The following is a 57671-nucleotide window of genomic DNA, read 5'->3' as shown; positions in this document are numbered from 1 at the left end:
TGGTACAATCGCTTTAGGTGCTTTCACCTTTACCATGGATGCATTGCCAGGTACACCCCAAATTCAAAACGTTATACCTATCGCTTTCTTCAAAACAGACATTTATGCAGCACCAACGCTGGGTATTATTGGGGCTATTTTCGTATTAGTGGTTGGTCTTTTATATCTTGAAACGAGAAGAAGAAGGGCTGAAAAAGCAGGCGAAGGATATTACGGGTTAAAATCAGAGACAGCTGCAGCAGCTGAAGCATATAAAGCTGACGAAGTCGCTGCTCCGGATTTAACTACTCAAGTCTCTGTCGGCAAACAAATCTTGGCATTTATCCCGCTCATTCTGGTGGGTGTAACAAATAAATTATTTATCACTTATATTCCTAAGTGGTATCCAAATGGATTTGATTTCTCTGCTATTGGATTAAAAGCGTATACCGTTGATGTAACAGCTAATGCTGCAGTTTGGGCAATTGAAATGGCGTTGGTTGTTGGAATTATTACATCATTGGCCTTTGACTGGAAACGTGTAACAACAAATCTTAAAGAGGGTTTAAATCTAAGTATTGCTGGTGCTTTACTAGCAACAATGAATACTGGATCTGAATATGGATTTGGAGGAATTATTTCTTCCCTTCCTGGATTTAGTAAAATCAGTGATGGAATTTCCCACACATTCTCTAACCCGCTTGTAAATGGAGCAGTCACAACCAGCTCATTAGCAGGTATGACAGGATCTGCATCCGGTGGAATGGGTATTGCTTTGGGAGCAATGGCTGATAAATATAATCAGGCAATTGCAGCAGCAAATATTCCGCCAGAAGTTATGCACCGCGTTGTTGCCATGGCATCAGGCGGTATGGATACTCTTCCTCACAACGGAGCAGTTATTACGCTGCTTGCGGTTACTGGATTAACACATAAGCAATCCTACCGTGATATATTCATGGTTACACTTATTAAAACCTTGGCAGTGTTTGTTGTTATCGGTATTTACACATTATTCGGTATAGTTTAATAGAAGAGTTTTTTCAAATAATACATTCACAAAGGAGGAAATAAAAAGTGCAAAAATTACTGGAAGGTAAAGTAGCATTTATTACTGGATCTGCGAGTGGTATAGGGCTTGAAGTGGCAAGGAAATTTGCCCTGGAAGGTGCAAAGGTTGTAATTTCCGATTTAAATAAGGAAAAGAGCGACCAGGTAGCGGAGCTTTTGAAGGAAGAGGGCTTTGAAGCTTTTTCTGCTCCTTGTGATGTTACGGATGAGGAAGCTTTCAAAAACAGCATTGATCAGACGGTTAAAACATTTGGAACTATTGATATTTTAATCAACAACGCTGGCATGCAGTATGTATCTCCAATTGAAGAGTTCCCAACTCAAAAATTTGAGCTGCTGGTAAAAATCATGCTGACAGCACCATTCATCGGGATTAAAAACGTGTTCCCTATTATGAAAAAACAGGGATTTGGAAGAGTTATCAATATGGCCTCAATTAATGGCGTCATCGGCTTTGCGGGTAAAGCTGCCTATAACAGCGCAAAGCATGGTGTAGTTGGTTTAACAAAGGTTGCCGCTCTTGAAGGCGCAGCCAATGGAATTACCGTAAATGCTTTATGCCCAGGATATGTTGACACTCCATTGGTTCGCGGACAATTACAGGACCTTGCTACAACAAGAAAAGTACCTCTTGAAAGTGTATTGGAAGAAGTAATCTATCCGCTAGTTCCTCAAAAAAGGCTTTTATCTGTTGAGGAAATTGCTGATTATGCAGTATTCTTAGCAAGCGATAAAGCAAGGGGCGTTACAGGCCAGGCTGTTATCATGGACGGAGGATATACAGCTCAATAAGAGCTTTACAGAAATCCTATTCTGCTCTGCTGAATAGGATTTTTAAGTTGATTAATAGTAAGGTAAACCTCCTTATGTCGTTTCTGTGAACGTCAGCCCGATTCGCCACATATCCTTGACTTCCTTTGTTATAATAAAGGTTATCAATTGTTTAAGGGTGATAAGATGGTATATCAAGGCTTTGATGAGATCCCCTATAATTGGCATGAGCAAATTATGAATCTTCTAGCAGAACGTATAGTAATCGTTGATCGGGATGGCATTATTCTTTATATAAATGAATCTTATTGTGAGTTTTTAGGCACAACCGTTGAAGAGGCCCTTCACAAGCCTGTCGATGAAGTTATTGAGAACTCACGTATGCATATTGTTGCCAAAACAGGCCAAAAGGAATTGGCTGCCATTCAACCTATTAATGGGAGCGAAATGATTGCTAACCGTTTTCCTCTCTTTGAGAATGGCGAAGTAGTCGGAGCCCTTGGGACAGTTATGTTTCGTAGCCCGGAAGAATGGCGGATGTATAGGAGTAAAATTCAGCATCTTGTTGAAGAGCTGAAGTATTATAAAACAAAAGTTCAGCCTGATTTAAAGAGCAAACATTATTTTAATGATTTAATTGGGAACAGCCCATCTTTCCTTGCAGCAAAAAAATTGGCCCAGCGGATTTCCGGCAGCGATTCATCGGTATTATTAATCGGAGAATCGGGAACAGGAAAAGAGTTATTTGCCCATTCTATCCATAACGATAGCAATCGTTCAAGTTTGCCATTTGTGGCGATCAATTGTGCTTCTATACCGGAGCATTTACTTGAATCTGAACTTTTTGGATATGAGGAAGGCGCCTTTACAGGTGCAAAAAAAGGCGGGAAAAAAGGGCAATTTGAAATAGCCAATAATGGAACACTTTTTTTGGACGAAATTGGAGATATGCCTCTCTCCATGCAAAGCAAACTTTTAAGAGTCCTTCAGGAAAAAGAAATTCAGAGAATTGGCGGACAAAAATCTATTCCAATTAATGTCCGAATTATAGCCGCAACACATCGTGATCTTGAAAAGATGGTAGAGGAAGGAAAGTTCCGGCAGGACTTATATTACAGGCTAAATGTAATAAAAATTGAAATTCCCCCTCTTAGAAAACGGAAAGATGATATTGGCTTAATCTCTATGAGCCTGCTTAAAAAGCTGGAAGGAAAGTTTTATCGAAAGGAAATTGAAATTTCCCAAGAGGTAATGGAGAAGCTAATGCAGCATTCATGGCCCGGAAATATTCGGGAGCTCGAGAATGTGCTCGAGCGTTGTATTAATGTTTTAGATGGGAAAATGATCGAATTAGAGCATCTGCCTCTATATCTAAAAGACCAGGAAGGCAAAGGGCGGGGCTCTAAGAAAATGATTGGTCATAACCCTGTTCTGTCTTCATTTCCAGTTCAGCCTTTAAAAGAAACACTCGCTGCGGTTGAAAAACAAGCGATTGAAAATGCTCTCGCCCTTACAAACGGGAATAAACTAGAGGCGGCAAAACTATTGGCAATAAGCAAAACAAACTTCTATGAAAAATGTAAAACATATAATTTATAGTTACTAAAGGGGCCGCAGGTTTTTACTGCGGCTCTTTTTATAGAAACACTGAAGTATTATAATGATAAAAGAATTCTATTAATTTAAACTTTCAAAACTATATTTTACTCCAGGGGGCCGCAGTATGTTCCGATGCCGTGAAGAGGTTCTTGCCTTTACTAAGCAACTTGTAAATATTGAAAGCATTGTTAACACCGATGGTGAAAAGGTAATCGCCCATTCTCTTTATACCTTAATTTCTTCGTTGCCCTATTTTGCTCAAAATCCAGCACAGGTTGTCATTGAAAAAACAATTGATGATGAACAGGAAAGATATAATGTGCTGGCTTATGTGAAAGGGACAAAAGGAACCAGCAACCGGACTGTCATCCTAATGGGGCATATTGATACAGTCGGCATTGAAGATTTTAATCAGTTAAAAGAGTTAGCCTGTTTTCCTGAACAGCTTATGGATGCATTAAAGAACGAAGATCTTTCTGGTTCTGCTAAGCAGCACTTGGAATCAGGCGATTGGTTGTTTGGCCGGGGTTCTCTTGATATGAAGAGCGGTGTGTCAAGCCATCTATACTTATTAAAATACTATTCCGAGCATCCAGAGGAGCTAGATGGCTGCATTGTTCTTGTCGCAGAGTGCGATGAAGAAGACAGTTCGCATGGAATTCTTTCAGCCTTAAAGGTGTTAAAAAGCTGGAAAGAAGAACATAACTTTGAATATGTCGCAGCCATCAATGCTGATTTTGTCTCCCCCCGTTATGCAGGCGATGAAAACAGGTATATCTATAAGGGTACCGTTGGCAAGCTGCTTCCTTCATTTTTTATCACAGGAGCTGAAACGCATGTAGGCTCCTGTTTTGAAGGGCTTGATCCCAATTTTCTGGCGGCTGAATTGACAAAGCAGATAAACTATAATCCTGAGCTTTGCAATGAGGCTCTCGGTGAAACCACAGTTCCGCCTGTTTCTCTGAAACAGACAGACCTGAAGCCTTCCTATACAGTTCAAACTGCTCTTTCTGCCTATGTTTACTATAACTTTTTTATTCACTCCTGGTCGCCGAAGGATGTACTTGAAAAGCTAAAAGAACAGGCCTATATTGCTTTCGGCAATGCTTTAAGTTCCTTTGAGGAAAGATACAGGCAATATTGTGCGATGAGCGGGGAGACTTATGTAGACTTTCCATGGAAACCAAGAGTTTTTACTTACGAGGAAATGGAAGAGTTGCTGATCAATGAAAATGGAGAAGCATATAAAAATTATATGGACCAATTTAAAGAATCCCTTTTACAGCAAAAGGATTTGGATATCCGTATGTTTGCTGCACGTGTAGTGGAGAAAGCCTGGAAATGGATGAAGGATAAAAATCCGGCTATGATTCTTTTCTATTCCTCTCTCTATTCTCCGAGGATTGAACTTACAGGAAGGACAAGGAATGAAGAAATATTAATTGAAGCCTTGGATGAAGCAGTGGAGGCTGTACAGCCGTCCTATGAGTATCCGATTGTGACCCGAAACTTTTTCCCTTACATTTCTGATATGAGCTTTGTCGCACTGAGTGATGATGAGGAAGGCACTAATGCGGTTTCGAAAAATAATCCAGGCTGGGGAACCAAACACTATATAAACTTCCAGGACATTCGGGATATTAACGTTCCAGTAATAAATATAGGTCCATACGGTTTGGATGCACATAAAAAGTACGAAAGAATGGAAATGACTTACTCCCTTGAAATAGTGCCGAATCTAACCAATCTTGTTATTAAAAAAGTTCTAAATTCCTGATAGATTAAGAGGTTATCCTGCGATAACCTCTTTTTAGTTTATTGGTGCATACCTATAGGGGTAAAAAGGTCGCAATACAGTTAATTTTTGATGCTTTTCTATCAAAAAAGCATTCTATTTAGGTTTTTATTAAAAAATCATCATTTTGTTTTTGTATGTGATGGAAAAGAGGAGTTACAAAGAGTTTTTTCAGCTGGATACCCCTCTAAGAAAATTTAAATGCACGTTCTTAGGAACAGAATGCAAGAATTCGTCGGGTAAATGCCCGGTTTTAGGGAGTGAATGCACGTTTTCGTCAGTTAAATGCACGAATTGAACGAGTGAATGCCCGGCATGATGGTGGAATGCACGCCAGCAGATGGATATGCCCGAGTTCCTTCGGTTATGTCCACTATTAGAAAATAAATCTCATTGCCGGCTTCCACAATTGTTTATATAATAGCCTTAATCTTACAGATAATTAGATTGGGGAAATTTATGAGCAGACTATCTATCACCGCATACTCCTTAGGGATTTTATTCTTTCTAATAAGTTGCTCATTATCCATTTTTTATGGATATAAAGTTGTCACCCACCATTTGCCGCAAGAGCAAATGGCTAATAAAAAATACAAATATCATTTTGTCCTCGTCCCTGAAGAGCTGGACAATGAATATTGGAGGCTTGTTGAAAAAGGTGCCAAGGATGCGGCAAAGAAACATGGCGTTATGCTGGAGTATGTCGGACCCAAACAGGCGAACCTGGATGATCATTTGAAAACGATAGAAATGTCCGCTGCCTCCAAGGTGGACGGCATCCTCACACAAGGATTGAGTGATGCTCAATTTAATCCTTTGATTAATAAGGTAGTAGAAAGCGGAATTCCGGTTATTACCGTTGATACAGATGCACCAAACAGTAAAAGAATGGCCTATATAGGAACGGATAATTATTATTCCGGTTTTTTGGCAGGAAAGGAAATGATAGCGGATACAAAAGGTAAGGCTAATGTAGCGATTATTACCGGGAGCTTTTATAAAAATCACCAACAGCAGAGGGTAAAGGGCTTTAAGGATGCGGTGAGGTCTGAAATAAATATTAAAATTATCGATATAGAAGAATCTGAGATTAGCAGAGTGAGAGCTGCTGAAAAGGCTTACCAGATTATCGCTGAACATCCAGAGGTTAATGCTTTCTTTGGGACAAGCGCCCTTGATGACATTGGTATTGCCCAGGTAATAGAGAAATATAATAAGCAAAAGCAAATGACTATAATAGGGTTTGATACATTGCCGGAAACACTTGATTACATAAAAAAAGGAACTATTAAAGCAACAGTGGTTCAGGAACCCTACAAAATGGGATACGGGGCCGTCGAAATGATGATCAACTTGCTTAAAGGAAAAACGGTGCCTTCGATTGTCCATACGAACACTAGTATTTTAACGGCAGAAGATTTGCCTCTTAGTCCCTTAGGCAGACTGGAGGAGAATAAATAAATGTTATTCCGGATTCGATCAAAGCTCCTTCTTTATTTTATTGTCCTTGTTGTTTTATTAACGTCTGTTGGCCTCTTTTTTTATAACAGCTCTGAGAAGCTTGTTAGTGAGTATGATAACAGCTTTGAACGCTTTCTGTTACTTAATGATATTTCACAAAGAACCAATCTGGTTACAGAAAAGCTCCACGCCTATATTTTAGATAAGGATGAACCTTATTTAGTTCAATATCGAAAGGAGAAGGCAAAGCTTCTTAATGACCAGAAAAGACTAAATAAGGTAATGGAATCAAACGATATTACTCTGGTTAACTATAAAAATATGATAGACAGTTTTTTACAGGAAAGCGATGAAACGGTAAATGCCTTTGAAAAGGATGATATCAATCAATATCCTGACCATTTTAACGAGGTATTAAAAATTGGATCCTTTTTGCATGAGAGTACTCTTGGCCTTTTAAACAATAAACTGACTGATTACCGAAAGTTTTATCATCAAATGGAAGAGCAAAACCGCTATTATAAATATCTCTCCTTTTCATTATTTGCGGCAGCCTTTTTTCTAAGCACCCTGCTGGCCTTATGGATTTCAGGAGGAATTACGAAACCGATCAGCCTTCTATCAAAAGCGGCCAAGGAAATTGCAGGAGGCAATCTGTCAGGAGAAGATATACAAATTGCATCAAAGGATGAATTAAAACCATTAACCGAGACCTTTAATCAAATGAGGACAAATCTACGAAAATTAGTATTGGAAATTAAACAGCAGTCCGAGTTGGAGAAGCTGTTGAAAGAACTGGAGCTAAGGAGCCTGCAAAGCCAGATCAATCCTCATTTCCTGTTCAATACATTGAACACAGTTTCAAAAATGGCCTATCTGGAAGAGGCGGAACAGACATCAAGACTAATTGAAGCGGTTGCCGCGCTTCTTCGCTATAATCTCGGGGACCTTCATGGTGCATCCACTCTAAAAGACGAAGTGAGAATTGTAAAAGAGTACTTTTTCATCCAAAAAACAAGATTTGGAGAACGCATTCAATTTGTTACACAAATTGAAAAGGATTGCCTTGATATTGAAATACCGAGCTTAATACTTCAGCCCCTAATTGAAAATGCTTTTATCCATGGGGTTGAGTCACTGGAGGAAAATGCGGTAATTCGCCTTCACATTCATCGCCATCGAGACAATATCCATATAGAGGTTATTGATAATGGGGCCGGGATGGATGAAGCGACAAAAGAGAAATTGCTATGGCATGGTGAAGGAACACATGCGATTGAAACGGAAAAGGCATCTGGGCAATCCAACGGAATTGGTGTGAAAAATGTTATACGAAGGCTTCAGCTCTTTTTCCAAAAAGATGACATAGTTCAAATTGAATCACAAATAAATATGGGAACTACATTTAGATTGATCATTCCTGACGCTGCAGGAGGGGGAAATGGCCGTGTTGAAAATTTTAATCGTGGATGACGAGGTGCTTGAACGAAAGGCATTGACGAAAATTATAAATAGCAGCACTCCCGATGTGGCTGTAATAGGTGAAGCCCCAAACGGAAGAAAAGCGATAGAAATGGCCCAGGAACACAAGCCTGATATTATTTTTATGGACATTAAGATGCCAGGTATTGATGGAGTCCAGGCGGTGAAAGAAATCAAAAAATTAGAACCGGGTATCCGTTTCATTATGGTTTCAGCCTTTAATACATTTGAATATGCCAAAGAGGTCATGCAGCAGGGAGTAAAGGAGTATATTCTAAAGCCGAGCAGCAAAAAAGATATTCTTGCAAGTCTTGGTCGTGTTGCCGATGAAATTATACAAGAGCGCAAACAAAAGGAAGAGCAGCAAAACTTAAAGAAAAACCTGGACCGCGCTGTATCTATCGCCCAAAAAGAATGGGTTTCATCGTTATTAGTGAACCAGGTACAGGACATTACCTTTGAAGAATGGAGCCAGCTGCTCGGTGTGGAGATTACCTATGGATATATCATGCTTATCTCCCTGGCTTCACAGAATTCCGACCTTTCAAGGGAGGAAAAACAGGAAAGGTATTTATGGCTAAAGGAAGAGCTTAAATCCATATCCAAAAAGCATGAGGCTGTAGTTGGCCCAATGACAGATATGCAGACAGCCGTTCTATTTTTGGGCCAGAAGGCAACAGAAAAGGCAAATTTTAAAACTAATGCTGTTGCGATAATCGAAAATCTCAATAGTTTATATCAAAAAAGATTCCAATCCGAACTAAGGATAGGAATTGGCCTTCCTTACAACCGTGCAAATGAATTAAATAAATCCTATCAGGAATCGGTTAAAGCCCTCCATGAGCTTTTAAAGGTTCCTTTTCGAAAATATTTATTTGGTGATAAGCAGGGGTCAGCAGAGAATGCTGGTGATGCAGGCATTTTGGAGGCCGAGAAAAGACTGCTCGATGCATTGCGAGAGGGAGATGCCAGCCAGGTTCTGTTTGACTTTGATTCCTTTGTTAAAAAACTTACAGGTAAGGAAACAGATAGATCTTTTATTAAAAAGTCCTTTGAGGAAATGTTCATCCTCATTTCCCGAATGCTTCATGAACTAGGTATAAATTATGAACGGACTCCTTCCATTGATGAGGGGGATAATATGATGACAGTTATTGACACAGGAAAATCACATTTAATGTCAGTTGTCCATCATGTCCAGGTTTGGAGAAATAACCAGGCAAAGGGAATGCTCCATAAAGCAAAAGAGTATATTGAAAATCATTATGGCGATTCTCTAACCCTGGAATTTGTTGCAGAATATGTTGGCCTCAGCCCTTATTATTTTAGTAAACTCTTTAAAGATCGTTTTGGCATGACCTTTATCGATTACTTGACTGAAATAAGAATAAAGCAGGCGAAAACGGCTTTGCTGGATCAGGAAAAAAGTTTAAAAGAGATTTGTTATTCAATAGGCTATAAGGACCCTAACTATTTTAGCCGTGTATTTAGAAAACAGACAGGCCTGTCCCCGTCAGAATTTAGGAAGACAGCGGCTGTGACAGCTGAAAATTAACAAAATGGCCCGGTAAATAGAACCGGGCTTTTTCAATTTTTTACGATATATATAGTGTTTTCCGCTTTTTTGAAATAGTAATTGTTACAAAAACATTTCAGCATTGGCAAAATAATCTAGAAAATCACAAATTAGTGCTATAGATTTTAGGACTTATTAAAAATCTCCCATGCTACTATATTTGTAAGGGCTTTCAGCAAGAATGGCTGCGCTGTCAATAGCAGCCTGCCAAATGTCTTTATAAACATATAAAAGGAGAATGATGACATGTTTAAGAAAAAAGGTTTAGTTTTGTCCTTAACGGTAGCATCGAGCATTCTGTTAGCCACTGGCTGCAGCAGTTCAACTGGCGGATCTGGGGGTTCCGGCAAAGACAGCGGTAATCCGGCAGTGGGAGCCACAATCTATAAGTTTGATGATAACTTTATGTCTTATGTTCGCCGTGCAATGGAAGATGCAGCAAAAGGAAATGTAAAGCTTATGCTGAATGACTCCCAAAACGACCAGTCCAAGCAGATTGAACAAGTTGATACGCTGATTGCCAAAGGAGCAAAATCTCTTGCTATTAACCTAGTAGACCCTAAGGCAGCTCAAACGATCATTGATAAAGCAAAACCTAAAAACATTCCTGTTATTTTCTTCAACAAAGAGCCAGATGAAAAAGTTTTAAAAGGCTACGATAAAGCTTACTATGTTGGAACAACTTCCTCAGAGTCAGGTGTTCTTCAGGGTGAAATGATTGCGAAGGCATGGGAAGCAAATAAAGATAAGTGGGACAAGAACCATGACGGCAAGCTGCAGTACGTTCTGCTTAAAGGTGAGCCTGGACATCCTGACGCAGAAGCCCGTACTAAATATGCTGTAGATACAATTAAACAAAAGGGTATTCAAGTAGACGAGCTTGCAATGGATACAGCAATGTGGGATGCAACAAAAGCAACTGAGAAAATGGATGCTTGGCTTGCAAAATATAGCGATAAAATTGAATTCGTCATTGCTAACAACGACGGTATGGCTTTAGGAGCAATTGCTTCACTTGAAAAGGCTGGCTATTTCAGCGGTGACAAGTTTATGCCGGTTGTAGGTGTTGATGCGATTCCGGAAGCTCTTGAAATGATTGAAAAAGGAAAAATGGTTGGATCAATCCTGAACGATGCCAAGAACCAGGGTAAAGCAACTGTTCAGCTTGCTGCAAATGCTGCAAAAGGCAAAGATGTTCTTGCTGGAACTGAGTGGAAGCTTGATGATAAAAAAGCTGTCCGCGTTCCGTATGTTCAAGTTGATAAAACGAACATCCAAGTTGGAAAAGACGCATACAAGTAAAAAAGGCGTAAGCGCCCTGGTTAGATGATGAAAGGCTAAATCCGCCACATCCTGTGGCAACGCCTTCCTGACCCACATCCTGTGGGCCTCCGACAGGCATAAGACGAATCATGCAGTCATCCTCGGAAAAGCTAAAGCTTTTCCTTCGTGCGATGCGGACGCTTCCGTAGCGTTGCATGTCCTGATTTCTGGAGTGAGTTGGCTTATGACTCCGAGCTGTGAGAATCATCACCTATGGTCATGATTCTCACAAGATATTCAAAGCAGCATATTCCTGAGGAAAACCTGGCTGGGCGCTGAAGCTAGATTGCTTAAACTTGTTCGAGGTTCACAAAATATGGTCAATAGAAGCAAAAAAGCGCCCGGAACGTGGGAATTATTTTTCGCCCGGGCGCTCCTCGAACGAAGGAAAAGAATTTCGGTTCTTTTCTTTCGTTCGGGGCTGTAAATCCAGAAACGGTACCGAAATGAATAGCAATTAAATCATGGTACGCACTGATATAGGGTTTCTTATATTTTTTAATAGTATAGCGAGGAGGTTCGCTCATGTCAGAAGCAGGTAATACTTATTTACTTGAGATGCAAAACTTAACTAAAAGATTCCCCGGGGTTGTTGCTCTTAATAATGTTTCGCTTAAAGTAAAGGCCGGCTCGGTCCATGCCTTAATGGGCGAAAATGGTGCAGGAAAATCCACTTTAATGAAATGCCTGTTTGGCATTTACTCTATGGATGAAGGAAAAATCTTCTTTGACGGAAAGGAAGTCCAATTTACCAGTTCAAAGCAAGCGCTTGAAAATGGAGTTTCCATGGTCCACCAGGAGCTGAACCAGGTCCGCCAGCAGAATGTAATGGATAATATCTGGCTTGGCCGATATCCCCATAAAGGGATATTTATTGATGAAAAGAAAATGTATGAAGATACGAAAGCAATTTTTCAAAGCCTTGATATTAATATTGATCCGCGCAGTAAGGTAAGCACCTTATCTGTATCCGAGATGCAAATGGTTGAAATTGCAAAAGCTGTTTCGTATCACTCAAAAATCATTGTTATGGATGAACCGACTTCATCGTTAACAGAGACTGAAGTAAATCATTTATTTAGAATTATTAAAAGGCTTCAAAGCGAAAATGTGGCCATTATCTATATCTCTCACAAAATGGAAGAAATACTGAAAATCTCGGATGAAGTGACCATCATGCGCGATGGCCAGTATATCACCACTAAAGATGCAAAAGAACTGACAACCAATGAAATTATTAAACTGATGGTTGGCCGTGATTTATCTCAGCGCTTCCCTGAAAAAATTAATGAACCTGAAGAGGTAATTTTAAAGGTTAAGGGTTTTACTGCTGAAACCCAGCCATCCTTTTCAAATGTTAGCTTTGAACTGAGAAAAGGCGAAATTTTAGGAATAGCAGGGCTCGTTGGATCCAAACGCACAGAGGTAGTAGAGGCATTATTTGGATTAAGATCATTAAAATCCGGGACGATTGAGCTTAGGGGCAAAGCGGTTAAAAACGATACACCACAGAAGGCTATCAAAAATGGATTTGCCCTTGTGACGGAAGAAAGAAGAACGACAGGAATTTATCCTGAATTGAGCATCAGCTTTAACTCTATCATAGCAAACCTAAAGCAGTACAAAAAAGGTATTTTCTTATCTGACAGCAAGGTGCACGACGATACAAAGTGGGTTATTGACTCTATGAAGGTTAAAACGCCATCACAGAAAACGTCAATAGGAAGCCTGTCCGGAGGAAATCAGCAAAAGGTTATTATCGGCCGCTGGCTATTAACAAGACCTGATATCCTATTGCTTGATGAACCGACAAGGGGTATTGATGTTGGCGCCAAGTTTGAAATTTATCAGCTTATCAATAACCTCGCAGCAGAAGGAAAAGGAATCATTATGATTTCTTCAGAAATGCCTGAGCTATTGGGAGTAACAGATCGCATTTTAGTTATGAGTAATGGAAAAGCAGCTGGAATCGTCAATACAAAAACGACTACACAAGAAGAAATTATGCGATTGGCAGCATTGTATTAGGAGGGGATATTAATGGCTACAAAAAAATCGAATATATCGAAATGGCTTTTTGATAATGTAATTTATGTGTTTTTAGTACTGCTTGTCATTGGAATCGTTGTTGCTTCACCAGACTTTCTATCGATGACAAACCTGATCAATATTTTAAGCCAGTCCTCATCAAGGATTATTATTGCGCTTGGAATGGCCGGCATCCTGATTACTGCTGGTACGGATTTATCCGCAGGACGTATGGTTGGTCTAGCAGCCGTTGTTTCAGCATCGCTTTTACAGGCATCTGATTATGCCTATAAAATGTATCCGCATCTTGCAGAATTACCATTAATTGTACCAATTCTTATAGCAATGGCTGTGACAGGATTGATTGGTGCTGTTAACGGGGTAATTGTTTCAAAACTGCATGTACCGCCCTTTATTGCGACTTTGGGAATGATGATTGGTGTGTACGGGATTACTTCCATTTACTTTGACCGCCCTCCATACGGTGCGCAGCCGATTGGGGGACTAAGCCAAAGCTTTACTACCTTTGCACAGCGCGGAATTCCAGTAGGACAATACGAAATTCCTTACCTTTTGTTATATGCTATTATCGCGTCTATATTAATCTGGGTAATGTGGAATAAAACACAGCTTGGAAAAAACATGTATGCGATTGGCGGTAACCCTGAAGCAGCAAAGGTTTCCGGTGTAAACGTTGCTAGAAACATTATTATTATCTATATGATTGCCGGTCTTCTATATGGTTTCTCTGGTACGCTTGAAGCTGGACGTGTTGGCAGTGCGACCAACAATACAGGTAATATGTACGAGCTTGATGCCATCGCGGCTTGCGTTGTAGGCGGTGTATCACTATCAGGAGGTATTGGAACAGTTCCTGGAGTTATTACAGGGGTTCTTATTTTCCAGGTAATTAACTATGGTCTTGCCTTCCTGGGTGTTAGTCCATATATCCAGTACATCGTTAAAGGATTAATCATTGTTGTAGCTGTTGCCTTTGACATGCGTAAACACGCAAAGAAAAAATAATTTGATATTTTTATATTTAAAAGGCCCCTTTAATGATCCGTGCAAATTTTAGCACACCATTGAAGGGGTTTTGCGCTTTAGCCATTATACCGTGACCCCAAATGGGGCGGAGACAGAAAAAGGAGTAACAAAAAATGCAAAGCATTATTATGAGCTTCCGAATGTCCATTATACAGTTGTGAATATAGCAGGCAGACAGATAGTGTAGCGGCGATAACAGCGGGGGCGCACCCGTACATGAGGAGTATCTCATTCCAGCTAAACAAAATTTGAAATTTGAATTTGATACTTGCCGGTTTTAAAAAAGGTTTTAAATGCACGCTGGGGGCTATAGAATAGTAGTTATTTTAATCGATGATCCTATCATTAAAAGAACGAAAAGGATGAAGGAGTGGAGAATCGATGGAAGTTAATGAGAGACATTTCGGCTATCATGAGGGAGAACAGGTTATTGAATATACATTGGTTAACGATAATGATATGTCGGTATCCTGTTTGAACTATGGCTGTGTCATTACGAAACTATTTGTTCCCGACCGCAATGGAGTTTTTGAAAATGTTGTCCTGGGTTTCGATAAATTCGAAGCCTACCCAAAATGGTCCCCCTATTTTGGAGCCGTTGTCGGAAGGGTAGCAGGAAGGATTGGAAAGGCAGAGTTTGAGCTGGATGGAAAGACATACCATTTAACTGCCAATGACTCCTCGAACCATTTGCATGGCGGTGAAAAAGGGTTCAGCCTTGTAATATGGGAAACTGAGAAAATAGAGGAATCAGGGTCGGTGGGTGTGAAGTTTTTTTACAAAAGCCCTGATGGTGAAGAAGGCTACCCAGGGAACTTAGAAACAACAGTAAAGTATATTTTAACAAACGATAATGAATTAAGTATTACTTATGAAGCCAAAACTGATCAAAAAACACTGGTAAACTTTACGAACCACTCTTACTTTAACTTAAGCGGAAACTTAAAAAGAGACTGTTCCGAACATGTTCTGAAGTTTGATAGCGACCGCTTTTTGGAGCTGGATTCCGATATGCTTCCGACTGGAAAGATGATTGAGTCAAAAGGAACACCTTTTAACTTTCGAAACGGCCAAAAAATAAAGCAAGGTATTTATTCGTCAAATCCTCAGAATGTGATGGTAGGAAACGGTTATGATCATCCGCTTCTTTTTACAAACCCTGGGGAAAACATGATTGAGCTAAGGGATCAAGAAAGCGGCCGTTCATTAATGGTAACAACCGACCAGCCCTGCGTGGTTCTTTACTCGGCGAATCAGCTTGAGGAGGAACCTTATACTCTTTCAGGCAATTTACCAACTAAAAACTATTTGGGTGTCTGCCTGGAGGTTCAGGGCTATCCGGATGCCATTCATCATCCCGAGTTTCCTTCAATCGTATTAAACCCTGAAGAAACATTTAAATCTACTACTAAGTATCGCTTTTTTTCACAGTAAAGTTAATAAATAAATAAAATAGCAATAGAGGGAGATAAGCGGGTAAACGCTATCTTCCTTAATTTTTACATATTGACACAAACAAATAAAATATGATAAATAAATATTGATTAGCACTCTCTTATTATGAGTGCTAATGATATGCTTAACTACTACTAAAAAATAAAACGTTTTACGAAAGGAGAATGCAATTATGGAAACAAAGCAATTTCAGGCAGAATCGAAAAGATTATTGGAAATGATGATTAACTCCATTTATACCAAGCGTGAAGTGTTTTTAAGAGAGCTGATTTCGAATGCAAGTGATGCAATCGACAAAATCTATTACAAGGCCTTAACAGATGATTCTTTAACCTTTGAAAAAGACAGTTACTACATAAAAATTGAAGCTAATAAGGAAAGCCGGACCCTAAAGGTGACAGATACCGGAATCGGTATGACGAAGGAAGAGCTTGAAAACAATCTTGGAACAATTGCTAAGAGCGGCTCCCTGGCATTTAAAAATGAAAATGAGCTAAAAGACGGCCATGATATCATCGGCCAATTTGGCGTAGGATTTTATGCAGCCTTCATGGTGGCAGATAGTGTAACAGTTAAAAGTAAGGCGTTGGGAAGCTCCGAGGCCTTCAAATGGGAATCAACTGGTGCAGAAGGGTACACCATTGAGCCAGCTGAAAAAGAAACAATCGGCACAGAGATTATTTTAAAAATAAAAGAGAATACCGAAGATGAGAACTACGATGAATTTTTGGAAGAGTATAGCTTAAAGTCAATCATTAAGAAGTACTCTGACTTTATCCGTTATCCAATTAAGATGGATGTGACCTCAAGCAAGCTGAAAGAAGGCAGCGAGGACGAGTGGGAAAGTGTCCAGGAAGAACAAACCGTTAACAGCATGGTTCCAATTTGGAGAAAGAATAAAAGTGAATTAACAGAAGAGGATTATACGAATTTTTATAATGAAAAGCATTACGGATTCGACAAACCGCTTAAGCATATTCATATTAGTGTGGACGGTGCGGTCAGGTATAATGCCATTCTATTTATTCCGGAGAAAATCCCATTTGACTATTACTCTCCTGAATATGAAAAGGGCCTTGAACTATATTCTAATGGCGTTTTGATTATGAATAAGTGTGCTGACCTGCTCCCTGACTATTTCAGCTTTGTAAAAGGGATGGTAGATTCTGAGGACCTATCACTTAATATTTCCCGAGAAATGCTGCAGCATGACCGCCAGCTCAAGCTGATTGCGAAAAATATCAGTAAAAAGATTAAAAGCGAACTGCTTAGCCTTCTAAAAGAGGAAAGAGAAAAATACGAAGAGTTTTATAAATCCTTTGGCAGACAGCTGAAGTTCGGTGTCTATAGTGATTTCGGAGCCAATAAGGATTTGCTTCAGGATTTATTAATGTTCTATTCTTCCAAAGAGAAGAAAAATGTTACTCTTGATGAATATGTCTCCAGAATGCCCGAGGATCAGAAGTATATTTACTATGCATCAGGTGAATCGGCAGAAAGAATTGAAAAGCTTCCGCAAACAGAGCTTGTAGCTGAAAAAGGTTATGAAATTCTTTACTTTACTGATGATATAGATGAATTTGCTGTAAGGATGCTGAACACATATAAGGAAAAAGAGTTTAAGTCTGTTTCTAGCGGCGATCTTGGTATTGAATCAGAAGAGGAAAAGAAGGAAAACGAATCAGAGGAAAAGGAAAACAAGGAACTTTTTGAAGCTATGCGAGGTATTCTATCCGGAAAAGTAAAGGAAGTAAAAGCATCAAAACGCTTAAAATCCCATCCTGTTTGCCTATCTACGGTTGGTGAACTAACAATTGAAATGGAAAAAGTTTTAAAAGCAATGCCGAACAGCCAAAATGTCGAAGCGGAAAAGGTCTTGGAGATTAATCCAAATCACGAGGTATTCGAGTCATTAAAGGCTGCTTTTGAGAATGATAAACAGAAGTTTGAACTGTATACCGAGCTTTTATACAACCAGGCGCTTCTGATTGAAGGTTTAACAATCCAGGATCCAGTAGAGTTTACAAATAACATCTGTAAAATCATGGTTTAATGCAATTCTTTGTTAATGCATATTGTTAATTTTCGACTATGTTGATTGGAGCGGAAAGTGAGCGCCGTGAGCGAAAATCAACAGTCAAGTTTGACAGAGTCAAATTTTTAAGGGCTATCCACAAAAGGATGGCCTTTTTTATTCTATTTACATACTTTACATATTTTAAATCTCTTAAATTTGGGTATAAGACTAGAAATTGTTTGCTGCTTAAGTATATAGCCCTAAGGGAGGAAATAGCATGAAATGGGAAGGAAGAAGAGAGAGTTCGAATGTAGAAGATGATAGAGGATCGGGAGGTGGACTCGGCGGAATACCGCTGATTGGAGGAGGAATTGGGAGCGTTATTATTGTACTTCTGGTTGCCCTGCTTGGCGGCAATCCATCTGATGTGCTGAACGGTATGACCAACAATTCTTCAGCTCCGGCTGATCCGGCACCATACCAGGAAACTGCTAAGGAAAAGGAATTATCACAATTTGTATCAGTTGTTCTTGCTGACACCGAGGATGTTTGGTCCGAGGTGTTTAAAGAAGAAGGAATGACTTACAAAAATCCGAAACTTGTATTATATACAGGGAGTGTCCAGTCTGCCTGCGGAAATGCAAGTTCTGCAGTGGGGCCTTTCTATTGTCCTGGTGACCAAAAGCTTTACATTGATTTAAGTTTTTATGATGAGCTTCAGCAAAAATTCCATGCGCCAGGTGACTTTGCGATGGCTTATGTAATTGCCCATGAGGTTGGCCACCATGTTCAGTACCTTCTGGGAACGAGCGACAAAGTAAACGCTATCCGAAATAGAGTTAGCGAGGAAGAATTTAATAAATACTCGGTTCGCCTTGAGCTTCAGGCCGACTATTATGCAGGTGTTTTTGCAAAACGGGACCAGGGACGGGGTGTCCTGGAAAAAGGCGATATTGATGAAGCATTGAACGCGGCAAATGCTGTAGGTGACGATACACTTCAAAAACAGGCACGTGGTTATGTGGTTCCTGAAAGCTTTACACACGGAACATCCGAACAGCGAAAACGCTGGTTTAATAAAGGGTTTGAAAATGGAACAATTGAAGGTGGAGATACCTTCAAAGCTGCAAATCTATAAAAATATAGTTGCAGGTTAATGCTTCATTTCAATAAGGTAAAGATTTAGGTATGAAGGAATTCCTAGAGAAAGGAGCAGTTCATAATGGAAATGAATGAAAGGTCTTTTTTTCTTAAGGATGATGGGGAGATACCAAATAACCAGGAACTGCCTGTTATTATTTATGAAGGAATCTTCAGCGGAAATCCGAATGAAATAGAAGCTTCATTTAAACGTCATGGCTGGGGCGGCAACTGGGAGGGCGGTATATTCGATTACCATCACTATCATAGCAACTCTCATGAGGTCCTGGGTGTAAAGTCTGGCAGCGCGGCCGTTCTTGTCGGCGGGGATGCAGGTGAACGTGTGGAATTGAAAAAGGGAGATGTAATCGTACTCCCTGCAGGCACCGGTCATATGATGGTGGAAAGCAGTGAAGATTTCGAAGTGGTCGGAGGCTATCCGGAAGGAATGACAGCCAATCTGTTAAAGCGTGACCCGGCTATGAGGGCACAGTCTCTTGCTAAAATCCGCAATGTTCCGGTTCCCGACAAGGATCCTGTCTTTGGTGATGAAGGTCTGCTGCTTCGAAAGTGGAAGAATCAATGATAAATGGTGTGGGTCACCGCAAGGGGGCCTTATTAAAAAGCAAAAAAAGATGAAGGGGTCCCCTCATCTTCTTTTATTTCCTTGGTTAATCAGAATTTATATCCATACATTCTGAACTCATAATAAAGGCTCGGCATTCTCAGTTTTCTAAGAATTATATTTCTATCTTTTGAAACTGTGCATTATGCAGGCTGGCAAAAGTGCCACCCAGTGCAAGCAGCTCATCATGGCTGCCCTCTTCAGTGATTCCGTCTTCCGTAACCACCATAATGCGGTCGGCATTGCGGATAGTCGCAAGTCTGTGGGCGATAACTAGAGTCGTTCGGTTTTGGGCCAGCTCCATTAATGCCTCCTGAATAATTTGCTCAGTTTCAGTATCCAAAGCCGAAGTAGCTTCATCCAGGATAAGGATTGGCGGGTTCTTGAGGAACATTCTTGCGATGGCGAGCCTTTGCTTTTGGCCGCCGGAAAGCTTCAGTCCCCGTTCCCCAATTTCCGTTTCATAACCGTCAGGCAGCGATTCAATAAACCCTTCAAGATGAGCAAGCCGTGCGGCCTCTTTAACTTCCTCTTCGGAAGCCCCCAGCTTTCCATAGGCAATATTTTCTCTAATTGTTCCTGTAAAAAGGAACACATCCTGCTGGACAATCCCAATCTGTGATCGCAAGGATTGTCTCGTCATATCCCGTATATCTATTCCATCAATAGTAATTGCCCCGGCATCTATGTCGTAGAAACGAGGAATCAGGGAGCAAATGGTGGTTTTTCCAGCACCTGAGGGACCCACAAAGGCAACTGTTTCCCCTTCTTTTATATTAAGATTAATGTTTTCCAAAGTTTGTATCTTTTGGTCATAGCTAAAAGATACATTCCGAAATTCAATATCCCCGTTCAGGGCTGGAACCTCAATAGCACCCTCTGAATCTATTATATCCGGTTCGGAATCAATCATTTCTGTAAAGCGCTTAAAGCCGGCCATTCCCTTTGGATATAGCTCCATAATCGAACTGATTTTATCCACCGGCTTGAAAAGGACGTTAACATATAAAACGAACCCTACGAGTTCACCATAGGTAAGAACACCTTTATAGCTCAGCCAGGCACCATATACGAGGACGGCGAGAGTAATAAATCTGGTCATCATGTAAATACCTGATAAACTGAATGACATAACCTTATAGCCTCCAAGTTTAGCCAGGCGAAATTTTTGGTTGTTTTTTGTGAAAAGCTTAATTTCATGGTGTTCGTTTGTAAAGGACTGTACGACCCGGACACCGGATACACTATCCTCCACCCGGGCGTTAACGTTGCCAATTTCCATGTACATTTGGTTCCAGGCTTTGTTCATTCGCAAGTTGCAAAAGATAATCAGCCACATCAATGAAGGAAGAATACAAATGGCTACAAGCGCCAGTTGGACATTAACGGTTAACATAATCCAAAAAGCTCCCACAATAGTCATTAAAGCAATAAATAAGTCTTCAGGACCATGGTGGGCGAGCTCACCAATATCCAGCAGATCATTGGTGATGTGGCTCATTACATGTCCTGTCTTTGTATTATCAAAAAAACGGAAGGACTGCTTTTGCACATGCCCGAACAGCTGCTGGCGCATATCTGTTTCGATGTTAATACCAAGCATATGGCCCAAATAATTGACGATATACTGAAGAAATGTACTGGCAATATAGAGGGCAAGGAGACCGACGCTAACAGATACAATAGCAGACCAGTTTTCTGAAGGCAGCAGCCTATCGATGAACCACTGGACAGCAAGCGGAAAAGCAAGCTCCAGCAATGCTACTATAACGGCAGAACTGAAATCGAGAATAAATAGTTTTCTGTGTGGCCTATAGTAAGTAAAAAATCGTTTAATCAAAGAAATAACTCCTTATTGTTATAATAAATAGAACGGCTTTTCAGTAAGAAAAAAGCGTCCAGTATCTTAGTTTTTTACAACTACAGTACTTGCAATGTAATCATGCAAAGCCTGCTTTTTCTCCGTAAAGCCAGCGATTATATAGCCGATTTTCAAAATAGCGGCCGAGTGCTCTTCCGAAGGATATCCGATTTCCATTCATTTCAGTAACTTTTACCCCCACTATCTGTTTTCCAAGTGTGGCCTGCATGCCCGCATAATAAAAAAGGTTGGCAGCAATGTAAATCAGATATAAAATTGCCAGCAAACCAAATGCTGCACCGACAGCCCCCCCGGATTGCTGATTCTGAATAAAATGCGGAAACCCCTGCAAATATAAGAGCACCAATAAAAATTGGAATCCCGAGAATAAGGGAATCTATCACTCTTGCTGCAAAACGAATCTAAAATCCTGCGTATTCCTTTTTTTCGAAGGCCGCCATAATAGATCCGCAAGAGGTGCAGAGCTCCTGCATTGGTTTTGTTTCAGCACCGCACTAATTACAGAATTTATGGGTGTTATCCGGCCGGAGACCACAATTTTCACAAAACTCTCCATTCGTTTGATGTCCGTATTCTCGGCAATACATGTATCTCTCACTAAAAAAAATACTATTATCTTTTTATTTGAAATTGTTTCATATATAGTTGAATCATATCACAAATAATTCTGAAATATGACGAGTTATCTTATATATTACATATTTACCTATTTGTGGAAAACGGGCGGTGGTGTTGTGAAAATTGGTAAGTTTGCTGAAACCAATCGTTTAAGTATCGATACAATTCGGCATTACATGGATTTTGGTCTTATTGTTCCAGAGAAAAAAGGAGGCCAATATGATTTTGATTCCCGCTGTCAGATGAATTTAGATAATATCCTTGAATTAAAAGGAATGGACTTTAGTTTAAATGAGATTAAAAAGATCTTTTTTTATAAAAATTTTGGGCGGTTAACAGATTACGAAGCAGACCATTATTATAAAATGATTTATTTAGATAAATTAAAAAAGCTGGATGAAGAGATAAAGGATTTAGTAAATTCGAGGGAAAAACTAAAACAGAAATTAGATCAATTAAAGACGAAGAAATCTGATTCAAGCTCTGCAATGGGAGTTGATTTAAAGGTCCTTGATTTACTAACTTGTTCGAAATGCAGCAGCCCGCTTACACTTCAGAATGGCAGTATCAGCCGAAACCAGGTTATGGAAGGCAGACTTGAATGTGATTGTGGACATTCTTACACCATTTCATCTGGAATGTTGATGGCAGAAGGTGCCGTGGAGCATACTGCAGGGATGCTGGAGGATAACAATATAACAGAATATATCCTTGAAACAGACCAGGGTTATCTGGAAAACCTACATCTCGGCCTCGAGTGGTCGAAGAGGAAGATGGAAAAATTGGAGCTTGATAATAAGATACTTCTTGAGCTTGGTTCTGGCGTTGGTTTTTTCCTTCGCAATATCCTGCGGGATTTACCGGAAAACTGCCTTTATATTGCAGTGGATCGCAGCTTTCCCCGCCATTTGTATTTAAAAGGCCTGCTGGAAAGGTCAGGATTAAAAAGAAATATCCTGTTTATTTGTTCGGACTTTTTAAATCTCCCCTTAAAAGACGGTATCGCTGATTTGCTTATCGACCATGCAGGAACTAGCAACTACAGCTTCGAGCATACAAGCTTTTTACTTAAGGATATAGACCATTTAATTAAAAAGGATGCTTATTTAATGGCTTCCTATTTAGTTTTTAAAAACTTCAGCCATAAAAGTAAAATTAAAGAAGCATTTCGGGAAAATTTTATGACTGAAAAGGTGAAGGAAAAGGTTAAAGAGCTGGGTTATAAAATGTTTGATGAAAGAAAATCTGGTTTGGTTGATAAAGGCGGAAGGTTTGAGAACTTTTTTGTTGAAGGGGAAGAAATCTTTTCATACGCCATATTTGGAAAAAGGTAGGGTCAGCCCTATCTTTTTCTTTTTTTATATTGAAATTTAATGAAATTAGCTATTGCCGTTGGCTTTAGCCAATTGAATACCATAAGGGTAATAAAGAAGCCGGAGGTTTTTATATGCAGGCAGTAGCAATGAATGCAAGCAATCCTAAGGAACAAATAGAAAAAAGAAATCTATACCTATTTTCAGCAGGAAAAACGATCTCAATTGTTGGTACGTCCATTTATAATTTCGCGCTCAGCCTTTATGTACTCAAAATAACCGGATCTGCTTTAAGCTTTGCCATCACCCTTATGCTGGGGGTCATTCCCATGATTCTGATTAATCCTTTTGCCGGTGTTATTGCGGATAAATTTAATAAAAAAAGACTTGTTCTTTCGATGGATGCATTAAATGGTCTATTGCTGGCCCTGGTATATGGTTTAAGTATGATATATGAGCTTCATCTTTATTTCATTTATGCAGCGACCTTTTGTCTGACTGTTTTCACAACCTTTTATGGAGTAGGGCTTGAGGCGGCGAAACCAAACATGGTTTCCGGGGACAGATTAATGAATATAAATTCGGCCAGCAGAATTATTGATTCCATTGCAACCATTGCAGGACCAATGCTGGGCGGTATAGTCTTCGCTATTTTTGATATAAGGTTATTTATATTATTTAATTCTGTTTCATTTATTCTTTCGGCCATATCAGCCGGGTTTATTGATTTTAGCCTTTACCAGGAGAACATGGACCTTAAGAAGGAAAGGGTAAAAGTTCAATTTTTCGCTGATATAAAGGATGGATTCATTTATTTAAAAAACCAGAAAAACATGATCCAGCTATTTAAAGTCTTGATTTCAATTAACTTTTTTCTTGGCTTTGCTCTTACCGTTCCGCTCCCTTATATGGTGAATACAGTTCTGAGCCTGAGCCCTAAGCAATTTGGAATTATTGAAGCAGCTTTTCCTTTGGGAATGATTGCCGGGGCATTAGCGGTAAAAAGAATCACTGAAACATTAAATTACTCAGTCCTTTTATACCGCCTTTGCATTTTTTTAGCTGGAGCAATGGTCTTAATCGGTATTCCTGTTTTGATTAAGGACTATTATTTAAATCATCAGGTCATTGTCGGGTACTTTTGTCTGGTAATGTTTATCTTTGGGGTGATAATTGCCTTTATAGATATTCCTATTGCCTATTACATGCAAAAAATGATTCCAGATGAGTATAGGGGGAGGGTGCTCAGTATTGGAATCAGCATAGGGAAGACCATGCTTCCTCTGGCTATGCTTACTGCAGGAATGCTTTTAAGCCATATTCCTTCATATGTTATGCCAATAGCCGGTGGGGCCTTGTTTTTCCTTCTTAATATTAGGACTGGGAAGAAGCTTGAGTTTGATCTTAATAAATAAAGAAAAAGGAAGTCGGGATAGTTCCCAGCTTCCTTTTTTGGTAAAAAATTTTTATTTAACTCCAACCGCATCAAAGGCATTATTTACAGTTGTTACTTCAGCAGAAGTAGCACCATAAAGATCCTTAGCTGCCTGAACCAATCCAGCGCGGGCCTGGCTGAAGTTTGTTGAAGACGTAAAATAAGTAGTATTGGCACGGTAGAAGATAGCTCCCAGCTTAGCATTTCCGATTCCTGTAACAGTGACTCCGTAAGCAGTTCCGCCCTGGCTGATCAGGTAGGCAGCTTTATTGATGATTCCGCTGTTGGTATGAACTCCGCCGTTATCAGATGTGCCAGTATAACGGTTTGCATAGTTGTCAGGATCACCATACTTGGTTGGATCGCTCATGGATCGTAGTGCATCATTTGGAGTTCCAGGTGTGTAAATATCTTCACCAATTTCAAAGTCCGGGTTGCGGTTATCATAGAATTCTACTAAAGTTCCGAAAATATCGGAAATAGCTTCATTAAGGGCACCGGATTCATTTGAGTAGGTTAGATTTGAGCTTCTTTCTGTCACGGCATGTGTAAGCTCATGTCCGATAACGTCGAGTCCGCCAGATAATGGAATAAAGGTGACGCCATCCCCATCTCCATATACCATTTGAGATCCGTTCCAGAAGGCATTATTATAGTTTCTTGAATAGTGAACGGTTGACTTTAAGGCCGCACCATTATTGTCAAATGAATTTCTATTAAAGGTTGCCTTATAATAATCATAGGTGACACCTGCGTAATAATGTGCATCGACAGCTGGCTTATCATATGCCGCATTCAAATTATTGTCGGCGTCCTTCCACTGGGTACCGGGAAGGATTGAACGGTTTTTTCCATCATAAGTCAGGATTCCCTGTCCTCGCGTATTATCCTGAAGATAATAGTAACCGCTTGATAGCAGAGTTTTGATAGACTTGGTATCTCCAAGCACACCAATTCCTGTGCCAGTTGTGTTTGTACCGGGTAAAGATGCCGGCGGTTTGCTTACAGCAGTATCAATTGAATTAAACTTATCAATGACTGCGCCATTTTCTGCATTAATAAAATAATTATAATTGCCTGGTGACGGGCTTAGGAAATTAAGGTTTACATGGTAAGCGTAAACGGCTTTATCCCCTGTAGTATAGACAACAAGCTCTGAAGTTGGATTTTGCTCATATTGAGGCTTGAATCCCAAATCGTTTTCCGAAATTTTGATCGCTTCGTTTGCAGACTTATTTTTCAATAGGTTTTTTAAGCCTTTTTTATCAAGGTCAGGAGCAACCGTCCCGCTGACTGCCTGAAGAACACCAGAAGAATCAACACGTGCAGCCTGAGTTGAATTCCAGACAGGAACTCCTTCAAATACCTGCTGCAGGCGGACAATCTTACCGCCAAGCGGATCGGCTTCCTCCGATTTTACTTTGAAAGAATTATAGGCAGATTGGCTTCCAAGCTTGTATTCCTGTTTGTGATTTTCAAGGTATTCCAGGATAACATCCTTTGGAGATTTTGCTGAAGCACTTGTAAGCTTGCCGGCTACAAAATCAGGTGTGCCCGTTACCTTGCTGAATTGCTTGGTTTCATTGGCTTTTGAAGTGCTGGCAAATGCACTTGCACCAGCCATTCCGCTTAAAATTAAACCTGCCGATAGAGTAATAGAAACAGCTTTTTTCTTCAATAAAATTCCTCCTTAATTTTGGGTTTGATTCTTAAAAATATAAAACTTAATTATTTATAACAGTATATTCAGAAAATTTCCAACAAAAAATAAACATTTACCAAAATAAGGTTCTAAAGTTGCGTATTGGGACCGAAAAATAGGTATAAAGGTTCTTGTTGGGAAAATTTCAAAATAGTTCTCGGGACTATTGTGGGGATGGATGATCTGCCGTTTAGGTCTTTATCAATAAGTGAACCCAGAAGTGAATCATAGTAAAAAATTAATAGGCTGCCAGGTGGCAGCCTATTTTGAGATTGATTTTAAATGTTACATTCCAGTATTCGCTTTAACAAGTATTTCATTGAATTTTTCTTCATTGACTTTTTCGCGTGAGAGGAGGGTACCCATAAACGCTCCGATAAAGCCCAGTGGTATGGAAACAATACCTGGATTAGCAAGATTGAATAATGGCTTTCCAACAAGAATCGCCTTTCCGGCTTCCTCAGCCCAGATATTAGGGCCAATCGCTACAAGAATAAGAGAACTGGCAAGACCAACAACCATACCAGTAACAGCCCCGGAGGTGTTAAAGCGCTTCCAGAAAATCGTTAATAGAATAATAGGCAGGTTTGCACTGGCAGCCACGGCAAAGGCCAGAGAAACCAGGAAGGCCACATTCATCTTCTGAGCGAAAAGTGCAAGAAGAATCGAGAGGACAGCAACACCAATAGAGGCCCAGCGAGCAGCTACTATTTGCTGTTTTTCTGTTACATTTCCTCTTTTTAAAATATGGCTGTAAAAATCATGGGCAAAGGCCGATGCTGCTGAAAGTACAAGTCCTGCTACAACCGCAAGGATGGTTGCAAAGGCTACTGCAGAGATAAAAGCAAACAGGAATTCTCCGCCGAGTGCCTTAGCGAGAAGTGGCGCTGCCATATTGCCGGCTGGATTGGCTGCCACAATATTATCAAATCCTACAAAGGAGGCTGCCCCAAAGCCGAGGAAGATCGTCATAATATAAAAGATTCCAATAATCCATGTAGCATAAACGACTGACTTTCTTGCTGTAATGGCATCTTTAACCGTAAAGAAGCGAATCAGGATATGCGGAAGACCTGCTGTACCGAGAACAAGCGCAAGGTTCAGCGAAATGGTATCGAGCGGGTTTGTAAATTTATTGCCTGGATTGAGAAAACCTGCTCCCAGTGGAGTTGCCGATTTCATTTCAGTGAACATTTTTGCAATGCTAAAATCAAACTTCGCAAAAACCATGAAAGAAATAAGGAAGGTTCCTGCCATTAAAAGGACAGCCTTGACAATCTGAACCCAGCTTGTGGCCATCATTCCTCCAAAAACCACATAAACGGTCATTAGCGTTCCAACAATTAGAACGGAATAAATATAATCGATTCCTAACAGTAATTTAATAAGTGCACCTGCGCCTACCAGCTGGGCAATCATATAAAAGGTAGATATTGCAATTGTATTTAATGCCGCAACTCCGCGAACCTTTTTGTCATTAAAGCGGGCTGCAATCATATCAGCCATCGTGTATTTCCCCAGGTTCCGCAAAGGTTCCGCTACCAGATAGAGTACTACCAGATAAGCTACAAGAAAGCCGATGCTGTAAAAGAAACCATCAAACCCGGAGAGGGCGATCATGCCTGCAATTCCGAGGAATGATGCAGCTGACATATAATCACCGGCGATAGCCCAGCCATTTTGCCATCCAGTCAGGCTCCCATCAGCTGCATAAAAATCACTAGTCGTTTTTGTCCGCTTTGAGGCGAAATAAGTGATAACCAGGGTTAGTCCAACAATTAGGAGAAAAAGGGTAAAGGCTAATTTATTCATGGTTAGACCCCTCTTCCTGTTTGTTTAACTTTTTCAACTAATTTATCAAATTTGACGGCCTTGTTCGTATAAAGAATACATAAGGCCCAAGTCATAATAAACTGTGCAAATCCAAACACCCATGCCCAGCTGACAGGCCCAAATGCAGGTTTATTTAATACGGTAGAGTAGGCTGTCAGTACAGGTAATGTGAAGTAAAATACCAGGAAGAATAAAGTAAGCGGAAGGATGAATGCGCGTTTAACTTTTAAGAGTTCTTGAAACGGCTGTGACTTAACAATTTCAGTATAGTCTCTCGGAGATGGTTCAAACATGGAGTTTTTGAGGGATTCCTCTTTTACTGCCATTATAGTTCCTCCTTTAAAATATAAAAATAATTACAAGCATCATTATATATTTATCTGAAAAGTTTGTAAAATTAGAAATTAACCGATTTTTCGACAGATATCCAACCAGGCAAAACGATTTTTTATGGGAAACGGCTTTTGGCTGTTCATTTTAAAAAAAATATTAAGGTGGAGCATAAGTATAATGACAAGTGTAAAGACACCTGATATGATAGTATAGTTACTACATATTAACTGAGAAATGAGAGAAAATAACTAAATATATTTGGCAGGGGGTTCCTTATGAAGACACAAAACGAAATTTCCAACCGCCGATTGCTTGGAATTGCGGGCTTAGGCTGGATGTTTGATGCCCTGGATGTCGGCATGCTTTCATTTATTATTGCAGCGTTAAAGGTTGAATGGAATTTGTCGACAGAACAAATGGGATGGATAGGAAGCGTAAATTCAATTGGCATGGCTGTGGGGGCATTAGTTTTTGGAGTAATGGCCGACAGAATTGGCCGAAAGTCTGTCTTTATTCTTACATTATTATTATTTTCAATAGGAAGCGGAGCGGCTGCTTTCACCTCTTCGCTTGCTATCTTTTTAGTTTTTCGCTTTATTATTGGGGCCGGCCTTGGAGGAGAGCTTCCGGTTGCTTCTACACTTGTATCCGAAAGTGTACCGGCTGAGAAAAGGGGCCGTGTTGTTGTTCTGCTAGAAAGCTTTTGGGCTGGTGGCTGGCTGATTGCAGCCCTCATTTCCTACTTCATCATTCCAAAATTCGGCTGGCAAACAGCTTTGATCATAAGTGCTGTACCTGCTATCTATGCGTTATATCTTCGCATGGGGCTTCCGGACTCACCACGTTTTTCGGCAGTAAAGAATAAAAATAAGGTAACTGTATTAGAAAGTATTTCGAAGCTATGGTCAGGGGAATATGCCCGCCGTACCTTAATGCTCTGGATTCTATGGTTCTGTGTCGTGTTCTCATACTATGGAATGTTTTTATGGCTTCCAAGCGTTATGGTCATGAAGGGCTTCAGCTTAATTAAAGGCTTTCAGTATGTACTGATTATGACATTGGCCCAATTGCCTGGTTATTTTACGGCTGCTTGGTTTATTGAAAAGCTTGGCAGGAAGTTTGTTCTTGTGACTTATTTAATAGGTACGGCTTTGAGCGCTTACTTCTTTGGAACAGCAGAATCAAGTGCAATGTTAATGATCTCTGGTATCTTCTTGTCATTCTTTAATCTTGGAGCATGGGGAGCGCTATATGCATACACTCCGGAACAGTATCCAACCAACATTAGGGGAAGCGGTGCCGGAATGGCGGCTGCCATTGGCCGTGTAGGCGGGATCCTTGGACCTCTTCTTGTAGGCTATATGGTTACACAAAAAGTCGATATTTCATCCATTTTCCTAATCTTTTGTGCTGCTGTTTTGGTAGGAGCTGCAACAGTGGTTTTTCTAGGAAGAGAAACTAAAAAGCAAGAGTTAGCTGAAGCCTAATTGGTTAAGTGAGGAGATGCCGAGGCATCTCCTTATTTTAATTTGGTCATGAACAGCGTCTCGAGGACAAATCTCATCGATACGAACCAAGATTGTTCCATTCTCCATTATTAAATACTCATCGTATTAAAAAAACATTTTGTGCAATCGCTTTCCATCATGATTAGTTTCCTTATATAATTTTTCGGTTCTCGAAAGATAATTTTCCAATATAAGTATAGTAGAAAGTAGCTTTGGTCAAATTATATTAAAATATGTTAGAAAAGTACTAGACGAATAGGTAAATATTATGTACAATACTTTCAGAATATTATATTTATTTTAAACAGTCCGATTAGATAGAATACTAGGATTGTTTTATTCCCAAAAAAATAAAAATAGGGGGAAAAGCCATGAGTAAAAAAAGGTTAACAGGGGTGTTAATGTCATTAGCGCTTGCAGGGGGTGTATTGGCCGGTTGTAATTCTTCAGCTAGCGGCGGAGGTGGCGGCGATACTATCAAAATTGGTGCGAACCTTGAATTGTCAGGCGGAGTTGCTTCATACGGACAGTCTGCATCTGAAGGCTTGCAGCTTGCCGTGGATGAAATCAATAAAAAAGGAATTGATGGCAAGAAGCTGAAGCTTATAAAGGTGGACAATAAATCAGACGCAGCTGAAGCAACAAACGCAGCCATCAAGCTTGTCAGCCAGGATAAGGTTGCAGCAATCGTTGGTGCTGCCACAAGTACAAATACATTGGCACAGGTGCAGGTAGCGGATGATAATAAGGTAGTACTTGTTACTCCAACAGGTACTAACCCCACAATTACTAATAAAGATGGAAAAGTAAATGATTATGTATTCAGAACTTGTTTTATCGACCCATTCCAGGGTACTGTAGCAGCAAACTTTGCTTCAAAAGAGCTTAATGTAAAATCAGCTGCAGTTCTGATCGACAGCTCAAGTGACTATGCAAAGGGCCTTGCCGCTGCGTTTAAAACATCTTTTAAGAAAAATGGCGGAAAAATTGTTTCCCAGGAAGCATACGTTCAAAAGGATACAGACTTCCATGCCACTTTAACAAGAATCAAAGCTTCTAATCCGGAGTTTATCTTCCTTCCTGGCTACTATGAAGAGGTTGGTCTGATCGTGAAGCAGGCAAGAGAGATTGGTCTTGATGTTCCTATCATGGGAGGAGATGGATGGGATTCTCCAAAGCTTGTTGACATTGCAGGTAAAGAAGCTTTGAAAAATACCTATATCACTAACCACTATTCTTCAGGAGATAAGGATAAAAAGGTTCAGGAATTCGTTTCAGCGTTCAAAAAGAAATATGGAAAATCACCGGATGCATTTAGTGCCCTCGGTTATGACTCAGGCTACTTTATCGCAGATGCAATTAAACGTGCGAAGAGCAGTGACCCTGAAAAAATTAAAGACGCACTTGCCAAGACTGATGGCCTGAGCCTTGTTTCCGGTAAGTTAAAGCTTGATAAGAATCATGATCCAATTAAATCAGCGGTTATTCTTGAATATGTAAACGGGGAACAAACCTTTAAAACAAAGGTAAATCCTTAATTTCATAAGAAATGAATAGGGAGAACAGTCGTATCTCCCTATTCATTTTTTAATAAAAAGAAGGCCCTTTCGGAGGAGTGTGAAGAGATGGAATGGATACAGCAGCTCGTTAACGGGATTTCTCTTGGCAGTATATATGCACTAATTGCATTAGGTTACACCATGGTTTATGGAATTGTAAAACTTATAAACTTTGCTCACGGCGATGTATTTATGGTAGGTTCATTCGTCGGCTTTTATTCAATTTCTATTTTTCATCTTGGCTTTTTTCCAGCTTTGCTGATAAGTATGGCAGTTTGTGCCATTTTCGGTGTTTTAATCGAAAGGATTGCTTATAAACCACTAAGGAACGCAACCAGGATTGCGGCTTTAATTACAGCTATTGGTGTTTCCCTGCTGATCGAATATACAACAATTTATGCACGCGGAGCGCAGCCAGAAGCATATCCTGATAAGCTATTACCTTTTAAAAATGTTGAATTTTTTGGTGTAAAAATCAGCAGCCAGTCCTTATTTATTTTAGCTATTTCCATATTGCTGATGATTCTGCTTCAGTTTATTGTTCATAAAACGAAAATTGGCAAAGCAATGCGTGCCGTTTCTCATGATATGGATGCAGCAAGACTCATGGGCATTAACGTTGATAATACCATTTCTGCAACGTTTGCAATTGGATCTGCTCTTGCAGGTGCTGCAGGCGTTATTTTTGGAATGTACTATACAAAAATCGAACCGCTTATGGGAATTATCCCTGGTCTTAAGGCCTTTGTTGCGGCAGTCCTTGGAGGAATAGGAATTATCCCTGGTGCAATGGTCGGCGGACTGGTGCTTGGTGTAATTGAATCGCTGGTAAGTGCGAGCGGATATTCTTTATGGCGTGATGGAGCAGCCTTTGTGGTGCTTATTCTTATTTTGATTTTCCGCCCTTCAGGTATCTTTGGCAAAAATGTCAGGGAAAAGGTTTAAGGGGGAGAGACGATGAAAAAACTTACGCATGGAAAGGGTTTTTGGACAGCTATTGTTGTAGTTGCCATTTTATCTGCGCTCATTCAATTTTTAATTTCTGGCGGTACGCTGAACTCATTTTATGTTAATACGATTTTTTATATTGGGATTAATATTATTCTTGCAACCAGTCTCCATCTGATTATGGGAATCACAGGCCAGTTTTCGATAGGCCACGCTGGCTTCCTGGCGGTAGGTGCCTATGCATCCGCCATTATGACTATGAAGCTTGACCTCCCTTTCCCGGTAGCGATCCTCGCTGGCGGCATTGCGGCTGGAATTGCAGGTCTTATCATCGGAATTCCGAGCCTTCGGCTAAAAGGAGACTATCTGGCAATTGCCACTTTAGGCTTTGGTGAAATTGTTCGGATAACCTTTTTGAACATCGATTATATTGGCGGTGCCAGTGGGATGCAGGTTCGCCATTTAACTACCTGGCCATGGCTTGTCGCTTGTGTCGTTCTTACTGTAGTGGTTATTACAAACTTTACGAATTCGACACACGGCCGTGCATGTATCTCCATTCGTGAAAATGAGATTGCCGCTGACGCAATGGGTATTAATACGACTTATTATAAAGTAGCGGCCTTTGTAATTGGCTCATTTTTTGCAGGCATTGCCGGAGCACTTTATGCCCATAACTTTTACATTATCCAGCCAACCAACTTTGGCTTCTTAAAATCATTTGATATCTTAATCTTTGTCGTGCTTGGCGGCCTGGGAAGTATGTCTGGTGCAGTTATTGCCGCAATATTGCTCACAATTATTTCAACATTCCTTCAGGATTATTCGGAAACCCGGATGATTATTTACAGTCTTGTCCTGATTATTATGATGCTTTACCGCCCTCAGGGACTGATGGGCACAAAGGAACTTACTTCACTCTTTAAATATCGCGGTACTGGAAAAGGAGGAATGCCGAATGACAACAAACAAACTATTGCTTAAGGTAGAAAAGGCAGGAATCCGGTTTGGCGGACTGCAGGCCGTTTCCGACGTGAATTTAGAGTTGAAGCAGGGGGAGCTGGTTGGTTTAATCGGTCCGAACGGTGCAGGTAAAACTACCTTTTTTAATCTGCTGACTGGTGTTTATGTTCCTACTGAAGGAAGCATTGAATTAGACGGAGATAAACTAAATGGGCTTGCTCCATTTAAAATTACGAGGAAAGGTATTAGCCGAACGTTTCAGAACATCCGCCTGTTTGGAGAACTGTCCGTTCTGGATAATGTTAAAGTTGCCTATCATTCTCGGGCAAAGCATTCAATCCTAAGTTCCATATTCCGCCTGCCGCATCATTTCTCAGGTGAAAAAGAAATGGAAGAACAGGCAATTGAGTTTCTAAAGATTTTTAAACTTGAAGGTTTCCTTCATGAAAAAGCAAAGAACCTTCCTTACGGACAGCAGCGCCGCCTCGAGATTGCGAGGGCATTGGCTGCTAATCCGAAGCTGCTTCTTTTGGATGAGCCGGCTGCTGGTATGAATCCTCAGGAAACGCACGAACTTATGAATTTAATTTCTTTTATCCGGGAAAGATTTTCCCTTACTGTTCTCCTGATTGAACATGACATGCTCCTTGTAATGGGTGTATGCGAAAGAATTTATGTTTTAGACCATGGTCAGCTGATTGCTCAAGGCACTCCGCAGGAAATTCGGAATAACCCTAAAGTAATCGAAGCATACCTCGGTGAGGAGGTTTCATGATGCTGCAAATTAATGATATTAACGTTTATTATGGAAATATCCAGGCATTGAAGGGAGTTTCTCTTGAAATAAATGAAGGTGAAATTGTTACTCTGATTGGAGCCAATGGAGCGGGTAAAAGCACTCTGTTAAAAACCATTTCCGGATTGGCGAAACCCAAGAAGGGCGACATTATCTTTGAAGGAGATTCCATTTCCGGCAAGGTAGCGCAGACGATTGTTAAAAAAGGTATATCTCACGTTCCGGAAGGCCGCCGGGTTTTCTCGAATATGTCTGTTGAGGAAAACCTTGAGCTGGGAGCATATTTAAGGAAAGACAAGCAGGGAATCCGCGAAGACTTTTCGAAGGTCTATGATCTTTTTCCAAGGCTTCATGAGCGCAGAAAGCAGCTGTCCGGAACCTTGTCAGGCGGGGAACAGCAAATGCTGGCAATGGGAAGGGCTTTGATGGCCCGCCCTCGCCTTCTTCTGCTTGATGAACCGTCCATGGGTCTTGCACCTTTGCTGGTGAAAACCATCTTTAGGATTATTGAGGAAATCAATAATACCGGAACAACGATCCTCCTGGTTGAACAAAATGCCAATATGGCTCTTTCCATTGCTTCAAGAGCATATGTTATTGAAACGGGAAAAATTGTTCTTTCCGGTACGCCTGATGAGCTCAATCAAAGTGACCAAATTAAAAATGCCTACCTGGGTGGGCACTAAAATTTGCCCAGCGAATGAGATAAACAATAATCCAATACAATATTAAAACAAATACAAGGGCCGGAAGCGATTCCGGCCCTTGTATTTGTTTTATTTTAACTGGGTAGTACTTAGGAATTCCCTCGTTCGTTCTTCTTTAGGGTTTTCAAAGAATTCCTCAGGATGTCCTTTTTCAATAATCATGCCATCGTTCATATAAATAATCCAATCCGCAACCTCTCTGGCAAAGCCCATTTCATGGGTAACGACAACCATTGTCATTCCATCCTCAGCCAGTTCCTTCATTGTTGCCAGTACTTCACCTACAAGCTCGGGGTCAAGAGCGGATGTGGGTTCATCAAACAACATAATATCCGGTTTCATTGCCAAAGCCCTGGCAATGGCCACACGCTGTTTTTGGCCTCCGGACAATTTACTTGGATAAACGTCAGCCTTGTCGCCCAGTCCAACCTTGGACAGAAGTACCTTAGCTTCCTCTATTGCTTCCTGTTTTGAAACCTTTTTGACATGTACAGGTGCTTCAATGATATTTTCCAATACAGTCATATGTGGAAAAAGATTAAAATGCTGAAATACCATTCCAACCTTTTGGCGAATTTCATTAATATCATGCGTACTTCGGGTAATCTCTTCCCCTTCAATGATAATGTTACCATTATCCTTTTTTTCCAAAAAGTTAAGGCAGCGGAGGAGTGTGCTTTTTCCGGATCCGCTGGCTCCAATAAGGCAAACAACATCACTTTCAAAGACTTCCAAATTGATATTTTTTAAAACATGCAAATCACCAAATGATTTATTTAAATTTTCAATTTTTATCATTTCTCTTGTGGTCATTTAAAGTCCTCCTATCGGTCGCTGACTGCTAATCGATTTTCGAAAAGCCTTACAATAATCGTCAGCAATGCCACCAGTACAAGATAATAAACTGCTACGATCAGCAGATAGGTCATTTCGTCAAAGTTATTTGATCCAAGTGTTGTTGCAACATTGAATAATTCGTTCATTGAAATAAAGGCAGCAAGTGATGAGTCTTTAAGGCCAATAATAAATTGGTTGCCAAGAGGCGGAAGTGCACGCCTAAACGCTTGTGGTAAAATAATCCGGCGCATAGCCAGTCCCTTTGACATACCTAGAGAACGGCCTGCTTCCATTTGTCCTTTATCAATTGATTGAATCGTTCCGCGGAAAATCTCTGCAATATAGGCGCCGTTATGAAAAGCCAATGCTAGTGCTGCAGCCCAGAAGTCAGGGATGAGGAAAATTCCGCTAATACCAAAGTATAAAATGAAAATCTGTACAATTAGTGGTGTTCCTCGAACCAGATACACGTAGGCATCTGAAATAAAACTGAGAATTTTACTGCGTGAGATTTTTAATAGTGCGAAAAATAATCCAATGATAATTCCAAACAGGATGGATACAGCAGTAAGCTTTAAAGTTAGCAGCATCGCATCGATGAACAGTCCCTTGTTGCTTACAAGAGTTTCGAAAAAGTGCGAAAAACTAGGCAATGTAACAACTTCCTTTCTATTTAACTATCAGATAGTTTCTTTTGATTTAAAAGCTAATTTATTCTGGTTTAGTGGTAATGTCTTCACCAAAATATTTTTTGGAAATTCTGCTTAATGTGCCATTTTTGCGAAGATGTTCAAGTGCTTCGTTTACCCGTTTCAGCAATTGAGGGTTGTCCTTGGAGATGACAACGGCCTGTTCACTTCGTTCAATTAATTGCTGCCCTTTTATCTTGAAACCTTCTTTTGCCGCGCTTTTACCAGTGACAAAGTCTGTAATAACAGCATCATGTCTTCCAATACTTAAGGCCTTCAAAGCGGTTATATCACTATCGTACATTTTAATATTGCTTGTATATTTTTTTGCGGTATCCGCATATGTTGAACCTTTTGCAACAGCCACTTCTTTCCCCTTTAGATCATCGACAGTCTTGATTTTGCTGTCTGGACGGGTGAAAATCTGCGGTCCTGAATAATAATAAGGAGTTGAGAAAAGGACGTGTTTTGCACGAAGCGGATTGATGGTGTGGCTGGCAACAGCTGCATCAGCACGTCCAGTTTTAATCCCTTCAACTATGCCCTTAAATTTCATTCTCTTTTGAACAGGCTTTAAGCCGAGATCTTTAGCAATTGCATTACCGACCTCTATATCAAATCCGGTCATGGAAAGGTCGTCATTTTTCACGTAACTAAAAGGCTTGAATTCACCTGAAGCCGAAAAAACAAATGTATCTTTATCAATCAGCTCTGTCCCATCGGCAAGTTTATCTTTTTTGGCGCATCCGGACAGTAAGCCAGTAAATAGTAAGCCGAAAACCAAAAGCAATAATCTCATTTTCATGCTTTGATAAATCTCCTCTCTATATTGGTGCATAGTACTTAGTTACCCTGAATGCTAGATAATAATCTTACTAACTGAAATGTGGAAAAATCTTATAGGAAGGAAGTTTTTGAAGAGGAGGCTATGGGATCTAAACTTTTCAGGAGAATAGATTCAGGTATGTGGGTCCTTGGACCTGTATCACTCACAGTGAGCGGGATTCGGACAAGACTCCTTAGGACCTACACAGGCAGTCCGCATAAACCTTGCATTCGGACACGGAACTCCCGGGATTAACGCAAGCAGTCCGAATAGGCCCCATATTCGGACCGGAAGCCCTAGGTATTGATGCAAGCTGTCGAATAGACGCTAATTGAAAAAATACAGAAAAGAGCAATAAAAGGTACGAAAAGAGGATGAAAAAAAGAACCCTTGAAGGTTCCTCAGTTATACATGAAGTTTAATCTCATGACGTGACCCGGGATGTATTTGTTTCTTAACTTTAATCGCATAGTCCTTATAAAGAAGTTCCAATCCAACGATTGCAAGGGAAAAAATATTGGCATAGTTTTTCTGTACTTCCCATTTCAATTCATTTTTACCACAGATGCTGTGCCGGTTTAATTCTTCTATTTCTTTTTTGATTTTCACAAGCTCTACCGAGTGGAGTTCCGGTGAAAGTGATAGAAGTTGGTCAATTTTTTTAATGTACTCCATGGATCTTTGAATCTTAGAATCTATGTCCAGATATCCTTCATGATCAATAAGTCTGTGCTGCAGTTTAAACTTATTTAGTTTGCTGGCTGCAGCATAGGTGGCATTGACAATATCATCCCTGGTCATCTCATTTGTTCATAGCTGAGCATATGCTTCCAGGAGGGCTGTGCAATGGCCGCACGGTGATCTTCAAGTGAATAGCAAAACCTTTTATAGCCATATTTTTCAGGGTATTCAAAGGCAGTGCTTGCGGGATCGAGAAAGGGTGCGAGAGGGGCCACGAAATAAAAAAGACGCGAATCCTTATTGCAGTTTAGGTGAATAGTTTCACAGAAATCAATATTATCTAGAGCACTTTGATAGGTTTGCCCGGGAATTCCCACCATGAAAAAAAGATCAATTTTATTACAATCATGCTTTAATACGAAATTCAATGTATCTATTACCTTATCATTTGTACAGTGGAATTTTCCGTTTAGCTTTCTTAGCTTTTCGTCATGTGTTTCGAGCGTAATCTCGATGCTATACTTTGGAACTGCATCATGTAATTGCCTAAAAAACTCTTCATCTGCATATTGGAATAATTCAAATACGATTTCATTTTTAAGCTTCATATCTTTTAGTAGCGAAAAAAATTCGATTACATACTCTGGCCCGCCTTGACGGATATCATGAAGAATGAAGATGGGCGCACGGCTGAAACGCTGAATAAACTGGATATCCTCAGCAAGCTTTGCGGGTGACCTTAGTGCCAGAGATTTACGGCCGCAATTTTGCAAATAGGCCTCCTTCGACCCGCCGCATATGAGACAGCTTTGTGTGCAGCCGCGTGCGGTCAGCAGTGCAGTGTTAGGATATTGGAGCCAGCCGTTATAGGGGAGAGGGTCAAGAAAATTTTTATATTTGAAGACGGATTTAATTGTATATCTGTATCCGGGAACATCAAGGTCGTCTAAATTGTCCGGAACATACGTAAGCGGATTAAAGCCAGGTTTATTGTCCTTTTTCCACGTAAGGTTCGGAATCTCTTCGTAGTCGGTTTCTCTTGTTTCAAGCTTATTTAACAATAGAAGCATAAGCTTTTCAGTAGAATCTCCTCTCATGACAAAGTCAATAAAGGGATATTCAATTAATTCCTTGTGGAAATAGGTAGCCGACAGGCCTCCAAAAATAACAGGGGTTTCTGGATGGAGTTTTTTTATTATCCTAGCAATTTCAATACTGCCATGTGCATGGGGAAGCCAATGGAGGACAATCCCAAATGCTTTGGTTTTAATCTTTCTTAATTTTTTTTCAACATCGAAATTTTGATCCATCAGCATTCGATTCGCAAGGTTGATAATTTTCACACGAAGACCGTAGCGTTCAAGGTAATCGGCAATGCTTGTTATTCCTATTGGATACATCTCAAAAACAGGAGATGAGGGAACCACATCACTTATAGGACCAGCAAGTAATGAATTTTTTCTAAAATCATAGACGCTTGGAGCATGCAGAAAAACAAAGTCATACATCATTAGGCATTTCTCCTTCAAACAGCATTTTTTAATGCCCTATGTGTTTATATATGTTTGCAATTGAATGTCCGATTTTCAAATAGAGCAGAAATCTTACAAAAGACAAAAATCTCACAAATTCTTACGTCATATATTTCAAGAATAATCCTTATTTCCAAAATTTTAACCGAGGTATAATTAAAAAGATTGACAATGGGATGACAATTTCTTCAGTCTTTCAAAAGATAATTACTTCCAAAGTACTATCAAGGATATTCCATTTGCTGAATAGGAAAGCAAGCGGCAGTTTGTGATAATAAAGGAAACAAACCATATAAGGTTTTTCCCAGCATTGGTCAGTGTAATAACATTCGACTAGTCTGGGTTTTTTCCTTGAAAAATTATTATCCTTCTAATTTGTCTTTCTACTACTTTTGAAGTACATTATAATTAACAGAAAATTTGGAAATATAGGAGAGGGACTATGATTAGTTTTTCTTGGGGAGTGCGTTCGGAACAGCTATCCCGTTTATCCCTGTTGTTTATTTCAATGATTGGCGGGTCGATTTTTATCCAGGAAGGGGTCCTAAAAATAGGAGTTCCGAGGGAAGGGCTTATTTTTGGACTGCTTGTACTGTTTTTGGTTATTGTTGATTTATATCCTATGCCGGTTTCGAAAGGTCATACCGCCATTTCCTTCCCCCTTGTATATGCTATTTATGTAATGGAAGGCATGAATTTTTCCATATTTGCTTTTGGTATGGTTAGCTTTCTTATTAATCTATCGAAAAGAAGGCCTTTAAGAATTGTTTTTTTTAATCCCGCCCAGCTTCTGACAAGTCTATATATTGCTTTTTTGGCGGGAGAGTACTTTAAAGGTCTTTATTTGGATCATATCCAGTCTGGATTGCTGGCCGGTATCTGGCATCTGACTTTTACAATTATCCCCTTCTACCTTATTAACAATCTCATAGTTGATTTCATTCTGATAATTCGCCCCCAGCCATATACCTGGAAGGCGTGGCGGCAGAAAACCATTCAGGAAGGCAATAGCTTTATAGTCTCATACGTTTACTTGATCCTCTTTTATGTCCTTGGAAGTCAGAACCGTGGGGAAATTGATGTTTTTTCCTTCTTCTTCTTTTTCTCACCGCTTGTAGCACTCGCCCTTTTAGGCTCAATCATTGTCAGATTAAAAAAGGAAAAAGCCAAATTAAAAGCCATATTCAGCATTTCTTCCGAACTCAATAAAAAGATCGCAGCAAAGGATTGGCTCGATTTTTTGGCCGAAAATCTTCAGGAGTTCATTGATGTGGATGCGTGGATTTTATGGAAAAAGGCAGGAGATGGCTGGAATCTGCGTTTTGCTTCAGGACTGGTAGAAGAAAGTTTGGGCCAGCTTGACGAGCGCACTCGTTTTTTCAACGAAATCAATGAGTTGTTTCTTTGCCATAACAGGGAAAAGGGAGCTGGTCCTGCAGCTGATTTTTTCAGCAGTCAGGTTAAAACCCTGCTTTATGCGCCGCTTGTACTTGATGAAGAAGTTGTAGGATTGTTTGTATTTGGCCGAACCAGAACAAAAAGCTTCAGCCCAGAAGATGTACAGTCTGCAGCAACTCTTGCCAATCAGTTGGCCGTTCTTATCAAAACAAAGTGGCTTTTTGCGGAACAGGAAAAACGGATGCTTCTTGAAGAACGAAACCGTATAGCCCGCGATATTCATGACGGAGTGGCCCAATCGCTTGCTGCGGCTGTTATGAATTTAGAAACTGCTGAAAGGAAATTTGTAAAAGTGCCAGACGAGTCCCTCAGGCTTATTCTTGAGAGCAGGGAAAAGCTCCGCTATAGTCTGAAGGAGGTAAGGGAATCTATTTACGCCTTGAGGCCTTATCCGACAGAAAGGGTAGGCTTGGTTTCCGCCATTTCCTCAAGGATAAAAACGCTTCAAAGTATACAGCCCTTCCATATTATTTTTGATACCAGGGGTACTGAGTTTCCACTAAGTTCTATGGCTGAAAAAATCATTTTTGATACATTTCAGGAAAGTGTTCAAAATGCTATTAAGCATGCTAATGCAACCCGGATGGAAATCCTTTTAAGCTATCAGAGGGAGCAATTGCTATTAAAAGTGAAAGATAATGGCTCTGGTTTTTCATTGTTTAAAGCTATGATAAAAGCCCAGAAGCAGCCTCACTTTGGGATTCTTCATATGAATGAGGCTGCAGAAAAAATTCATGCTTCTCTTCAGATTGACAGCAAAGAAGGAGCTGGAACCGAAATTACCTTAACGGTACCTAAAATGGGGGTTGAAGGAGGTATTTTAAATGATCAGGCTTATGCTGGTCGATGACCATGCCGTACTGAGAGACGGCCTGAAAAATATTCTCGGCCTGGAGGAGGATATAGAAGTAGTTGGCGAAGCAGTGTCAGGTGATGACGCGATTTCAGCGACAGAGATTTTACTGCCTGATGTTATCTTAATGGATATAAATATTCCTGGAAAAAGCGGTATAGAAGTGACGGGTATAATAAAAAAGGCCTATCCTTCTGTAAAGGTATTAATGTTAACCATGTTTGATCATGATGAATATTTCATGGCTGCAATTAGGGAAGGGGCCGATGGTTATTTGCTGAAGGATGCACCGTCTCAGAATGTTGTCGATGCAATCCGCTCTGTTGCAAAAGGCCATTCGGTTATTCACCCTTCCATGACAAAAAAGTTTCTTAGTTTTGAACTGCTCAGGGAGGAACCTGAGCCTGTTAATAAAAATTCAATTCTGACAGAACGGGAGAAAGAAGTTCTTCTGTGCCTTGTACAAGGGATGAATAATAAAGAAATTGCCAAAAGTCTGTTTATTAGTGATAAAACGGTCAAAATCCACGTTAGCAAGATTTTTAAAAAGCTTGAAGTTAAAAGCCGGTCACAGGTCGTTATCTATGCCGTACAGAATCAGCTTGTTCCGCTTGGATAAGTAGAAAGACGCAAGGGTTGATGGTGGATAGTAAAGCTAGTCGGGATACTTCAGCCATTCATATCGTTTATGAAATTAATGCCATGCCTTTAAGAGGTATGGTTTTTTTCATGTCTTTTTCTATACAACTTTAGTACGACAAAAAGATAGTACCTTTTTCAATAAAATTAGTCCCTTTGCTTAATGGTTGAAAGTTATGAATTTTAAGAAAATGGGTACTGAGTAAGTATATGACTGAAAGGGGATTAGAAGTTGAAAAAATGGCTTTCTGGATTTATTACGTTTATTTTACTAGTTTCATTGTTTGTGCCGGGGGTTTCAAAAACAAAAGCGGAAACAGCAGGAGCTGTTATAGAAGGTTCCTTGCTGAAGCAGCTTGAAAGTGCAACAGGAGCTTTAGAGGTTATTGTTACTTTTGATGGCCAAGGGACACCAACAAAAGATAATCTTAACTTGCTCTCCACTCTCGGAATCACCAAGGGTGTTTCCATGAAGGCATTGCCAATCGCAGGTGTATTAGCAACGAAAGATCAAATTACAAAGCTTGCGGCATCACCAGGAGTAAAGTCTATTTATCTAAACAAGAAACTTACGTATTCAAACTATGACGCTACAAACGAAACTGGAGTAGACAAAGCCCGAACAGATTCTAACATGCAAAAAGCCAACGGCGGCCTTCCTGTTACTGGAAAAGGTGTAGGTGTGCTTATCAATGACAGCGGGGTTGATGGAACTCATAAGGATCTCCAGTATGGCAGCCACCTTGTACAGAACGTTTTGGGAAGCACCAATCTGAACAGCCTTGATTCAACACTTTTACCAGTAACATATACAGAAAATGTACCAGATACAGACAATAACTCAGGGCATGGTACCCATGTGGCAGGTATTGTTGGCGGAACAGGAGCAGCATCCAATGGAAAGTATGAAGGTGTTGCACCAGGAGCTAATTTGATTGGTTACGGATCCGGTGCAGCTCTTCTTGTTCTGGATGGGATCGGCGGCTTCGATTATGCACTTACACACCAAACACAATACAATATCCGTATCATCACAAATTCATGGGGCTCAAGTGGTGATTTTGATCCTAATGATCCGATCAACATTGCCAGTAAGGCTGCATATGACCATGGCATGACAGTTCTCTTTGCGGCCGGTAATGAAGGCCCTGGAGAAAATACTCATAATCCATATGCTAAAGCTCCGTGGGTAATTTCTGTAGCAGCAGGTGAGGTAAATGGAAAGCTGGCGGACTTCTCCTCACGAGGTACAAAAGGCGTCGGCGGAACATTTGAAATGGACGGTAAGACATGGAAATGGGAAGATCGTCCGACGATTACTGCACCAGGTGTGAATATCATTTCAACCCGTGTAGTAGGACCGGTATCTTCTCTTGGCGCAACAGATGATGTGAACATGATTGAAACCGCATATCTGCCGTACTATACGGTCATGAGTGGGACCTCAATGGCAACACCCCATGTAGCAGGCATTGCAGCCTTGCTGCTTGAAGCCAAACCAACTTTGACTCCAGATGAAATCAAACAGGTTCTGCAGGATACTGCTACTAATATGCCTGGCTATGAAACATGGGAGGCAGGAGCAGGCTATGTAAATGCATATGATGCACTTGATGCAGTTATGTTTGGGAAAAAATACGGTCAAACTGTAAATGCTTATCAAAAATTCAACAGCAGCGTAAACTCAACGACTGACCGTACTGCTTTCCAGGTCGATTATAATCCGGTTACACTCGGATCAAATGCTTATACCTTTACGGTTCAGAGCGGTGTTTCACAGCTGTCTGCCAGAATTGACGCCTATGGGCTGCTCGGCCAGACCGGAAATCCGGTGAATTTGATTTTGACTGCTCCGGATGGAACACAATACAGTTCAGGTGTAAGCCTGTTATTCACTTTATATCCCGACCGAACGGTTGTAGTTAACTCACCTGCAGCAGGGCAGTGGAAAGCTGAAGTACAAGGCCTGCATGGAGATGCAGCTAATCCGGTTGGCGTGGGACTTCCAGAAACAGTAAACGGTACATTGGCATTTTCAAAAGTAAGCGGCTTTACCGGTTTAAATGATATTTCAGGAAACGGCGCAGAAGATGCAATCAAGATGGCCGTAAGCGAAAGACTTGTGGATGGTTATGCAGATGGCACCTACAAGCCTGGCCAGACACTTTTGAAAAAGGAATTGGCCCGTTATCTGGTAATGGGAACAGGAATCCGGCAAAGCCAGGCAACAGTTGTCAAAGACGTGACAGGAGCAGATTTTCCATATGCTCAGGCTGTTGTTGGAAAGGGTGCCGCTATCCGAGATCAGTTCCAGACTCAAAACGGAGTTATGCAGCTTGATTCCTCCGGTAATTTTAATCCGCTTGCAGGCGTTACAAAGCTTGATTTGGCATACTCACTGATTCAGGCTATGGGTCTTGAGAAAGATGCCAAGAATTTCACTGGTGATGTAACCGTTCAATATAAAGATGAAAGGATTACGCTAAAAGACAGTGCAAGTATTCCGGATTCATTAAAAGGCTATGTACAGCTGGCTCTGGATTTAAACATTCTTAATGCAGCCTTTAATGTCAAACAGGGGCCTTATGATTTGAAGCCAACAGTAGAAGCATCATTTGAACCCGCTAAGAAAATTACCCGCGGTGATTATGCGGTTGCAGCAACACGATACTTTAATGCCTGGTTCAAATAAAGCTTAGGAATACTATAATAAAAGAGGAAGTGCCACAGACTGGCACTTCCTCTTTGTTTTTTAAAGGGAATTCTCATCAGTTCGTCAAAGACCAACTAGTTTTACGGGCAGTAGAATGGTCTTTCATCTGATCTATAAAGGCAAAAATAGGGTCGTCTGCATGGAGAAATATCTTAGAAAAAAGTTTTCCAATTGGAACGCTTTTTATTTGGCTAATCAGAATATAAATATATTAATTCTGAAGGCATAGCAACTAAGGATCCGTAATAGTGGATTTTTCAAAAAAGGGTACTAAAAAGTCGTTTTCGAGCCGATAATTATAAAAAGGAGCTAGTACTTTCAACACTAAAAAAGGTTCTAAAGCACTATAAAAAAAGCGTTTCCACAACATAGGATAGGGTAAATAGGTTGCTTTATTTTTGAGAACCGTTCATTTATAATTGCTCAACGTACGAGAGGAGATAGAAGAAAGTGGAACATACAGAGATAGAGACAGTGATCCAATCAATTTTGATGCGCTCCGGAAGCGGTGTAGGGGTAAAGATTGATTCCCATTTTCCTGGCGGAAGGCTGGCCGGGGGTAAATATACAATGAGCACTCATACCATAACTTTATATATAGAAGAAATCAAAGAACAATGCATGCAGCTTTTTGGTTCTCTTGATCAATTTAAAGATTATCTGGCCGTTATTTTTGCCCATGAATTAGGCCACTCCCAGGATCGGCATCTTTCTGCGCTAGCCGATTTATATGATGAGACCAGCAATGAATCTGACAAGAGCAAAATTGCCTTTTTAATTGAAAAGAACGCCTGGAAGTATGCACAAAAACTGATTCCGGAAATCAGCAGGGCATTTGTAAAGAAAATCATTTTCCATTCACTTAAACCTTATTATGAGAGTATTGAGCTTCAAACTGCCTAATCCAGTGCAAAGAGCACTGGATTTTTATTTATAAATGTCTAGTCATTGTACCATTTTTCTTATTGATAAATTGCCATGTAAGCGTTAAACTATAGCTACTAGCGTGAAATGCGCTTTTTTTATTAAAAGAAAATGCAAACGGTTGCGCTGATTCGGAAATTCTTGCAATTAGATAGATTCGGAAGGTGAAAATATGAAGAAAATATGGTGGAAAGAAGCTGTGGGATATCAAATTTATCCTCGAAGCTTTCAGGATTCTAACGGCGATGGAATTGGCGACCTTAATGGAATCATTCAAAGGCTTGATTATATAAAGGATTTGGGCATCGATGTCATTTGGATTTGCCCTATGTATAAGTCACCAAACGATGACAATGGATATGACATTTCAGACTACCAGGAAATTATGGATGAATTTGGAACAATGGAAGATTTCGATCAGCTTCTTAAAAGTGTTCATGAACGCGAAATGAAGCTGATTATTGACTTGGTTCCAAATCATACAAGCGACGAACATAAATGGTTTATTGAATCACGTTCTTCCAAGGATAACCCGAAGCGTGATTGGTATATTTGGAGAGATGGTAAGGACGGAGCGGAACCAAATAACTGGGAAAGTATTTTTGGTGGATCTGCTTGGGAATATGATGAAAATACTGGCCAATATTATTGCCATGTATTCTCCAGAAGACAGCCAGACCTTAACTGGGAAAACCCGGAGGTTCGCGAGGCTATTTACAGCATGATGAACTGGTGGCTGGATAAGGGAATCGATGGTTTCCGCATCGATGCTATAAGCCATATTAAAAGACGCCCAGGCCTTCCGGATATGCCAAATCCGAAAGCTGAAAAATATGTAGCTTCGTTTGACATGCATATGAACCAGGAAGGAATCCATGACTTTCTTACTGAAATGCAGGCTAAAACGTATGGGAACTATGATGTCATGACTGTTGGTGAAGCCAATGGTGTTACTGTGGATGAGGCCCATCTGTGGGTTGGCGAGGAAACAGGAAAAATGAACATGGTATTCCAGTTTCAACACTTGGATTTATGGGATGCAGTGAAGAAGAAGGATCTGGATGTAATTGGCCTGAAAAAAACACTGACTAAGTGGCAAAAGGGCAATGAAAAAGATGGCTGGAACGCTCTTTTCATTGAAAACCATGATAAGCCTCGCATCGTTTCCACCTGGGGAAATGATGGAGAGTACTGGAAAGAAAGTGCTACTTCCCTGGGAGCGATGTATTTTTTAATGCAGGGCATGCCCTTTATTTATCAGGGACAGGAAATCGGCATGACCAATGTGCATTTTCCTTCCATTGATGATTACGATGATGTGGCAATCAAAAACATGTACAGGATTAAAAGGGAAGAGGGTGTGTCTCATGAGGATATTATGCAAATCATCTGGACATCCTCACGAGATAACAGCCGGACACCAATGCAGTGGTCTGCAGAAGAAAATGCAGGGTTTACAACCGGTACCCCATGGATAAAGGTAAATCCAAATTTCCCTGGGATTAATGTAGAATCACAGCTGGCTCAGGAAAAATCCATTCTTTCTTTTTACAAAAACATGATCGCCTTAAAAAAGGAAAATAAGGTTTTCACCTACGGCCAATATGATTTATTAATGGAAAAAGATCTGCAGGTATATGCTTATACAAGAACAAGCCCGGATGATAAGGTAATTGTTATTGCAAATCTAACAAAAAATGATGCTGTGTTCAAAGCTGACGGTATCATTCTTTCACATGAGAATCTGCTGTTAAACAATTATTCAGTTGAAGAGCACCACGATCTTGAAAAACTTGAGCTAAAACCTTATGAGGCAAGGGTATATAGATTATAATAAAGAAAAGCGGAAGTGGGTTCAGGAAACTGAACCCCTTTTTCTATGGCTAATCAGAATTTATATCCATAAATCATGAACGCATAAACAAAACTAGGGCATCCGCCAAAAAGACTTGGCGAATGCCAAGGTTTTCTAAGGAGGATGGCAATGGTGGCACAAGGAAAAACCAATGCAATGAGAAAATTAGATGCAAAAAAAGTCCCATATGAATCGATTACATATGACAGCGCGGATGGAAAAATTGATGGCATTTCGGTAGCCGGTAAAATTGGCAGGAAGACAGAAGAGGTTTATAAAACTCTTGTAGCGCAAGGAACAAGCAGAGAAATCTTTGTGTTTGTTATTCCTGTTGAGCAGGAGCTGGACTTAAAAAAGGCGGCAAAGGCTGCAGGGGAGAAAAAGGTTGAGATGATTCCCGTAAAGGATATACAAAAATGGACTGGATATATTCGGGGCGGCTGTTCTCCTATTGGTATGAAAAAGGATTACAGGACCTTTATTGATAGCAGTGCCAATCAACTTGATTCCATTGTGGTTAGCGGTGGTAAAATTGGCGTACAGATTCATTTAGCAATTAAAGAACTGCAGCAGATCACACGGTCGGAAATTACAGATCTAATTAAATAAAAGGCACTGAAAAAACTGGCAACCGGGTGATACTCCTCGGTGGTTGGTACACTGAATGGGAGCGGATTTAGCGAATATCAACAATGGGTTAATATCGATTTCGTAAAGGCTCTTATCTAAAAGAATGTTGCAAATTGAAGAAACAGCAAGCAAAATATGCGAGACTCCAGCGGGAAAAGCGGGTCAGGGGAGACCCCGCAGGAGCGAAGGTGACGAGGAGGCTCCCGAACCGCCAGCGCGGAAAGCGAGTGTCTTAGAGCGAAAATAAACAATCAAGCTTAACAGAGCCAAAAAAATTATAAAATTTTTTTGCACTAGGCATTCACCCATTGCGTCCCACCGGCATAAGATAGTGAAGACAATAAGGCTATGTCATCTTAAAGGAGTGATTTAAGTGGCAGGGAAAATCAGAAACTATTTTGCTGGAGGAAATACATGCAGAGGCTTCTATAGCCTGTATGATTCCAACCTTGCAGGGCTTGAGCGTCTGTTTATTTTAAAGGGCGGCCCTGGAACGGGTAAGTCAACATTTATGAAAAACATTGGGAAAGAGTGGACCGAAAAAGGCTTTGATATTGAGCTTCTTCATTGTTCCTCCGATAATAATTCGATAGACGGCATTATTATCCCCGCATTAGGAGTAGGCATTGTAGATGGAACAGCACCACATGTTATTGAGCCAAGTGCGCCTGGGGCCATTGAGGAATACGTAAATCTCGGCGAAGCTTGGGATACTGCAAGTCTGAGGGATAAAAAGGATACCATCCAAAAACTGACCAGCCAAATCCGGGAATCCTTTAAAGGGGCCTATGCAGGCTTTGGTGAAGCATTGAAAATCCATGATGACTGGGAAAAAATCTATATAGGAAGCATGGACTTTGAAAAAGCCAATCAATTAACCTCTAAGTTAATTACTCAATTTTTTGGAAAGATAAATTTAAATAAAAAATCGATTATAAAGGATCGTTTCCTTGGAGCAGCAACACCAAAGGGTGCTGTTGACTTTGTGCCAAATCTAACCGAGGATATTCCAAAAAGATACTTTATCAAGGGACGTCCTGGATCGGGTAAATCAACCTTGCTGAAAAAACTGGCTTCTGCTGCTGAAGAAAGAGGCGTTGATACAGAAGTTTACCACTGTGGATTTGACCCTCACAGCCTGGATATGGTTATTTTCCGCGAACTGGGAATTGCGATTTTTGATAGCACTGCACCTCATGAATATTTCCCAAGCCGCGATGGTGATGAAATAATTGATATGTACGAAACATTAATTGCACCAGGCACAGATGAAATTTTTGAAGATGAAATTGCCAGGATTGCTTTGGATTATAAAAATAAGATGAATGAGTCTACAGCCTGTCTGGCAAAAGCCAAGGCCCTGCATGATGAACTGGAAGAAATATATATTGCTGCAATGGACTTTTCGGTTGTTGAACAGATACAGCAAAAGGTTAGCAGGGAAATTGGAAAAATGGCACAGGTTAATACCTTTTAATAAAGCTAATCAAGCAATAACTTCACTTAAACTTAAAAATTATATTAAAATAAAGGCATAAGCTTCCTTCCTTATTGGAGAACTTATGCTTTTATTTTGTGAAGAAAGAGGGAAGATCTCTCTATTATTCGGAAAAAAATAAGGACAAAAGCTTATCCCGATTGGAAATGGGTATATGGTAAAAAATATTAAACACAACGAAGAGGAGTGTTGACAGTGAAAAAAGCATGGTTAATTTGGCTGGTGGCCTTCAGCTTAACACTGCCAAGCTTTGCTGAGGCAAAGAGATTCGGCGGCGGCAGCAGTTATGGTGGACACAGCTCAATAACACATTCAACAGGAAGTCTTAGCGGTACAAGAAGCGGCAGTACCTACCGATCAGGATATAAAAAGCCATCCGGAAACGTAACGCAAAATCCGAATACTAGGTCAAAATACAATAACAATAATCAGCAAAAGTCCAGAACCGGCAGCATTTTATCACATGGGGCAGCCTTTGGTGCCGGAGCATTACTAGGAAGCATGCTGCATCCTTTCGGCGGCGGAGGATTTGGCATGGGAGGATATGGGACAGGCTTTTCAATCTTCCCAATACTGCTTGATATTGTAATTATTCTGATCATTGTCCGTATTATTAAAGGTATTTTTTCAAGAAGACGATATTAAGGAGAGTTCAATATGGAGTTATTTTTGAATGAACAGGATGTTGTAGATAGCGTTTGTGTTTATGCAGCTTACAGGGACCGGACTGAACCGCAATATGTTGAGGCGGACTTGCGTTATGACGAAAATCTCGGAATTTCTGCCGCGGCTAGGGCTGAAGGTTCTGTGGAGAGACATCTTAATGAACACGATGTGGTGGATGCTATAGCAGAATATCTGCAGGAGTATCATAATTTTATAGCAGCGAATCTTCTTGTTGAGTTATTATACAACCCGGAGAAGGGAATTCACGCCTCAGTTATGGTACAAACCGGCGTTTATTAAAAAAGCATGTTTAAAAAGGGCAAAATCACCAATTTGGGCGTTTTGAATACCCTAAAAAGAATACAGTTTTAGGGGGAATACATTTGGATTATCGATTCGGACCATTTTTGCCCGATTGGCAATTGAATAATGATATGTTTCAAACCTACGATGTTTATAGTACCGAGCAATTTCTTGGAGATCAAAGGCAGCAGGGTGGCGGAACCCATGGAGGAGGCCAGTTTCCCGGAGGAGGCCAGTTTCCCGGAGGAGGCCAGTTTCCTGGAGGAGGCCAATTTCCCGGTGGAGGTCAGTTCCCTGGAGGAGGTCAGTTCCCCGGTGGTGGACAATTCCCAGGAGGAGGCCAATTTCCAGGTGGGGGCCATCATGCTGGTGGACCGCCATCCACTCCTCCTCCATCCATAATCCCGCAAGAAACGGCCCAGACTTTTGCGGTTGATCCAGGAGGCATCAGGAGATGTCTTTATAGGTTTACTTATATATGGCTGCGTACCGGAAGGGGCTTTTGGTTCTATCCAACCTATGTAGGCCGTACATCTGTTGCTGGTTATCGCTGGCAGAGAAATGGCTGGATATATTATGGAACAGATTTAAACAGAATCCGGTCTTTTAGATGTCATTAATGAAGCGGGTCCGATCCTAATAGGGTCGGACTTTTCTGTATTATATTGGGAGTATATAAGCTGTTTTCTGGAAAACTTAATGGAGAGATAAGGAGGCTTTGTATGAAGGAAAAACAAGAAACGATCAAAGCAAATGAAGAAATTATGGATCAATTGGAGGATGGGGAAACTCATACCTCATTCAAAGGAAGTACAGAGGCAGAACATGCAAATACAGAGATGACAGATAAATTCAGAAGCGATAAGAAGCAGCAAGCCGAAGGGGTATCGCCTGCTTTTGTTTTTAATCCATCTTTTGATTTAAATCCAGAGGAAGAATAAAGCCGGCCTAGGCCGGCTTTATTACTCACTTGTTTTGCTGCTTTGGTCTTTATTGTGTTTATTTCCCTTACTATTATCGCCGCTTATAACTTCTTTCGCAAATTCTGTTTGGTAATGGCCCTTCTGTGGTGCATTTTGATTACCGCTTCCCTTGTTTACTTCCTTAGTCACGCTTATTCCTCCCTTTATTCTTATGAGAAGTATCTTTCCCTGGAGGAGAGGCTTTTATGACTCAAAATTTCCTTAAAGGAAAGCCAGGACAAGCTGTCGAATAGGAACCGCATAGAGGACGTGCTTTAGTGTTAAAGAAAGTAAACTTAAATGAAAAGAATATACTAAGAAACTGGGGAAGAAATGGTCTCTCAGGTGTTTGAGGTTAAAGGGCAATAAAGGTTCGTGTATTCACACTGGATAAATTGGAAAAAATGTATAACGTATAAAAGGGTAAAGATGTTACTTCTAAAATTAATCATGTTAGAATGGCATAGTGAAAAAAACAGAGAAGGTGACTGCATGATTAAATGTATTGCAACAGATATGGATGGAACTCTGCTAAACTCATCGCAAAAAATCAGCGATGAAAATAGGGACGCCATTTTAAAAGCCCAGTCTATGGGAGTAGAAGTAGTTGTAGCAACAGGACGTTCCTATCAGGAAGCAATTTTACCTATCAAAGAAGCAGGATTGAATTGTCCTGTAATAGGTGTAAATGGAGCGGAAGTCCGTTCAGTTGAGGGTGAAATCCTTTCTGTAAACACGATCGAAAACAGGCAGGCAGAAAAAGCAGCTGCTGTTTTAAAAGAGAATAATGTTTATTTTGAGGTATATACAAATAAAGGAACCTATACTAATGATGCGGAAAAATCTGTATCAATTATCGTTGATATCATTGTCAGTACAAACCCCGATGCAAACTATGAAAAGGCGATAGAAGCTGCAAAGCAGAGAGTCGAGAACGGAATGCTTGAAAGAATTAACGATTATGGGAAATTGTTTGCGGACAAAGAAGTAAAAATTTATAAGTTTCTTGCTTTTTCCTTTGATAACGATCGGCTTGAGGCAGCCAGAACCTCTCTAGCAAAATTGGACGGCATTGTGACCAGCTCTTCAGGACACGAGAATCTAGAGATTACAAGCCGGGAAGCACAAAAAGGAATTGCTCTTGAGGCTTTTGTCAATGAGCGTGGAATCCTTTTAGAAGAGACAATGGCAATTGGCGACAACTTTAATGATGTCTCTATGTTTAAAAAAGCAGGACATTCAGTAGCAATGGGAAATGCCCCCGAAATGATTAAAGAACAATGCGATGAAGTAACAGCAACAAACGAAGAAAGCGGAGTCGCGAAAGCTATCATGGCTGTCCTGAAGTAAGTATAAGTGAAAGGGCGAGATTTATGCGGGAATCTATCCACTGTTAATAATGGCTGGCTTATTGGCAGCTGGCAGTACTGTTCACAAAAAATGAGGAAAAACCGAGTGAGGCTAGAAAAAGCAGCGAAAACGAGCCGGCAGGGCGTGGAAGTTATAGCGGAAAACCTGTATGCCTTTTTCTTTTACTAAGACCGCTTAATAACCTAGATGGGCTCAAAGGTACCATAATTTAAAGTCTTTCTTCGCGTATTATTACTCTCAACTATGACAGTCAGTAGTGGACAGAAGATAAAATCCTGCTCGATCGGATTCCAAGCGCCGCTTACCACCATGGAGGCAGGCTTAAAATAGGGAGATGCTACTGTTCCGCAGTCTGGGACAGGACCTAGCATTAAACAATACAGACTGCACGATTCTTTACTTCAAGAAGGTGTAGAGCTTTTTTCTATTGTTTCCCTAACGTGGCAGATTTGTTTTAAGCGGACATTATAAAACCCGGAACAAAATAGTCCGGGTTCCTTTTATGATTCTTTTTCTTTTTTCCCATTTGATCCAATAAGAAAATAAGTTCGGTCCTTTTATTTTCATAAAACGTTATGACCCCAATACATAATTTTCAAAACACCCTTCTGTCTAATTTGGTGATTATTGACTTAAAGTAACGGGTGCTTGGTTACCTTGTACCCTTTGTTTTTTTGCTTTTCGGAAATGGAATAATTCATAAAACGTTGGAATCACAATTAACGTCAAAAGGGTGGACACGATCAGTCCGAAAATTACTACCACAGCAAGTCCTTTGGAGACGAGATTTAAGCTCATAGCCGATTCATGTGCAAACAGAAGCGGCAGCATAGCAAATACAGTTGCAAGTGCTGTCATGAGAATTGGGCGGAGACGAACTCTTCCGGCTTCCATAATCGCTTCGCGAATACTCATGCTTTCCTCATTGTGACGAATTCGGTCGACCAGCACGATTGCATTTGTTACAACAATTCCAACAAGCATGAGCATTCCAATACCAGAAGAAATATTGATGCTTGAATGAGTAATAACCAGCCCTAATAGTGATCCGATAGCAGCAAGCGGCAATGAAATCAAGATGGCAATACTTGCCCGGAACGACTTTAAGGTAACAAGCAAAATCATAAACACGATGCCAATTGAGAACATTGTCAGTTTGGCTAGCTCCCCTAATTGATCAGATGACTGCATCGAAGAACCCGTAAGTTCTGCGCTTGTTCCTTTTGAAAACGTCTTATTTTTGTCCCAAGTTACAAGTTGTGTCTGTATTTTTCCGGCAACGTCCACCATTTTGTCAGGATCAACCTGAGCGGTTACTTGAAGATAATGATGTCCGTCTTTTGAATAGATGGTGCCTTGCTCATTACTCTCTTCAATTTTAGCAATGCTGGATAACGAAAAAGGTCCATTTGCCGTCATAAGCTGCAGATTTTTCAGATCATCCGCAGTTTGAATTTCTTTTAGTGCTCCTAATTTTACAGCAGTGGTCCGTCCTTCTATCTTGATGTTTCCAATGAAAGCAGGCTGAATCATAGCATTTACGGACTGGGAGATTTCCTGCGCATTTGATAATTTCGAATCCACTGTAATGGTAACGGTTGGCTTCGTATTTTGATCGTTGCTTTCTACTTTTTCAACACCATCGATGCTGCTTATTTTTTTCTTAATGATATCGGTTGCCTCTTTAATGTCAGCTTCATTTTTGCCAAGTACATCGACTGAAACAGTCGTTTTATTCGGTCCTAGTAAACCAGCTGTATCAGCTGTCAGCTCCGCTCCCGCGAATTGATCTTTTGTTTTTCGGATTTCTTGAACAAACTTGGCGGAATCGGCTCCTTCCTTAAGGAAAACCATAAATTGAACCTGGTTTGCATCCTGCAGCGAGCCGTACTGAGCAGCTTCATCATTGCTTCCTGCCAGTACAGCATGGGTTTTTACGCCTTTTTCATCTGAAAGGATGGTCTCCATTTTCGAAATACCGTCTTTTATATCGCTAAATGGGGTCCCGTTATGATAACGAAGAACGACTGATATATAGGCGGAATCCTTCTGATCGACAGAACCCTTCGGCATGCTGAAAAATAATCCAATTGATCCGATCACAACGACAACCGCTATAATGATAGGAAGCCATTTATGGTTGAGCGACCATCTTAATAAAGATGGGTAGAAAGAGTTCGTCTTGTGTTCTTTTGTGTTTACTTTTTGCATCATACGGCCGCTGAGCAATGGCACCACGGTTAGAGAAACTAATAGTGAAGAAAGCAAAGAACAGGTAATCGTAATTGCAAACGGTGAAACAATATCTCTTAAATTACCTGAAACAAGCAGCATTGGAAGAAATACTGCCACCGTTGTCAGGGTAGATGAAGTGATGGCTGAGGCCACTTCTTTTACCGCTTGTATTAAAAACGCAGGTGTTAATTCCTGATCTTTTTTCCTTCGGTAAATATTTTCTACTACCACGATACTGTCATCCACAAGTCGTCCGACTGATACTGCAATTCCTCCGAGCGTTAGGATATTTAAGGTTACGCCGAAGAAAGAAAGTAAAATCATTGTAATGCAGAGGGACAGGGGAATACTTATAATGGTGATCAAGGTCATTCGGAAGCTGCGAAGGAATAACCAGATAATTAGTGTGGCAAATAAAGCTCCTGTCAACACTTCTCTTGTCATCGAATTGATGGAATCAAGAATTGTATCCGCTAAATTGAGAATTATTGTTCCTTTTAGTGTATCTTTGTAATCGTGATTGATTTTCTTCAAAGTCTCTTCCACCTGTTTTCCAAGGGTTACTGCATTGGAGGTGGAATCCTTCTGCACAATTAATTCGATAAAATCCTTCCCGTTCAAATGGGTAATGCTTCCGGTATCTTTTTGCATTGTGATATCTGCCACATCTTGAAGTTTGGTATTACTGTTTAACTGAATGTTTTTGATTTCATCAAGTGTTTCTAATTTCCCTGTTACGATAATGCTTGTTGCTTCGTTATTCAGCGTTTGTTCGCCCACAGCAACCGATGCGTTTTTTCCTTGGAGAAGCGTATAAAGTTTCTCAAGCGGGAATTTTGCTGCCATTAATTTGGCGGTATCAACTTTAATCATAACCTGTTGATTTTTCCCGCCGTATGTCATCACATTGCCGACACCTTTCAGGTCTTTGAACATCGGCATAATCTCGTTATCTATGAGGTTTAACTCATTATTCCCAATTTCCTTATTAAAGGTAAGACCTAGTTCTACAATCGGAATTTCAGAAGTGTTAAGGTTGACTACATATGGCTTCATGACTCCACTTGGGAGATTAACCATTGAAATCTTTTCTTCAATTTGCTGTTTTGCTTCTTTCGAATTAATGTCAGATTCAAACGTGACCGTCATCTGGGTAAAATTGTTTCCTGTTTGTGCTACTACATTTTGTTTTCCTTTGACGCCATTCAGTGCCTTTTCAATTGGCTTTGTTACTTGTTCATCCATACTTACAGCATCCATACCGTTACCAACCGCTGAAACGGTGACATACGGCTGATCGGCAGATGGCATCAGCTCCATTGGAATCGTGGTGTAACTAAAAACACCAAAAATCATCGAGGCAATTACAGCAAACACTAATGCAGCTTTATTCCGTAACGCCCAATTAGTAAACCAAGTCATATAGGACCCCCTAATACTAAAGTTGTAAAAACAGGTAAATTATACCTTTTATTTAAGACCATGAACAGTGGATTTTCATAATTTTTACAAAGTAATTACTTTTCACAAACAAATCACCACTCTTTCGAAATGGTGCTCTTTATAAAATCATTGCTCAAGATGATAAAGAAGTGTGGAGGACCTTCATCAAGCTTCATAAAAAAGCTATGCAACAATAATAAGGATGGCAAAACCAATCTTTACTAGAATGGAGTGAATCAGTACCCTAAAAACAACGGTAGGAAGGGTATTAAAATAGATTCTTATTAAGCTGACGGGGACGTGAGTTGAATTAATAGTAGATTTTTGTTGTGGTAAACCTAAGGTTGTGGTAGTAAATAAGGTCATATGAAGTAAAAAAAGGATAGAAGTAACCAGAGGATTTATCTATCCTTTTTTCGCGGTAAATGTTTAGTGTTAATTGATTTTTAACATGAAGAGGAAATATCTTTTACTTTAATAAATGGCGATGCCTTACTCTTTCTTACTGATTCCGTGCATGATAAACTCAATAGTTCGTTCAATTTCAGCCTCATCGTCCCATTCCTTGCCAGAGCCAAACACAGAGTTTA

At 40.3% G+C, this 57671-nt stretch carries 47 protein-coding genes and 1 pseudogene (2 of these 48 cut by a window edge); 35 read left to right on the top strand and 13 right to left on the bottom strand.

Going from position 1 to position 57671, the window contains the following annotated elements; translation table 11 throughout:
- From G8761_RS06225 to G8761_RS06160, 15 genes and pseudogenes are all read left to right on the top strand, one after another.
- Positions 1 to 1009, top strand: partial view of a GntP family permease gene (locus tag G8761_RS06225; protein ID WP_166024719.1) — the 3' portion only. It extends 425 nt beyond the left edge of the window; only the last 1009 of its 1434 coding nucleotides appear in the window; its start codon lies beyond the left edge, outside the window; the stop codon is at positions 1007 to 1009.
- Positions 1010 to 1056: 47 nt separating this feature from the next.
- Entirely contained in the window at positions 1057 to 1842 is a 786-nt protein-coding gene (locus tag G8761_RS06220; RefSeq protein ID WP_166024717.1) for a 3-hydroxybutyrate dehydrogenase, read from the top strand.
- Positions 1843 to 2007: 165 nt separating this feature from the next.
- Entirely contained in the window at positions 2008 to 3420 is a 1413-nt protein-coding gene (locus G8761_RS06215) for a sigma-54 interaction domain-containing protein (RefSeq protein ID WP_166024715.1), read from the top strand.
- Between the two features lie 124 nt (positions 3421 to 3544).
- On the top strand, positions 3545 to 5197 hold the full coding sequence (locus G8761_RS06210; RefSeq protein WP_166024713.1) for a M20/M25/M40 family metallo-hydrolase: 1653 nt from the start codon (positions 3545 to 3547) through the stop codon (positions 5195 to 5197).
- Positions 5198 to 5674: 477 nt separating this feature from the next.
- The gene (locus G8761_RS06205) at positions 5675 to 6676 is read left to right on the top strand and encodes a sugar-binding protein (protein ID WP_166024711.1); all 1002 of its coding nucleotides are present in this window, start codon (positions 5675 to 5677) and stop codon (positions 6674 to 6676) included.
- On the top strand, positions 6677 to 8149 hold the full coding sequence (locus tag G8761_RS06200; RefSeq protein ID WP_166024709.1) for a sensor histidine kinase: 1473 nt from the start codon (positions 6677 to 6679) through the stop codon (positions 8147 to 8149). It begins immediately after the preceding gene.
- Complete coding sequence (locus G8761_RS06195) at positions 8118 to 9713, top strand: response regulator (protein ID WP_207789110.1); 1596 nt, start codon at positions 8118 to 8120, stop codon at positions 9711 to 9713. Before G8761_RS06200 ends, G8761_RS06195 begins: the two co-directional genes overlap by 32 nt.
- Before the next feature lie 267 nt (positions 9714 to 9980).
- On the top strand, positions 9981 to 11036 hold the full coding sequence (gene mglB, locus G8761_RS06190; RefSeq protein ID WP_166024707.1) for a galactose/glucose ABC transporter substrate-binding protein MglB: 1056 nt from the start codon (positions 9981 to 9983) through the stop codon (positions 11034 to 11036).
- Positions 11037 to 11582: 546 nt separating this feature from the next.
- The gene (gene mglA, locus G8761_RS06185; protein WP_166024704.1) at positions 11583 to 13085 is read left to right on the top strand and encodes a galactose/methyl galactoside ABC transporter ATP-binding protein MglA; all 1503 of its coding nucleotides are present in this window, start codon (positions 11583 to 11585) and stop codon (positions 13083 to 13085) included.
- A 12-nt stretch (positions 13086 to 13097) separates the two neighbouring features.
- Entirely contained in the window at positions 13098 to 14111 is a 1014-nt protein-coding gene (gene mglC, locus G8761_RS06180) for a galactose/methyl galactoside ABC transporter permease MglC (RefSeq protein ID WP_166024702.1), read from the top strand.
- A gap of 130 nt (positions 14112 to 14241) precedes the next feature.
- Positions 14242 to 14413, top strand: a pseudogene (locus G8761_RS28250) (beta-galactosidase small subunit-related protein); the annotation flags it as partial.
- A gap of 100 nt (positions 14414 to 14513) precedes the next feature.
- On the top strand, positions 14514 to 15566 hold the full coding sequence (locus tag G8761_RS06175) for an aldose epimerase family protein (protein WP_166024700.1): 1053 nt from the start codon (positions 14514 to 14516) through the stop codon (positions 15564 to 15566).
- A 193-nt stretch (positions 15567 to 15759) separates the two neighbouring features.
- Entirely contained in the window at positions 15760 to 17640 is a 1881-nt protein-coding gene (htpG, locus tag G8761_RS06170; RefSeq protein ID WP_166024698.1) for a molecular chaperone HtpG, read from the top strand.
- A gap of 241 nt (positions 17641 to 17881) precedes the next feature.
- On the top strand, positions 17882 to 18742 hold the full coding sequence (ypfJ, locus tag G8761_RS06165) for a KPN_02809 family neutral zinc metallopeptidase (protein ID WP_166024696.1): 861 nt from the start codon (positions 17882 to 17884) through the stop codon (positions 18740 to 18742).
- 84 nt (positions 18743 to 18826) lie between these two features.
- Positions 18827 to 19330 carry a cupin domain-containing protein gene (locus tag G8761_RS06160; RefSeq protein WP_166024695.1) on the top strand — a complete coding sequence of 168 codons (504 nt, stop codon included), beginning with the start codon at positions 18827 to 18829 and terminating at the stop codon, positions 19328 to 19330.
- 154 nt (positions 19331 to 19484) lie between these two features.
- Here G8761_RS06160 and G8761_RS06155 read toward each other — a convergent pair whose 3' ends face one another.
- The gene (locus tag G8761_RS06155) at positions 19485 to 21209 is read right to left on the bottom strand and encodes an ABC transporter ATP-binding protein (protein ID WP_166024693.1); all 1725 of its coding nucleotides are present in this window, start codon (positions 21207 to 21209) and stop codon (positions 19485 to 19487) included.
- A 100-nt stretch (positions 21210 to 21309) separates the two neighbouring features.
- On the bottom strand, positions 21310 to 21582 hold the full coding sequence (locus G8761_RS06150; RefSeq protein WP_243449907.1) for an RDD family protein: 273 nt from the start codon (positions 21580 to 21582) through the stop codon (positions 21310 to 21312).
- A 403-nt stretch (positions 21583 to 21985) separates the two neighbouring features.
- Between G8761_RS06150 and G8761_RS06145 the strand changes: the two genes are divergently transcribed.
- Together G8761_RS06145 and G8761_RS06140 are read left to right on the top strand one after the other, a co-directional pair.
- A complete protein-coding gene (locus tag G8761_RS06145; protein WP_166024691.1) occupies positions 21986 to 23203 on the top strand; it encodes a MerR family transcriptional regulator in 1218 nt (405 codons plus the stop codon).
- A 113-nt stretch (positions 23204 to 23316) separates the two neighbouring features.
- Entirely contained in the window at positions 23317 to 24597 is a 1281-nt protein-coding gene (locus G8761_RS06140) for an MFS transporter (RefSeq protein ID WP_166024689.1), read from the top strand.
- A gap of 51 nt (positions 24598 to 24648) precedes the next feature.
- On the opposite strand, the gene G8761_RS06135 is transcribed toward G8761_RS06140, so the two are convergent.
- From G8761_RS06135 to G8761_RS06125, 3 genes are all read right to left on the bottom strand, one after another.
- Positions 24649 to 26295: a M4 family metallopeptidase gene (locus G8761_RS06135; protein WP_166024687.1), complete on the bottom strand. Its 1647-nt coding sequence runs from the start codon at positions 26293 to 26295 to the stop codon at positions 24649 to 24651.
- 309 nt (positions 26296 to 26604) lie between these two features.
- Positions 26605 to 28131 (bottom strand): solute symporter family protein, encoded by a 1527-nt coding sequence (locus G8761_RS06130; RefSeq protein ID WP_166024685.1) that lies wholly within the window; start codon positions 28129 to 28131, stop codon positions 26605 to 26607.
- Positions 28132 to 28133: 2 nt separating this feature from the next.
- Positions 28134 to 28478 (bottom strand): DUF485 domain-containing protein, encoded by a 345-nt coding sequence (locus G8761_RS06125; RefSeq protein ID WP_166024683.1) that lies wholly within the window; start codon positions 28476 to 28478, stop codon positions 28134 to 28136.
- Positions 28479 to 28760: 282 nt separating this feature from the next.
- Between G8761_RS06125 and G8761_RS06120 the strand changes: the two genes are divergently transcribed.
- From G8761_RS06120 to G8761_RS06095, 6 genes are all read left to right on the top strand, one after another.
- On the top strand, positions 28761 to 29972 hold the full coding sequence (locus tag G8761_RS06120; RefSeq protein ID WP_166024681.1) for an MFS transporter: 1212 nt from the start codon (positions 28761 to 28763) through the stop codon (positions 29970 to 29972).
- A gap of 392 nt (positions 29973 to 30364) precedes the next feature.
- On the top strand, positions 30365 to 31531 hold the full coding sequence (locus G8761_RS06115) for an ABC transporter substrate-binding protein (RefSeq protein WP_166024679.1): 1167 nt from the start codon (positions 30365 to 30367) through the stop codon (positions 31529 to 31531).
- A gap of 87 nt (positions 31532 to 31618) precedes the next feature.
- Positions 31619 to 32497, top strand: coding sequence for a branched-chain amino acid ABC transporter permease (locus tag G8761_RS06110; RefSeq protein ID WP_166024677.1), 879 nt, complete (start codon positions 31619 to 31621; stop codon positions 32495 to 32497).
- Positions 32498 to 32509: 12 nt separating this feature from the next.
- The gene (locus G8761_RS06105; protein ID WP_166024675.1) at positions 32510 to 33484 is read left to right on the top strand and encodes a branched-chain amino acid ABC transporter permease; all 975 of its coding nucleotides are present in this window, start codon (positions 32510 to 32512) and stop codon (positions 33482 to 33484) included.
- Complete coding sequence (locus G8761_RS06100) at positions 33459 to 34238, top strand: ABC transporter ATP-binding protein (protein WP_166024673.1); 780 nt, start codon at positions 33459 to 33461, stop codon at positions 34236 to 34238. Before G8761_RS06105 ends, G8761_RS06100 begins: the two co-directional genes overlap by 26 nt.
- Positions 34238 to 34945, top strand: a complete 708-nt coding sequence (locus G8761_RS06095) for an ABC transporter ATP-binding protein (protein WP_166024672.1) — start codon at positions 34238 to 34240, stop codon at positions 34943 to 34945. Before G8761_RS06100 ends, G8761_RS06095 begins: the two co-directional genes overlap by 1 nt.
- Before the next feature lie 90 nt (positions 34946 to 35035).
- On the opposite strand, the gene G8761_RS06090 is transcribed toward G8761_RS06095, so the two are convergent.
- From G8761_RS06090 to G8761_RS06075, 5 genes are all read right to left on the bottom strand, one after another.
- The gene (locus G8761_RS06090) at positions 35036 to 35779 is read right to left on the bottom strand and encodes an amino acid ABC transporter ATP-binding protein (protein ID WP_166024670.1); all 744 of its coding nucleotides are present in this window, start codon (positions 35777 to 35779) and stop codon (positions 35036 to 35038) included.
- Positions 35780 to 35790: 11 nt separating this feature from the next.
- The gene (locus G8761_RS06085; RefSeq protein ID WP_166024669.1) at positions 35791 to 36456 is read right to left on the bottom strand and encodes an amino acid ABC transporter permease; all 666 of its coding nucleotides are present in this window, start codon (positions 36454 to 36456) and stop codon (positions 35791 to 35793) included.
- A 58-nt stretch (positions 36457 to 36514) separates the two neighbouring features.
- A complete protein-coding gene (locus tag G8761_RS06080) occupies positions 36515 to 37297 on the bottom strand; it encodes a transporter substrate-binding domain-containing protein (RefSeq protein WP_420800230.1) in 783 nt (260 codons plus the stop codon).
- Positions 37298 to 37723: 426 nt separating this feature from the next.
- The gene (locus G8761_RS27020; protein ID WP_243449906.1) at positions 37724 to 38119 is read right to left on the bottom strand and encodes a hypothetical protein; all 396 of its coding nucleotides are present in this window, start codon (positions 38117 to 38119) and stop codon (positions 37724 to 37726) included.
- Positions 38116 to 39510 (bottom strand): TIGR04190 family B12-binding domain/radical SAM domain protein, encoded by a 1395-nt coding sequence (locus tag G8761_RS06075; protein ID WP_243449905.1) that lies wholly within the window; start codon positions 39508 to 39510, stop codon positions 38116 to 38118. Before G8761_RS06075 ends, G8761_RS27020 begins: the two co-directional genes overlap by 4 nt.
- Positions 39511 to 39973: 463 nt before the next feature.
- Here G8761_RS06075 and G8761_RS06070 point away from each other — a divergent pair, with 463 nt between their 5' ends.
- The 11 genes from G8761_RS06070 (at position 39974) to G8761_RS06020 (ending at position 52011) form a co-directional block, all read left to right on the top strand.
- The gene (locus tag G8761_RS06070) at positions 39974 to 41839 is read left to right on the top strand and encodes a sensor histidine kinase (RefSeq protein ID WP_166024667.1); all 1866 of its coding nucleotides are present in this window, start codon (positions 39974 to 39976) and stop codon (positions 41837 to 41839) included.
- Positions 41814 to 42461 (top strand): response regulator, encoded by a 648-nt coding sequence (locus G8761_RS06065; protein WP_166024666.1) that lies wholly within the window; start codon positions 41814 to 41816, stop codon positions 42459 to 42461. Before G8761_RS06070 ends, G8761_RS06065 begins: the two co-directional genes overlap by 26 nt.
- 252 nt (positions 42462 to 42713) lie before the next feature.
- Positions 42714 to 45173, top strand: coding sequence for a S8 family serine peptidase (locus G8761_RS06060; RefSeq protein WP_207789108.1), 2460 nt, complete (start codon positions 42714 to 42716; stop codon positions 45171 to 45173).
- Positions 45174 to 45644: 471 nt separating this feature from the next.
- Positions 45645 to 46097, top strand: a complete 453-nt coding sequence (locus tag G8761_RS06055) for a hypothetical protein (protein WP_166024664.1) — start codon at positions 45645 to 45647, stop codon at positions 46095 to 46097.
- A gap of 193 nt (positions 46098 to 46290) precedes the next feature.
- Positions 46291 to 47952: a glycoside hydrolase family 13 protein gene (locus tag G8761_RS06050; protein WP_166024662.1), complete on the top strand. Its 1662-nt coding sequence runs from the start codon at positions 46291 to 46293 to the stop codon at positions 47950 to 47952.
- A 153-nt stretch (positions 47953 to 48105) separates the two neighbouring features.
- Positions 48106 to 48582 carry a Cys-tRNA(Pro) deacylase gene (gene ybaK, locus G8761_RS06045; RefSeq protein ID WP_166024875.1) on the top strand — a complete coding sequence of 159 codons (477 nt, stop codon included), beginning with the start codon at positions 48106 to 48108 and terminating at the stop codon, positions 48580 to 48582.
- A gap of 394 nt (positions 48583 to 48976) precedes the next feature.
- Positions 48977 to 50080: a PRK06851 family protein gene (locus G8761_RS06040; RefSeq protein ID WP_166024660.1), complete on the top strand. Its 1104-nt coding sequence runs from the start codon at positions 48977 to 48979 to the stop codon at positions 50078 to 50080.
- Positions 50081 to 50296: 216 nt separating this feature from the next.
- Positions 50297 to 50746 (top strand): hypothetical protein, encoded by a 450-nt coding sequence (locus G8761_RS06035; protein ID WP_166024658.1) that lies wholly within the window; start codon positions 50297 to 50299, stop codon positions 50744 to 50746.
- Between the two features lie 12 nt (positions 50747 to 50758).
- Positions 50759 to 51067 (top strand): DUF2653 family protein, encoded by a 309-nt coding sequence (locus G8761_RS06030; RefSeq protein WP_166024656.1) that lies wholly within the window; start codon positions 50759 to 50761, stop codon positions 51065 to 51067.
- An 83-nt stretch (positions 51068 to 51150) separates the two neighbouring features.
- Entirely contained in the window at positions 51151 to 51690 is a 540-nt protein-coding gene (locus G8761_RS06025) for a hypothetical protein (protein ID WP_243449904.1), read from the top strand.
- A gap of 102 nt (positions 51691 to 51792) precedes the next feature.
- Positions 51793 to 52011: a hypothetical protein gene (locus G8761_RS06020; RefSeq protein WP_166024654.1), complete on the top strand. Its 219-nt coding sequence runs from the start codon at positions 51793 to 51795 to the stop codon at positions 52009 to 52011.
- Positions 52012 to 52032: 21 nt separating this feature from the next.
- Here G8761_RS06020 and G8761_RS06015 read toward each other — a convergent pair whose 3' ends face one another.
- Positions 52033 to 52182 (bottom strand): hypothetical protein, encoded by a 150-nt coding sequence (locus tag G8761_RS06015; RefSeq protein ID WP_166024652.1) that lies wholly within the window; start codon positions 52180 to 52182, stop codon positions 52033 to 52035.
- A 342-nt stretch (positions 52183 to 52524) separates the two neighbouring features.
- On the opposite strand from G8761_RS06015, the gene G8761_RS06010 reads away from it, so the two are divergent.
- Complete coding sequence (locus G8761_RS06010) at positions 52525 to 53382, top strand: HAD family hydrolase (RefSeq protein WP_166024650.1); 858 nt, start codon at positions 52525 to 52527, stop codon at positions 53380 to 53382.
- A gap of 645 nt (positions 53383 to 54027) precedes the next feature.
- On the opposite strand, the gene G8761_RS06005 is transcribed toward G8761_RS06010, so the two are convergent.
- Together G8761_RS06005 and G8761_RS06000 are read right to left on the bottom strand one after the other, a co-directional pair.
- Positions 54028 to 57060, bottom strand: a complete 3033-nt coding sequence (locus tag G8761_RS06005) for an efflux RND transporter permease subunit (protein ID WP_166024648.1) — start codon at positions 57058 to 57060, stop codon at positions 54028 to 54030.
- Between the two features lie 513 nt (positions 57061 to 57573).
- Positions 57574 to 57671 carry the 3' end of a TetR/AcrR family transcriptional regulator gene (locus G8761_RS06000; protein ID WP_166024646.1) on the bottom strand. 553 nt of this gene lie beyond the right edge of the window, so only the last 98 of its 651 coding nucleotides appear in the window; its start codon lies off the right edge, out of view; its stop codon occupies positions 57574 to 57576.

Origin of the sequence: Neobacillus terrae (assembly GCF_011393025.1) — a bacterium.
Taxonomy (GTDB): Bacteria; Bacillota; Bacilli; order Bacillales; family Cytobacillaceae; genus Neobacillus_A; species Neobacillus_A terrae.
The sequence above is the reverse complement of the archived record's forward strand: the minus strand, read 5'-3'. Positions and strand labels throughout refer to the sequence as shown.

Coding starts and splice junctions, on each gene's coding strand:
- G8761_RS06215 (WP_166024715.1), top strand. CDS start 2,008: ATGGTATATCAAGGCTTTGATGAGATCCCCTATAATTGGCATGAGCAA.
- G8761_RS06210 (WP_166024713.1), top strand. CDS start 3,545: ATGTTCCGATGCCGTGAAGAGGTTCTTGCCTTTACTAAGCAACTTGTA.
- G8761_RS06205 (WP_166024711.1), top strand. CDS start 5,675: ATGAGCAGACTATCTATCACCGCATACTCCTTAGGGATTTTATTCTTT.
- G8761_RS06200 (WP_166024709.1), top strand. CDS start 6,677: ATGTTATTCCGGATTCGATCAAAGCTCCTTCTTTATTTTATTGTCCTT.
- G8761_RS06195 (WP_207789110.1), top strand. CDS start 8,118: ATGGCCGTGTTGAAAATTTTAATCGTGGATGACGAGGTGCTTGAACGA.
- mglB (WP_166024707.1), top strand. CDS start 9,981: ATGTTTAAGAAAAAAGGTTTAGTTTTGTCCTTAACGGTAGCATCGAGC.
- mglA (WP_166024704.1), top strand. CDS start 11,583: ATGTCAGAAGCAGGTAATACTTATTTACTTGAGATGCAAAACTTAACT.
- mglC (WP_166024702.1), top strand. CDS start 13,098: ATGGCTACAAAAAAATCGAATATATCGAAATGGCTTTTTGATAATGTA.
- G8761_RS06175 (WP_166024700.1), top strand. CDS start 14,514: ATGGAAGTTAATGAGAGACATTTCGGCTATCATGAGGGAGAACAGGTT.
- htpG (WP_166024698.1), top strand. CDS start 15,760: ATGGAAACAAAGCAATTTCAGGCAGAATCGAAAAGATTATTGGAAATG.
- ypfJ (WP_166024696.1), top strand. CDS start 17,882: ATGAAATGGGAAGGAAGAAGAGAGAGTTCGAATGTAGAAGATGATAGA.
- G8761_RS06160 (WP_166024695.1), top strand. CDS start 18,827: ATGGAAATGAATGAAAGGTCTTTTTTTCTTAAGGATGATGGGGAGATA.
- G8761_RS06140 (WP_166024689.1), top strand. CDS start 23,317: ATGCAGGCAGTAGCAATGAATGCAAGCAATCCTAAGGAACAAATAGAA.
- G8761_RS06130 (WP_166024685.1), bottom strand. CDS start 28,131: ATGAATAAATTAGCCTTTACCCTTTTTCTCCTAATTGTTGGACTAACC.
- G8761_RS06125 (WP_166024683.1), bottom strand. CDS start 28,478: ATGGCAGTAAAAGAGGAATCCCTCAAAAACTCCATGTTTGAACCATCT.
- G8761_RS06120 (WP_166024681.1), top strand. CDS start 28,761: ATGAAGACACAAAACGAAATTTCCAACCGCCGATTGCTTGGAATTGCG.
- G8761_RS06115 (WP_166024679.1), top strand. CDS start 30,365: ATGAGTAAAAAAAGGTTAACAGGGGTGTTAATGTCATTAGCGCTTGCA.
- G8761_RS06110 (WP_166024677.1), top strand. CDS start 31,619: ATGGAATGGATACAGCAGCTCGTTAACGGGATTTCTCTTGGCAGTATA.
- G8761_RS06105 (WP_166024675.1), top strand. CDS start 32,510: ATGAAAAAACTTACGCATGGAAAGGGTTTTTGGACAGCTATTGTTGTA.
- G8761_RS06100 (WP_166024673.1), top strand. CDS start 33,459: ATGACAACAAACAAACTATTGCTTAAGGTAGAAAAGGCAGGAATCCGG.
- G8761_RS06095 (WP_166024672.1), top strand. CDS start 34,238: ATGCTGCAAATTAATGATATTAACGTTTATTATGGAAATATCCAGGCA.
- G8761_RS06090 (WP_166024670.1), bottom strand. CDS start 35,779: ATGACCACAAGAGAAATGATAAAAATTGAAAATTTAAATAAATCATTT.
- G8761_RS06080 (WP_420800230.1), bottom strand. CDS start 37,297: ATGAAAATGAGATTATTGCTTTTGGTTTTCGGCTTACTATTTACTGGC.
- G8761_RS27020 (WP_243449906.1), bottom strand. CDS start 38,119: ATGACCAGGGATGATATTGTCAATGCCACCTATGCTGCAGCCAGCAAA.
- G8761_RS06075 (WP_243449905.1), bottom strand. CDS start 39,510: ATGATGTATGACTTTGTTTTTCTGCATGCTCCAAGCGTCTATGATTTT.
- G8761_RS06070 (WP_166024667.1), top strand. CDS start 39,974: ATGATTAGTTTTTCTTGGGGAGTGCGTTCGGAACAGCTATCCCGTTTA.
- G8761_RS06065 (WP_166024666.1), top strand. CDS start 41,814: ATGATCAGGCTTATGCTGGTCGATGACCATGCCGTACTGAGAGACGGC.
- G8761_RS06050 (WP_166024662.1), top strand. CDS start 46,291: ATGAAGAAAATATGGTGGAAAGAAGCTGTGGGATATCAAATTTATCCT.
- G8761_RS06030 (WP_166024656.1), top strand. CDS start 50,759: ATGGAGTTATTTTTGAATGAACAGGATGTTGTAGATAGCGTTTGTGTT.
- G8761_RS06020 (WP_166024654.1), top strand. CDS start 51,793: ATGAAGGAAAAACAAGAAACGATCAAAGCAAATGAAGAAATTATGGAT.
- G8761_RS06010 (WP_166024650.1), top strand. CDS start 52,525: ATGATTAAATGTATTGCAACAGATATGGATGGAACTCTGCTAAACTCA.
- G8761_RS06005 (WP_166024648.1), bottom strand. CDS start 57,060: ATGACTTGGTTTACTAATTGGGCGTTACGGAATAAAGCTGCATTAGTG.